Here is a 57671-nt window from a genome sequence, read left to right as displayed (position 1 = left end):
TAGAGTGAAATACCATATTTATGAAAATATCTATAACCAGTTTATTATTAACAAGATGCCAGTCACTGAAGGGTTAGCAAAAAGAATAGTTGATGGTCTTTCCACTATGCCTGCTGATTATCTCATTGGTAAGACAAATATTGGAATGGAGATAGAGCACTATTTGAATCAGTATTACCCCACTCAGACATTTATCTACACCTCTCAAAATATTTCTGATATTGAAAACTGTGATGTGATTGTGTGTGCGTCGAATGCTTCAGAGGCTTTTTTATCGGTTGAAAAAATCAAACAAAAAGCAATTGTCTGTGATATTTCAGTACCACATAACCTTTCTGACGAAGATGTTCTTAGTCGGCCAGATATCAAAATATTGCGGGGAGGAATTGTTCAGACACCTCACAATGATAGTTTAGATAATCGTGTCCGTGCCTATTTAAAGGAAGGGCAAATTTATGCTTGCATGGCAGAAACGATTTTATTGGGGTTAGAAGAGTACCAAGGGAATTTTTCATACGGGAATATTTCTGCTGATCAGGTGATTGATATTATGGCAATCGCCAGAAAACATAATTTCACTTTATCTGATATCAAAGAGAATTCAAGTTTATGAACCATCACGGAGAGTTAAGATCAGACACCATCACAAAAAATGCCATTGTGACGGGAGGCAGTAAAGGTATTGGTAAAGCTATCGTTTTAAGTTTGTTGGCGAGGGGATATCGGATCGCTTTTTGTTATCGAAATGAAACTCCTCAATTAACTGATTTTATTGCCGAAATTAAGTTAATTTACCCAGATATCTTACCTATTAAGGCTGATTTGGCTAAAGCTGAAGAAGTTAATACATTTATTAATAAGGTGATTAACGTATTTGGTCGTATTGATCTTCTGGTCAATAATGTCGGGATAACCCGCGATGGGTTGCTGGCGACAATGGAAACTAAAAATATTGAATTACTGATCAATAACAATTTGTTGAGCTATATTTTGTGTAGCCGTGAAGTGCTGAAAGCGATGATACCACAGCGGAGTGGTCACATTATCAATATCTCTTCCATTTCAGCCAGCAAGCCAAATAAAGGCCAGTCCATTTATGCGGCAACTAAAGGTGGAATAGAATCATTGACACGGGCGCTTGCCGTTGAGGTAGCGCCTAAAAATATTCGGGTTAATGCTGTCGCACCGGGAATTATTCAAACAGAGATGACAGAGAATTTATTAAGTACATATAAGGAATTAGTCAATAATAAAGTAATACTCAAACGAGTTGGGCATGTTAATAATATTACCAGTGCAATACATTTTCTTATAGAAAATAATTATATAACGGGTGAGGTTATTAATGTTAATGGTGGCATAGCACTCAGTTAAATAAGGAAAATCAATGCTAACATTTATTGTGACTGGTGCAGCAAGCGGTATTGGATTTGCTGTTTGCCAAAAACTTGTTGCGGCTGGATATCACGTTATTGCCATTGATATTAACCGGGATGGATTAAATGAGTTAGTCGAACAATCACCAGACTATATTCATCCCCTTCAAATCGATTTAGTTGAAGAGGAAGCATTAACCAGCGAATTAATGCCTCTGGTTAAAGAGCGTGAAATAAAAGGGATCGTTGTTAGCCATGGTAAAGCGGATGATAATGATATTGACCAAAATGATATCTGGGATTTGGTACTGACAACCAACCTACATTCGACTCAGCGTCTATTATCACAGGTTGTACCTGATATCGTTTCTGGTGGGCGAATTGTCATTATTTCATCTATCCTTGGCAAGATAGGGACAACCCGTAATACAGCTTATTGTGCATCAAAACATGCTTTACTTGGTTTAACCAAATCATTAGCGCTGGATCTCGCGAAGCGACATATTACGGTCAATGCCGTGTTGCCTGCTTGGGTAAATACACCAATGTTTGTCAGAGGTCTGGAACCCCAGGCGCAATTATTAGGATGTTCAACATCCGTCTTATTAAAAAGGGCAGCTAAAAGAATTCCATTACGACGTTTAGTTAGTCCACAGGATGTTGCCGGTACAGTCATGTTTTTCATTTCTCCTGAGGCTGCTATGATTACAGCTCAGGGGTTAACCATTGATGGGGGTGAAAGAGGAGGCATGTAAAATAGAGCTATTGCTACATCATTGTTGTTCTGGGTGTGTTTGTAAATATTCACTCATCCCCTCCAAACGTTTATTTTTTTATTGCTTAAAGGAGTAAATCAAAAAAATGAAGCACTTGATTATCTACGCTCATCCTAATCCTAAAAGTTTTAATCATGCCATTAAAGAAAAGATAATTAGTGAAATAGTTAATAAAGGTGAAGAATACAGCCTTATTTCTCTTTATGATGAGCAATTTAATCCTATACTTGATAGCCCAGATTTTGAAGCTCTGCACAGAGGTAAGGTATTGCCGGACATTGCGAAAAGTCAAACTATGGTGAAAGAATCTGATCATCTTATTTTTATTTATCCCATCTGGTGGTTTGGTCAGCCAGCCATACTTAAGGGTTGGATTGACCGAGTTTTTTCTAATGGTTTTGCTTATTATGAAGATGAAAATACTTTTATTCCTTATTTAACAGGAAAAACCGCAACGGTATTTATCACTTTAGGAACTGAAAAAAATATTTTAATCCAAAATGGTATGGAAATAGATCACTTCATGCGCAGCATGACCTTTGGAACGTTAGGTCTAGTGGGTATTTCTCCCGTTGACGTTATCCCTTTTTATGCTATTCCTAAGGTCAGTGACGAAGAAAGAAAAAGCATGCTGGAATCGATAGTTATTTAGGAATAGATGGTTATTTAGAATTTACTGACATTTTTTCACTGGTTTACTCTATATTGGTAGCCACATTACTATCAACGCCAGACTCTAATATTCTGGCGTAATCTCATTTTAATTTTTTGTCAAACCTCTCATCGTCACTAAAATTAATGTGCTGGACTATTTTTTAATGAAATATGTTAGGACTATAAAATGAATAACATTTCTATATTACTCGTTGGTGGTTATGGTGTTGTAGGTCGTCAAGTTGCACAAATCCTTAATAAATATCATCCTGATTTAGCGTTAATTATTGCCGGAAGGGATATTGACAAAGCCAAAAAACTGTCTAATACACTGACTAATTCAACATATTTGTTATTTGATATTGAAAACCCTTCTGTATCCAATAAATTAAAAATTGATATCATATTAACCTTGGTTAATGATACGGAAGACAAATTATTACATTTTGCACATCAGAATAATATCGCGTATGTGGATATAACACGTTGGACGGAACCTTTACAAATCGCACTCAGTAAAGCAGCCGTTATGCAAAGCCAAAAACCGAATCATATGATTTTTGCATCATCATGGATGGCTGGAATTGTAGCAGCATTCATCAATGATATCAGTCAGTCATTCACAAGTATTGAGAGTATCGATATAAGTGTATTATATTCTTTGCATGACAAAGCTGGACCAAACTCAATTTATTATCTGGATAGGCTGACAACCCCTTTTATAGTAAAAAACAAGGGTAAATATCAAAAGATTTTTCCTTTCTCTGATGAACGTATGATTTTATTTGGTGATGGTAACTACCATAAAGTTTTTCGTGTTGATATGCCCGAACAATTTATATTACCTTTAATTACAAATGCACAAACTGTCGCAACCAGAATCGGTTTTGATAATCCTAAGAGTAATCAGCTATTATCTTTCTTGGTTAAAAAAGGGATTTGGAAACTATTATCAACGAGAATAGCGACCGGCCTTCGTAGAAAAATCTTATATAATCCAGGCCAAGGATATAAGCATCAAATTCGCACGGATATACAAGGTATTGATAGAAAAGGATATCGTAAGTGTGTCTGTTTTCAACTGATGGATCCAGAAGGGCAGACGCATTTAACAGCAACAGGGGCGGCGGCTTTAGTGATACAGTTAACGGAACAGATAAAGAATAATGCTCCGGCGATCTTCAGTACTGGCGAAATATTCTTAGATATTGAAAAGTTGAAAATGCTGTTATCGACAGAACATATTCAGTTCAGTGTTAATAGTGACGTAGAGTAAAAAAACATATGCTGTTGTGGTTGACCCTGAATAACAAATTTAACTGGATAAAAAGCCGAGAACTCACAACAGCACCACGATTGTTAGGTCAAAGAATCGCTCTTTTACTTCCCAATACAAAAACTCGAAAAAATCCGGCCTAATAAATCATCGGAAGTAAATTCACCGGTGATTTCACTCAATGCTTGCTGTGCCAAACGCAGTTCTTCTGCCAGCAGTTCCCCTGAACGGGCAAAAACGAGTTGTTGATGGCCTTCCTGTAAATGTTCCGCTGCTGTGTTCAATGCCTGCAAGTGACGACGACGGGCAAGGAAGCCGCCTTCTGTATTGCTGTTAAAACCCATTGTCTCTTTTAGATGATCACGCAGAAAATCGATACCTTCCCCATCACGGGCAGAGAGACGAATTAATGTATAGCCACTGACGTCCGTAACGCCCGTTTCTTCCTTAGTCATATCTGTCTTATTTCGAATGACCGTGACAGGCAGGGATTCTGGTAGTTTAGCCATAAATTCCGGCCAAATTTGTGCAGGCTCAACGGCATCGGTTGTCGTACTGTCCACCATAAACAGCACTCGATCCGCCTGCTCAATTTCCTGCCATGCCCGCTCAATACCAATACGTTCCACCTCATCGCTGGCTTCACGCAAGCCTGCCGTATCAATCACATGCAGCGGCATTCCATCAATATGGATATGTTCACGCAAAACATCGCGCGTTGTCCCTGCAATATCAGTCACAATCGCGGCTTCACGGCCTGCCAGTGCATTGAGCAAACTGGATTTACCCGCATTCGGGCGACCTGCAATCACGACTTTCATTCCTTCGCGTAGCAAACTGCCTTGACGTGCCTGTGAACGAACGTGCTCCAGCTCTGCAATTACTTCATCCAACTTGGCTTCTATTTTGCCATCAGAAAGGAAATCAATCTCTTCATCAGGAAAATCAATCGCGGCTTCAACGTAGATCCGCAAGTTAGTCAGCGCCTCCACCATTTCATGGACTTGGTTAGAGAATGCACCTTGCAGGGAGTTCATCGCGGAACGTGCGGCCTGTTCAGAGCTGGCGTCTATCAAATCCGCAATGGCTTCTGCCTGTGCCAAATCGAGCTTATCATTGAGAAAAGCACGTTCAGAAAATTCGCCTGGGTTGGCAATGCGTACACCGGAAATAGTCAGAATACGTTTTAGCAGCAGATCCAGAATAACCGGCCCACCATGTCCTTGAAGCTCCAGAACATCTTCTCCCGTAAAGGAGTTTGGACCAGGGAAGTAAAGTGCAATACCTTGATCAAGTACAGAACCATCCGCATCACGGAAGGGCAGGTAATCGGCATAGCGAGGTTTTGGGAGTTTGCCCAATACCACCTTGGCAACTTCCGCAGCTTTAGGGCCAGAAATACGCAGAATGCCTACACCGCCTCGTCCCGGAGGAGTGGCCTGAGCGACTATCGTATCGGTGGTATTCATGAAATTCTCTCTTTTGACCTATGTTCGTTATCTTTCAAACTGAAATAATAAAGGCGGCCAATGACCGCCTTCCACTTATATTTGTTTTAATTAAAAAACCAGCTATTTTTTCTCGCGGGTATGTAAGCCATGTTTTTCCAGACTGCGGAAAATAACTTGCTGCTGGATAATGGTAACCAGGTTACTGACGATGTAGTACAACACCAGACCAGACGGGAACCACAGGAAGAAGACAGTGAACACGACAGGCATGTAGGTCATGATCTTCTGCTGCATTGGGTCAGTCACGGTTGTCGGTGACAGTTTCTGGATAACAAACATGGTCACACCCATCAGCAATGGCAGGATGTAGTAAGGATCTTGAGCAGACAAGTCCTTAATCCAACCAATGAATGGGGCATGGCGCAACTCAACAGAACCCATCAACATGTAATACAATGCGAGGAAGATTGGCATCTGAATCACCAGAGGCAAACAGCCGCCCAGCGGGTTTACTTTCTCTGTCTTATACAGCGCCATCATTTCCTGGCTCATACGCTGACGGTCATCACCAAAACGCTCACGCATTGCCGTGATTTTTGGCTGCAACAGGCGCATTTTCGCCATTGAGGTATATTGCGCCTTAGTCAGCGGATACATGATACCGCGCACGATAAAGGTAATCGCAATAATGGAGAAGCCCCAGTTACCGATGAACTCATGCAGGAATTTCAGCAACTTAAATAACGGCTGAGAAATAAACCATAACCAACCGTAATCTACGGTCAGATCCAGATGTGGTGCAACCGCTGCCATTTTGTCCTGAATTTCAGGGCCAACCCACAGGGTAGAAGAGATATTTTGCTGGCTGTTTGGCGCAATATTGATGTCTTCACCTTTGTACCCGATTATCGCCATTTTTTGGTTTTTCAGGTCTTTGGTATAGAAAGTACTGGTTTTGCCTTCTTCCGGCACCCACGCAGTGGCGAAATATTGCTGGAGCATCGCTACCCAGCCGCCTTTTGTGGTTACGGCAAGCGCTTTACTTTCAATATCATCAAATTTGTATTTTTCGTATTTTTCTTCATCAGAAGAGTAAGCAGCACCACGATAAGTATGCAGGGCAAAGTTGCTGCTGCCAGTATCACGATGTTTTGGCAGCTCAACGCTCTGCTTCAACTGACCGAAAAACGCCATCTGTAATGGTTTATCAGTGACGTTATTGACGTTGTAATCAACAGAAACGGCATAGTCGCCACGTTTTAAAACGAAGGTTTTGACATAAACAACGCCGTCCGGCGCGGTATAAGTCATTGGAATACGCAATTCATTCTGTCCATCAGCCAAAACAAAGCTATTCTGAGTGGCATGATAAAGCGGGCGTTCAGCTTGATTATCTGGACCATTGATACCCGTTAATCCACTTTGAGCCTGATAAGTGAATTCAGGGGTTGTTTCCAGCAGTTTAAACGGGGTCTTGGAACCGAGGGTATCAGGATAGGCCAGCAGATCAGCCTCCTCGATATCACCGCCACGGGTATTGATGTACAATGAAAGCACATCCGTTTTTACGGTGATCAGTTTACCTTGCCCACTGCTTGCTTCGCTACTCAGCGTAGTATTTGCTTGCTGCGTGATCTGGGTCGTTGGTTGTGGGTTTTTATCATTTTCCCACGCCTGCCAGACCAGGAACGAAACAAACAGCAGAGCGATGAGAAGAAGATTGCGTTGCGAATCCATCGTTAATGTTCTCTGTTATCGTCGTTTTTTTTAGGTGGGACAGGATCATCACCACCTTCGTGTAAAGGGTGGCATTTTAATACGCGTTTCACTGTTAACCAACTGCCTTTTATCATCCCAAACCTGCGCAATGCCTCTATGCCATAGTGGGAACAGGTAGGATTGAAACGACAACGAGGCCCCAGCAGTGGACTAATCACTAACTGATAGCCTCTGATCAAAGCAATCAGGAGGCGCGAGCCAAGCGACAGTGACGACGCCATAATTTGCCCAAAGCTTCCGTTAGCTCACGGTTATCGAGCTCAGCGACCCCTTTCCTCACCAAAACCACAAAATCCATTGGAGGCAATTTATGCTGGTTTAAACGAAAACTTTCACGAGCCAGTCGCTTAATGCGATTACGCTCATGGGCGCGTTTAACATTCTTTTTGGCGATGGTTAGACCGATGCGGGGATGCCCCAGCTCATTCAAGCGTCCAAGAATCGTGATCTCTGCGGAGCTTGCCCGTTGCGGCTGCTGGAAAACATAAGTGAAATGCTCGGGAGTTAACAAACGTAACTCCCTCGGAAAAGCGAGCTTAACCACTTGGTTGGTTAGCTTTATTACTTAGAAACAGTCAGACGAGCACGGCCTTTCGCACGACGGCGAGCCAGAACCTGACGACCATTTTTAGTGGCCATACGAGCGCGGAAGCCGTGAGAACGGTTACGCTTCAGTACGGATGGTTGAAAAGTGCGTTTCATAGCGATTTCTACCTAACTTAAAATTTGTTACTGATTCAGCAAATGCGTTGGCGACCAGTGAGAATAAAGTAGACACCGATGCCTCAGTCGCAACATCAATATAGAGAAAGAGGCAGGATTGTAATAAAATGTACTACCCCTCGTCAATCTAAGATGACACGAGCCTGACCGCCTCCCTGTCGGATTTTTTACTTCAATCACAGACAGGTCAGACTTTTTGCTACCCGAAGTGCTAACCCCAAATCCTCACCAGACCTAACCGGAAAAAATCGTTGGCGTAACACGCAGGGTGCAAGATTATACGGACTGTGTAATAAAGCGCAAGGATCATACACAGATCGCTGCATTCTTACTGTATGAACATAACATTATTTGCATATTGAATTTCAAACGATAATTAAATGAAGTTTGCTATATATCATGATTACACTACAGTATCTCTTATGGGCCTTTATATTCTGCAAGTGCCAAAGCATGGTGATCTCCCTGTGGATAAAAAGCGTCAAAGCTGTGTAAAAGAATGAGGATTTGTGTCGTCTTTTGCGTTATGATCGTTGATCCCGATCCCAGTCTCTCTATATACAGATTATGTGGGCTTCTGGGGAGCGATGATGTTAAAAATCGCCACAAGGTACATGCTATCTTCCTCGCCATGAGGAATAACGCCTTGTGCCCAATATAACGTATCTTTTATTCCGGTTTCTTTTATTGGTCTTGTTTTAGGGGAGTTCGCCGTGTCACTTTCGCTTTGGCAGCAATGTCTTGCCCGATTGCAGGATGAGTTACCTGCCACAGAATTCAGTATGTGGATACGACCCCTTCAGGCAGAACTGAGTGATAACACTTTGGCTCTCTATGCTCCCAACCGTTTTGTGTTGGATTGGGTAAGAGAGAAATATATTAATAATATCAATTTGTTATTAAATGATTTCTGTGGTCCTGAAGTACCGTTACTGCGTTTTGAAGTAGGGAATAAGCCTGTTTCGCCAAGCCAGTCTAAATCTCAGAAAATCATTGCCGATATGCCGGTGACTGCTGCGCCGTCCAGTACATCAGTACGCCCAAGCTGGGACAACGCAAAGATCCAGCCAGAGTTATCCTATCGTTCCAATGTTAATCCCAAGCATACATTCGATAACTTTGTTGAAGGTAAATCTAACCAACTCGCCAGAGCCGCCGCCAGACAAGTGGCTGATAATCCAGGGGGGGCCTACAATCCTCTGTTCCTCTATGGCGGAACCGGATTGGGCAAAACCCACCTTTTGCATGCTGTCGGCAATAGCATTATGGCACGCAAGGCCAATGCAAAAGTGGTTTATATGCACTCTGAACGCTTCGTTCAGGATATGGTAAAAGCATTGCAAAACAATGCGATAGAAGAGTTTAAACGTTATTATCGCTCAGTGGATGCTCTATTGATCGATGATATTCAATTTTTTGCAAATAAAGAGCGATCCCAAGAAGAATTCTTTCACACGTTCAATGCTCTGTTAGAAGGTAATCAACAGATTATTCTGACATCCGATCGCTATCCAAAAGAGATAAATGGCGTCGAAGATCGGTTAAAATCCCGTTTTGGCTGGGGATTGACTGTTGCCATTGAACCGCCTGAGCTGGAAACTCGCGTTGCTATTCTGATGAAGAAAGCAGACGAAAATCAAATCCAACTACCTGGGGAAGTGGCTTTCTTTATTGCTAAACGCCTGCGATCTAACGTTCGTGAACTCGAAGGTGCTTTAAATCGAGTCATTGCCAATGCCAATTTTACAGGCCGTGCGATTACTATTGATTTTGTCCGCGAAGCATTACGTGACTTATTGGCTCTACAGGAAAAGCTAGTAACCATTGATAATATTCAGAAAACTGTGGCTGAATATTACAAAATCAAGGTCGCGGATCTGCTTTCCAAGCGCCGTTCACGTTCCGTTGCCCGTCCGAGACAAATGGCAATGGCGTTGGCAAAAGAGCTGACCAATCACAGCTTGCCTGAAATCGGGGATGCCTTTGGTGGGCGTGACCATACAACTGTACTTCACGCTTGTCGTAAAATCGAACAACTACGTGAAGAGAGTCACGACATCAAAGAGGATTTTTCTAACTTAATCAGAACATTGTCTTCCTAGCGCTATGAAATTTATCATTGAACGTGAGCAATTATTAAAACCTCTGCAACAGGTTAGCAGCCCCTTAGGCGGTCGCCCTACCCTGCCTATTTTAGGCAACTTATTATTGCAGGTAATAGAAGGCTCCCTGCTACTGACGGGCACCGATTTGGAAATGGAAATGAAGGCTAGGGTGACACTTACCCAGCCACATGAACAAGGTGCAACCACTGTTCCCGCGCGTAAATTTTTCGATATCTGGCGCGGGTTGCCTGACGGAGCAGAAATCAGTGTAGAACTGGATGGCGATCGAATTCTTGTTCGTTCTGGTCGCAGCCGTTTTTCACTCTCTACTCTACCCGCTTCAGATTTTCCCAATCTTGATGATTGGCAGAGCGAAGTCGAATTTTCTTTACCTCAGGCCACACTGAAACGCCTGATTGAATCCACTCAATTTTCCATGGCGCATCAGGATGTTCGCTATTACTTGAATGGTATGTTGTTTGAAACTGAAGGCGAAGAACTGCGTACCGTTTCCACAGATGGTCACCGTTTGGCAGTTTGCTCCATGAGCATCGGGCAAAATCTGCCATCCCATTCCGTGATCGTCCCGCGTAAGGGCGTTATTGAATTAATGCGTCTGCTGGATGGCGGTGACAATCCACTGCAATTGCAGATTGGCAGCAATAACATTCGTGCCCATGTTGGTGATTTTATCTTCACATCGAAGCTGGTTGATGGCCGTTTTCCTGATTATCGCCGCGTATTACCCAAAAATCCTGATAAAACATTGGAAGCCAATTGCGACATGCTTAAACAGGCATTTTCGCGGGCAGCGATTTTATCCAATGAAAAATTCAGGGGCGTACGCATCTATTTAAGCGAAAACCAGCTTAGAATTACCGCTAATAATCCAGAGCAAGAAGAAGCGGAAGAGATTGTTGATGTCAGTTACCAGGGTACTGAAATGGAAATTGGCTTCAATGTCAGCTACATATTGGATGTTCTAAACGCATTGAAATGCGAGCAAGTGAGTCTCCTGCTAACCGATGCCACATCCAGCGTAAAAATTGAGAATTCAGCCAGCCAGGCTGCGACTTATGTCGTGATGCCAATGCGCCTGTAACAAAATTAACTCATTATATGATTCTCTCGCGTTTGCTGATCCGCGATTTCCGTAATATCGCGGATGCTGACTTGCCACTGGCAACCGGTTTTAATTTTCTGGTTGGGCCAAACGGTAGCGGCAAAACAAGTATATTGGAAGCCATTTATACATTGGGTCATGGCCGTGCTTTTCGCAGTATTCAGGCAGGAAGGGTGATTCGCCATGATTGCGAAGAGTTCATTCTTCATGGGCGACTTGCTCAGCAATCCTATGAACGTATCTTGTCAGTGGGATTAAGCAAAAACCGCCAAGGCGACAGCAAAGTCAGAATAGATGGCAGTGATGGACATAAAATTGCTGAATTAGCGAAAATACTGCCGATGCAACTCATCACGCCAGAAGGTTTTACGTTGCTAAATGGTGGCCCGAAATATCGTCGAGCCTTTATTGACTGGGGATGCTTTCACAATGAGCCACGCTTTTTTGCTGCCTGGGTTAACCTGAAAAGACTGCTTAAGCAACGGAATGCGGCTCTGCGACAAGTCACCCGATACAGCCAAATTCAGCATTGGGATCGAGAACTCGTCCCATTGGCAACCGATATTAGTCAATGGCGGGCGGAATATATTGCAGGAATTTCCGAGGATATAGAAAAAACCTGCAAACAATTTTTACCTGAATTCACACTCAGTATCAGCTTCCAGCAAGGTTGGGACAAAGAGAGTGAATATGCACAACTGCTCGCGCGGCAGTTTGAGCGCGACAGATCGCTAACCTACACCGCTTCTGGCCCACATAAAGCCGATCTGCGGATCAGGGTGGACGGTACACCAGTAGAAGATATGCTGTCCCGTGGTCAGTTGAAGTTACTGATGTGCGCATTGAGGTTAGCACAGGGTGAATATTTCACCCGACAGAGCGGGCAAAAATGCCTGTATCTGCTTGATGATTTTGCCTCAGAATTGGATGCCGGCCGTCGTCAGCTATTAGCCGAGCGTCTAAAATCTACGCAAGCTCAGGTGTTTGTCAGTGCAATCACATCCGGGCAAGTTACAGACATGATTGATGTAAATAGCAGGATGTTTCGCGTAGAACATGGCAAAATAGAGGTTCAACCACAGGATTAAGATGAGCGAGAAACGTTGATGTCGAATACATATGACTCCTCAAGTATCAAGGTATTAAAAGGGCTGGATGCCGTCCGTAAACGTCCAGGCATGTATATCGGTGATACCGATGATGGTACCGGCCTGCACCACATGGTCTTCGAGGTTGTTGATAACGCTATCGACGAAGCCCTCGCAGGTCATTGTGACAAAATAGTTGTCACTATCCATGCAGATAATTCAGTTTCTGTGCAGGATGATGGCCGCGGTATTCCTACCGACATACACGAAGAAGAAGGTGTTTCAGCAGCGGAAGTCATCATGACTGTGCTGCATGCGGGGGGTAAATTCGATGATAACTCCTATAAAGTTTCCGGTGGCCTGCATGGCGTTGGGGTTTCTGTTGTTAACGCCTTATCGGAAAAATTGGAGCTAACTATACGCCGTGATGGTAAGGTTCACGAACAAACCTATTGTCTGGGTGTGCCACAGTCACCATTGAAAGTTGTCGGTGATACTGAACAGACAGGAACCACTGTCCGTTTCTGGCCAAGCATGGATACGTTTAAGCTTAACACTGAGTTCGAATACGATATTCTGGCAAAACGCCTGCGTGAATTATCATTCCTCAACTCGGGTGTTGCCATTCGTTTAATCGATAAACGTACAAATATCGAAGATACCTTCCACTATGAAGGGGGTATCAAAGCGTTTGTTGAATTCCTGAGCCGCAATAAAAATCCAATTCACCCAAATGTCTTCTATTTTTGTACCGAAAAAGACGGGATTGGTGTTGAAATTTCCATGCAATGGAATGACGGTTTTCAGGAAAATATTTACTGTTTCACCAACAATATTCCTCAGCGTGATGGGGGAACCCACTTGGTTGGTTTCCGTACCGCAATGACGCGTACCCTCAATAGTTACATGGACAAAGAGGGTTACAATAAAAAAACCAAAGTCAGCGCTACCGGTGATGATGCCCGTGAAGGCCTGATTGCAGTTATTTCCGTTAAAGTCCCTGATCCTAAATTCTCTTCCCAGACTAAAGACAAGCTGGTTTCTTCCGAAGTGAAAACGGTGGTTGAAACCCTGATGAATGAGAAGCTGGTGGAATACCTGCTGGAAAAACCGAACGATGCTAAAATCGTCGTCGGCAAAATCATTGATGCAGCCCGTGCCCGTGAAGCCGCGCGTAAAGCCCGTGAAATGACCCGCCGCAAAGGTGCGTTGGATCTGGCGGGATTGCCGGGCAAACTGGCTGACTGTCAGGAGCGCGATCCAGCCCTGTCCGAACTCTACCTGGTGGAGGGTGATTCTGCGGGAGGATCAGCAAAACAAGGGCGCAACCGTAAGAATCAGGCGATTTTGCCATTAAAAGGTAAGATCCTCAACGTTGAGAAAGCACGCTTTGACAAGATGCTTTCCTCACAGGAAGTTGCCACTTTGATCACCGCTTTGGGTTGCGGCATTGGCCGTGATGAATATAATCCAGACAAACTGCGTTATCACAGCATTATCATCATGACCGATGCCGACGTTGATGGTTCACACATCCGCACCCTGCTGCTGACATTCTTCTATCGTCAGATGCCAGAAATCATTGAACGCGGTTATGTCTACATTGCCCAGCCACCACTGTATAAAGTGAAGAAAGGCAAGCAAGAGCAATACATCAAAGATGACGATGCGATGGAAACCTACCAGATGTCCATCGCATTGGATGGCGCGGCTCTGTATACCAATCCACATGCACCCGCCCTGAAAGGTGAAGCTCTGGAAAAATTGGTGACTGAATTCAATACCGCTCAGAAAATTATCCGTCGTATGGAACGTCTGTATCCGCAGGCTCTGCTGAACAACCTGATTTACCATCCGAAACTGACAGAAGAAGCTCTGAACGATCAGGCAAAAGTGGAAGAGTGGGTAGGTGCACTGGCTATTCGTCTAAATGACAAAGAGCAACATGGCAGTACTTACAGCTATCAAATCCATGAGAACCGCGAACGCCAGATTTTCGAGCCAATTCTATGCATTCGTACACATGGCGTTGATACCAACTACAATCTGGATTTCGATTTCATCCACGGTGGCGAATATCGCCGCATTACCAAACTGGGTGAATTGATCGGGAATTTGATTGAGGAAGATGCATACATCGAACGTGGCGAACGTCGTCAGGCTGTAAGCAGCTTTGAACAGGCTCTGGAATGGCTGACTAAAGAGTCACGCCGTGGTCTTTCCGTCCAGCGTTATAAAGGTCTGGGCGAAATGAACCCTGATCAGTTGTGGGAAACAACCATGAACCCAGAAACACGTCGTATGATGCGTGTAACAGTGAAAGATGCGATTGCAACTGACCAACTGTTCACAACCCTGATGGGGGATGCAGTTGAACCTCGCCGAGCATTTATTGAAGAAAATGCCCTGAAAGCGGCAAATATTGATATTTAATATTACTGCTTAAATCCTATTATCCCAGATAACCCTGTGCTATCTGGGATAAATATCATTCCACTATTAATTCTTACAGCAAAATACGTAACATACGGCGCAAAGGCTCGGCTGCTCCCCATAGCAACTGATCGCCCACCGTAAAGGCAGATAAATATTCCGGTCCCATATTCAGCTTACGCAGACGACCCACTGGCGTATTCAAAGTGCCCGTAACCGCTGCCGGCGTTAACTCACGTATCGTTAGCTCACGATCATTGGGAATAACACGAACCCAATCATTATGGGAAGCCAACAATGTTTCAATTTCATGGATAGGAATATCTTTTTTCAATTTCAGTGTAAAAGCCTGACTATGACAGCGCAATGCCCCGATACGAACACACAGGCCGTCAATCGGGATCACATTCTTGCCCGTGTTCAAGATCTTGTTGGTTTCCGCCTGACCTTTCCACTCTTCGCGGCTTTGCCCATTTTCCAGTTGCTTATCAATCCAAGGAATCAAGCTCCCCGCTAAAGGCACACCAAATTGATCCGTCGGCAATGCACCACTGCGGGTAAAATCCGTTACACATTTTTCAATATCCAAAATCGCGGAAGCGGGGTTCTGTAACTCCTCAGCAACCTGATGATGCAGCATTCCCATTTGCACCAACAATTCACGCATATGGCGAGCACCACCACCAGAAGCCGCCTGATAGCTTGATACCGACGCCCATTCAATCAAATCATTGGCAAACAACCCTCCCAATGACATCAGCATCAAGCTAACGGTACAGTTACCGCCAACAAAAGTCTTGATGCCTTTATTTAAGCTATCTTGGATATGTTGGTGGTTAACAGGATCAAGAATAATGACGGCATCATCATGCATACGCAGCGTAGAAGCGGCATCGATCCAATATCCCTGCCAGCCAGTTGCTCTCAGTTTAGGGTAGATTTCATTGGTATAGTCCCCCCCTGACAGCTAATGATAATATCCAGCGCACTCAGCGCCTCAATATCAAAAGCATCCTGTAAGACTCCCGATTTTCCTGCACTATTTATTGTAAACTGCGGGGCAGGAAGCCCGTGTTGGGAAGTAGTAAAGAAAACCGGATTTATTTCGTCAAAATCCTGCTCTTCTACCATCCGTTGCATCAATACTGAGCCGACCATACCGCGCCAGCCGATAAAACCTACACTCTTACTCATGTTTACCCTGCCTTGAAAGATGTTCATCAGATACCACTAATCTCATTAAAACTGACAAAATATGGCAAAAGGTGCAAGTATATTTATGAGCTATAACATCAGAATTTCTGAGACGATGCGTTTGCCATTTTTAAACCATATTGAGGTATACTTTTCCATATCTGCATCAAAATTATTTATCGGTTTTCTCCGCTCTTTAGGTCTCAAGAAAGGTATTGGGGTGACAGGATCATTTGTTTCTACTTTTGAATAGGCTTCTTTTTCTGCCCTAAAAGCGGCAGTAGCAGTCTGATTCTGAGAAAGTGCTGAGAAATGAAGTTGATAAGTATCATTTATTCTAAACACTTCTTCATTGCGTTGAATGCCTTCGCCATGTTCATAACTTAATGTATTTGGATTAAAATAATTATGACGTATTTTAACAACCCCAAATAACCAATAACAATATTATTTGGGCACAATTTAGAAAACTCCGAAGCAAAAGAATCTTCAAAGTTATAGGGGGAATCTGGACTATCCTTCTCACAGGTTGCGGAATCACATGCAATCAGACGAATATATCGAAATTTACTTATCATTACTCCTTCTTTAGATAATTGGTCATATAATTGAGCAGGTGTTATTCTTCCTATTGTTTGATTTTCTTTTGGAATTACTAAATATCCGGTAAAATGTTCTGTATCATATTCCCCATGGGCGCATATTGATAAACGAAAATGACTGCGATAAGTGTCTTCGAATGTATAAACCCCCCGAAAAACTTTAATATTTCTCATAATAATTACTCCCCGTATGTCATCTAAAAAAACCTTATATATTTCTTTTTATGCTGAACAATACTAATAATTAATATTACCCATTATATAATTAACCCGTTGATGATGGAGAACAACCTGCTGAACCGCTTCCAGCTTAAATTCAACGGAATAGTGGCGTTTGGTCGGTTTCAATTTCATTGTCATACCTTATTGTTATATTAATAACAAGCAGGCTTTTGAGGTGTCCGAGATCCTTATATCACTACAGTAATGCTCTGATAATAAAAAAGCCAGAGATAACAAGGTATCTACTGGCTTTATGATGTGCCGTGATTCGCTAAGAAACGTTACTCAATATTCTGGATCTGCTCGCGCATCTGCTCAATCAATACCTTCAGTTCAATCGCAGAATTCGTTACATCCGCATTAATTGATTTTGAAGCCAATGTATTTGATTCGCGGTTAAATTCCTGCATCATAAAATCCAGTCGGCGGCCGACGGCTTCTTTTTTCTTCAGGATATTACGTGTTTCTTTGACATGGGCATCCAGACGATCCAACTCTTCTGCCACATCAATACGCTGAGCTAATAAAATTAGTTCTTGCTCAAGGCGATTATTATCTAACTGAATTTGTGCTTCTTCCAACTTGGTTTGTAGGCGTTCGCGTTGCCATTGCAGGATTGCAGGCATTTGCTCTCGGACTTTAGCCATTTCCACAGTTACCGCATCCAAACGTTGCTCAATCAGTGTTTTGAGCGCTTGTCCTTCGGTTTCTCGACTCTGGATAAAAGAATCCAGCGTCAGATCTAATTCTGCTAATAATTGTGCACTGATGGTATCTAAATCCTGCTCTTCGGCAGACATCACGCCCGGCCAGCGCAGGATATCTACCGGATTAATTTCACCTTCATTACTCTGCTGTTTAACCCAGCTTGCTGCTTCAACCAGTTGTTTTGCTAGTTTTTCATTCAAGATCAAGGAATTTTGGGCAAGGGTATTCAACTCAAAACGCAGGTTACATTCCACTTTGCCGCGCGTCAGACGGGAACGAATGCGCTCACGGATGACAGGTTCAAGGCTTCTGAGTTGCTCTGGCAGGCGAATATAGGTTTCCAAGTAACGCTGATTGACAGAACGCAGTTCCCACGCTGCATTTCCCCAATCTCCCTTAATATCTCGCCGTGCAAAAGCAGTCATACTACGGATCATAATTCGTTCCCAATGTATAAAATGATGTGCAGATTATAGCGTCCCATGTAGATGCAGGATAGGCATTCGCCGCTTTAGACCGTATAATGCGCTCCCAATAATGTATGAACAACGGAGATCACACTATGAGCTTAGTAGGAAAGCGTCCGGCAGGAAGGTCAGCAGGGCAGGTGCGTCCTATTAAAATGACCCGTCATTACACCAAACATGCGGAAGGCTCTGTTCTGGTGGAGTTTGGGGATACCAAAGTGTTATGTAATGCCTCCGTTGAAGAAGGCGTTCCCCGTTTCCTGAAAGGTCAGGGACAGGGCTGGATCACCGCCGAATACGGCATGTTGCCGCGGGCGACCAATAGCCGTAATGCGCGCGAAGCTGCCAAAGGCAAACAAACAGGCCGCACGATGGAAATCCAACGCCTGATTGCACGTTCATTACGTGCTGCCGTCGATTTGAAAAAACTAGGGGAATTCACCATTACGCTGGATTGTGATGTGATTCAAGCGGATGGTGGTACTCGTACAGCGGCTATTTCTGGTGCTTGTGTAGCACTAGTTGATGCCCTAAATAAGTTGGTTGTAGAAGGCAAATTGAAAGAAAGTCCACTGAAAGCGATGGTTGCGGCAGTATCTGTTGGTATCGTTGAGGGTGAAGGACGTTGTGATCTGGAATATGTCGAAGACTCTGCGGCTGAAACTGATATGAATATCGTCATGATGGATGACGGCAGAATGATTGAAGTGCAAGGCACAGCAGAAGGTGAACCGTTCAGCCATGATGAGTTGCTTTCACTACTCTCATTGGCAAAAGAGGGATTGGAAACGATTTTTAAAGCGCAGCGAGATGCGTTAGAACAAGATCCATTAAAATAATAAAAAAGGCGGCTGAAGAGTCGCCTTTTTTATGCCTGCAATTTACCTGCAATAAATAGTAATGAATGACAGAAGATCAAAGAGGAGAAACTCCAATGAAAGCCTATCAGCGCGAATTTATTGAACTGGCACTGGAAAAACAGGTGCTGAAATTTGGCGAATTTACGCTGAAATCTGGTCGCAAAAGTCCATACTTTTTCAATGCGGGCCTGTTTAATACTGGACGTGACTTGGCGTTGATTGGCCGTTTCTATGCGGCAGCACTGCTAGATAGCGGAATTAAGTGCGATTTGCTGTTTGGGCCAGCTTATAAGGGTATCCCGATTGCGACAACTACCGCAGTAGCATTGGCGGAACATCATGATATCGATATGCCTTATTGCTTTAACCGCAAGGAAGCCAAGGATCATGGTGAAGGTGGCTCGCTGGTTGGTAGCCCTCTGCAAGGTAATGTTGTGGTTGTGGATGATGTCATTACCGCAGGTACAGCGATTCGTGAGTCGATGGAAATCATTAAACAGCACGGAGCAACACTATCTGGTGTGATTTTGTGCTTGGATCGTCAGGAGCGTGGGCGTGCAACGCTTTCAGCAATTCAAGAGGTTGAACGTGACTACCATTGCCAAGTCTTCTCCATCATTACCTTGAATGATTTGGTAAGCTATTTGCGTGAAAACCCAGAAATGCAATCACATCTGGAAGCGGTAGAAGCTTATCGCAAAGAATACGGTATTTGACGATCAGTAATCTGGGTTGAAAAAAATCCCTCGCCCAAAGATGGGCGGGGTGAGTAGTAGAAATGGCATCTATCTATATAGTAAAGATTGCATAGTAAGGATTGCGACAATGATGCCATTATTAAGTCACTTAATGGTGAACTCAATGAGCTGGAACATGTTAACACAACTCAATAAAAAATCCGCACGTTATCATTCACTGTATAAGGACATTAAATTACGATGCTGCGATAACCTAAACCTATTGTTAATGGGGTAGATCATTGTAGTTGGGTCAATATCAATGGCCAGCGTACTTCAAATTCAGTTGTCGGGCGATAGCGAAATTCAGAGCGAACAAAACGGGAGAGCATCCCTTCACAAAACGCCAGTAACTGTGATGCCAACACGGATTCGTCATAAGTGAATCCTTGCCCATCACGGATTTTTCTCTCTTTTAAAATTTGGCGAAGTTGCACTTCAATTCGCTCAAATAGCTGGTTAATGCGATTTTGCAATCTATCTTGTTCGAACATTAGGGCATGGCCGGTCATGATACGGGTCAGTCCTGGATTTCTTTCTGCAAAACCCAAAAGAAGGACGAGGATTAACCGAATGCGTGTGATGGTGTCCTTTTCATCTTGCAGAATCAGATTGATACGTGAAATCAAGGAATCTTCAATAAACTCAATCAAGCTGTCAAACATCCGGGTTTTGCTCGGAAAATGACGGTAAAGGGCTGCTTCAGAAACACCAACGTTTGCGGCAAGTTTTGCAGTAGTAATGCGTTGGCTGCCATCACTGGATTCCAGCATGTGTGCCAGTGCCTGCAAGATTTCCTCACGTCTATTTTTCTTTTTTGTACGTTCTTTTTCTGCCATGTCTGGTAAGACCCCTGCTAAAACAGCAAAACAAATCCAGCTATTTTTTGCCACAATGTTGTTGCTGCCAAAAGCCATTGCTGTTACAGGCTATTGTTGTCAAAACATGTTGCCAAAACATTGTGGGCAAAAAATATGAAAATCGATTGACGGTATCAGCCCTTATGGAAAGTTATCGACGACCGGAATGGCCAAATCCACCACTGCCGCGCTGGCTCTCCTCAAAATCTGCAACTAAATTAAATTCAGCCTGTATAACGGGTACAAAGACCATTTGGGCGATACGTTCGCCAGGTTCGATAGTGAAAGATTTATGACCACGGTTCCAAACTGAAACCATCAATTGTCCCTGATAATCTGAGTCGATAAGTCCTACCAAATTACCCAGAACAACGCCATGTTTGTGACCCAGGCCAGAGCGAGGGAGAATAACCGCCGCCAATTGTTCATCTGCAATATGGATAGCAATCCCCGTTGGTAAAAGTTCAGTTTGGCCGGGAGCCAGTTCCACTGCATTATCCAGACAAGCACGTAAATCTAAACCCGCAGAGCCAGGTGTAGCATAAGTCGGTAAAGGAAATTCTTGCCCGATGCGGGGATCAAGGATTTTAACGTCGATTTTTTTCATCATAGCGTTTGAATATCTCGTCTAATAAGCGGTGGCTGAGTTGTAATTTACCACTGTGGGGTAACTGAACACTACCATCATGCCAGAGTAGATGTAATGCGTTAGTATCACTGTTGAAGCCATGTCCGGCCAGGGATACATCATTTGCGCAAATCAAGTCCAGATTTTTCTGCTTGAGTTTTCCGCGGGCATATTCTTCCACATTCTGGGTTTCGGCTGCAAATCCAACGACAAATGGCCGATTTTTTTCCATGGATGCAACGCTCGCTACAATGTCAGGATTTTTTACCAGTGTAAACGTGATTTCATCCCCCTGCTTTTTGATTTTCTCTGTTGAGATTTGCTTGAAACGATAGTCAGACACGGCAGCGCAACCGATAAAGATATGCTGTGAAGCTGCGGTAGCTTGAACCTGGTCATACATTTCCAGCGCACTACTGACATCAACGCGTTTAACGCCTTGTGGTGTGGGTAAATTAACGGGACCGGTAATTAATGTCACTTTAGCGCCACGTTCTGCTGCTGCTTGTGCAATGGAAAAACCCATTTTACCGGAGCTGTGATTGCTAATGAAACGGACGGGATCCCAGGCTTCACGAGTTGGCCCTGCAGTAATAGTGATGTGTAGACCAGAAAGGGTTTGCTTGGTGTTGAAATGGTGCATTGCCCGTTCGACAATCGTCATCGGTTCCAACATTCTCCCTGGTCCTACATCACCACATGCTTGACTGCCTTCATCTGGTCCCCAAATCAATACATTACGCTCTTTAAGTACCTTCAGGTTATGTTGGGTAGCCTGTGCACGGTACATTTGTTGGTTCATTGCCGGTGCAACCGCAATAGGTGCTGCGGAAGCCAGACAGATTGTGGTGACTAAATCATTCGCCATGCCTGCGGTCAGGCGAGCAAGCAGATCTGCGGTAGCGGGCGCGAGAATAATTAAATCAGCCCACTTTGCCAGTTCGATATGCCCCATAGCCGCTTCGGCTGCGGGGTCTAGAAGATCATCTGAGACGGGATGACCAGATACTGCCTGTAAGGTCAGTGGAGTGATGAAAGCTTCTGCCGCAGGAGTCATGACAACGCGTACCTGTGCACCATGATCACGTAAGCGTCGTACCAGTTCAGCAGTTTTGTAAGCGGCGATCCCTCCGCTGATTCCAAGGACTATCTGTTTACCAGAAAGTGAATTATCAGAAAGTGGTTTGCCGGAAAATCCTGTCATTTTGATTGTCCAGATTCAAGTTGAAATTCCCTAAGATTCTATCACAAGAAAATATTGCGTAGAGAATCGTCCTCATTTTAGGTAGCCAAAAATGACAAGTTTGCGAAGCGCTGCGCAAGCCTTGCAAGTTGATCTGGCGATGATTTTTTCATCATGGAATAGTAAGGAGGTAAATATAGGTGCATGAATATAGCGGACGAGTGAATATTGATTGATAGTACCCATCGTTATGGGGGGACTATAGGGCAAGGGATATTGAAAGGGGGAGGAGCATTATGGATTTAACAGTAATGGAAAGAAACGATGAATTGCATTTAAATCTTCTTCCCCGGGAAAAATTATTGGCTTACGGCGCTGTTTCCCTAACGGATGCGGAGTTATTGGCTATTTTTTTACGAACAGGAGCCAAGGGCGTTCCTGTCGTACAAATGGCAGAATATCTGCTGAAATCATTTGGTTCGCTTTACCACCTTTTATCAGCGGATTACGCGGACTTTTGTGCACATAAAGGCATGGGACAATGCAAGTATGTCCAATTGCAGGCGATATCTGAATTGGCAAAACGGTTTTTCTCCAGTCAATTTATCCATGAAGATATTATGAGCAGCCCCACAATGACTCAGAGTTATTTGCAGGATTTATTATCCTGGCAAGATCGGGAAATATTTGTGGTGTTGTTTTTAACGAACCAAAATAAAGTTATCTGTCATGATGAAATGTTTAAAGGAACAATAAACAAAGTTGAGGTTCATCCGCGTGAAATTGTGAAACAGGCGGTTAAGGTGAATGCTGCATCCATTATTCTTGCTCATAATCACCCTTCCGGCAATCCAGAGCCTAGCTTGGCAGATAAGTTGGTGACAGAAAAAATTATTGAGGCTTGTGACTTGGTTGGCGTTAAGGTTTTGGATCATATCGTCATTGGTAAGAAATCTTGTGTCTCATTTATGGAAAGAGGTTGGATTTAATACCGTTTTTTCGCGATACGATCAGATCTTAGTTGTTCGGGACTTGAGCATCAGCGAATGAGGGCGTATACTACGCCACCTTTGAGGATCTTGGGTTTGACGAGAAGAGCCTATCTCAGTAAGTTTTTTTACTGGGAAAATGTGAGTCTTTTCAGTGACGTTCTTTTCAGTGACGTTCTTTTCAGTGACATCTTTTCAATCAAGAGAGTTTGCTGAGATGGGCTCCTAAGCCTGACGAGGCGGTCACACCCAATACAAAGCTCGAGCTGATTTGATTTTTGGAGAATAGACATGTCCCGAGTCTGCCAAGTTACTGGCAAGCGTCCGGTGAGTGGTAACAACCGCTCCCACGCATTAAATGCGACTAAGCGTCGTTTTCTGCCTAACCTGCACTCTCACCGTTTCTGGGTTGAGTCTGAGAAACGTTTTGTAACTCTGCGTGTATCTGCTAAAGGTATGCGTGTGATTGACAAGAAAGGTATCGATACAGTTCTGGCTGAACTGCGTGCCCGTGGTGAGAAGTACTAAGGAGCTGAAAAATGGCTAAAGGTATTCGCGATAAAATCAAGCTAGTTTCTTCCGCTGGTACAGGTCACTTCTATACCACTACGAAGAACAAGCGTACTATGCCTGAAAAACTGGAAATGAAAAAATTCGATCCAGTTGTTCGTCAGCATGTTATGTATAAAGAAGCTAAAATTAAATAATTTTAGTGGATTATAAAAAAACCCAGCACCATGCTGGGTTTTTTTATATCTGTTGATAATGTCACTGTAGATTATTTTTAAATTGGGTTATGTGTGTAGACCTATACATTGTTCAGTTATACTACCGTTTTTTCAATTATAAACCGTCAGGTGTAGCGCTAAAATGGTTAGAAAAACCTTGAATATCTTACATACAGAATCATCGTGTGGCTGGGGAGGACAGGAAATTCGTATCCTGACAGAATCTCAGGGCATGATACAGCGTGGGCATCATGTGGTTATCGTTTGTTGTCCAACTTCAACCCTTTACCGAGAAGCTCATCATTATGGTGTGCCTGTTGTTGCGCTCCCAATTGAAAAAAAACGTCTTTCTTGTCTTCGGGCAATGCGTCGTTGGCTAAAAACTGAAGGCCGCCAATTCGATGTGATCAATACCCACAGTTCTACTGATTCTTGGCTAGTGGCTGCGGCATGTGCCACATTAAAAGGTGCGCCTCCGATAGTCCGAACTCGCCATGTTTCGACTCATGTTTCAAAATCTATTGCGACTCGTTGGCTGTATTTGCATGCTGGTCAGCATATTGTGACAACCGGGGAAAAATTACGCCAATATCTGCATATACATAATGATTATCCACTATCCCACATGACCTCGGTACCGACAGGGATCGATTTGTCACGTTTTCATCCTGAAAGCAAATCCTTAAGCCGTCAGCGCATTGGCATCAAAGATAAGCCAACATTGGGCATTGTTGCCACAATGAGAACGTGGAAAGGCCATCGTTACCTGCTTGATAGTTGGAAAACTCTCCATCAACGTTATCCTGATTGGCAATTGTTGTTCGTAGGAGATGGCCCGCAGAGAAAGAATTTAGAGCCGCGAGTTCAGCAGGAGGGACTAACAGAAAGTGTCATTTTTCTTGGTAATCGTCAGGATGTTCCTGATTGCTTAAATGCAATGGATATCTTTGCCTTGCCTTCGTTTGGCAATGAAGGTGTACCCCAAGGCATCATGCAGGCAATGGCATGTGGATTACCGGTTGTCTCTACATCAGTGGGTGCGATTACAGAAGCTGTAATTGATGGCGATACAGGGTATATTATCGAACCTAAAAATGTTGAACAATTAACAAAAAGCTTAGATTTATTAATGCATGATGCAGGCTTACGTTTACAAATGGGAGAGGCTTCACTACGACGCGCAACTCATTTATTTGGTATGGATAATATGTTAGAAAAAATGGAATCTATTTTTTATTCTAGTATGAAAAATACACGATGATATTTCGTTCATATCATTTTTATCCGTAGTGAGCAGAATAATCGATATTTTTTGTTAACTGTTCGGAGGTTAATTGGTTTTGTTTTTTTTGAATCTATTGTGTTTATTAACTGTAAATAGAACAGTAAATTGCTTTGCTGTATAGTACCTTAAAAACCCAATCTTTGGATTGATTATTCAATATTCATTATTATGCAACCCCAAAATATTTTAATCATCAATATTGCCCGTTTTGGTGACACCTTACTAATAACTCCAGTTATTCGTGCCCTGAAAGAAAAGTGGCCAGAAGTAAATATTGATATTTTTGTGCATAAAAAAACAAAAGAAATCCTTGAAAATATCGATTTAATTAATCAGTTGAAAGCCTTTTCAAAAGGCAAAGCTAGATGGTGTGGCTGGTTTTCTCGGCGGCACTATGATCTGGCATTCGTCTATGGTCATGATGAATCCTTATTGCAATATGCCAAACGTGTGGCAAATTTGACCGTTTATTTTTCGGATATCGCTGGTAAAACATCAAATGAGTATGCTGTTGCAAGACCTGGTGAACTCATGCCTGCACAACAAGAACGAGCGCTGTTAATTGATGCAATTGGGGTTGCAGTGAATAATTGGCGTTTGCAGTATAATGTAAGTGTGTGTGAAGAGGAGTACGCCAGAGACTTTCTTCAACGGCAAGGGATAGAACAGCAGTTAAGAATTGGTTTCCAATTACAAAGTTTCCCTGCAAAAGCTTATCGTGATTGGCCTGTAGAATATTTTTACCAATTAGCTCAACGTATTTACCGTGATTATCCGCATGCACATATTTTGTTGTTAGGCAGTAAAGATGGTGAAGATAGTGCGCGTATGCTGGCTGAAAAATTGGGCACAAACAGGTGCTTATCATTGGCGGGTAAGACTACGATGCGGCAAAACGCAGCAATCATGAGTCAACTTAATTTGTATGTGGGCGTTGATACTGGAACAACCCATCTGGCCGGAGCCTTAGGGATACCAATGGTTGCTCTGTATCACAGTTTTCACCCAGGGCATTTTCTCGCACCTCAACAACATCCAAAATTAGTGGTAATTGAACATCCGGTAGATTATAGACAGGCAACTCGTCAAGATACAATGTCAGCAATATCGGTAGATCAAGTCTGGCATTCTGTTCAGTACTTGCTGGAAAATGAATAAAAGGATAATGCACCAAATGAAGATAGGGTTTATCGATGTTACCGTTACCATATCGTATGGTGGCATTCAAACTGCTGTTTGGGAATTAGCCAAGGCACTGACAGATGCAGGGCATGAAGTCCATATTTTCGGTGGTATTGGCGATGTGCGGCCTGCATTAGGCGGAAGAAATATCCATATTCATACTTTTCCATTTATCCCTAGAGAACGGGTGCTTAACATTGGGCGTCGCTTCCAGCGCATTGCTGAACGTTATTCTTTTGCTCGTCATGCCCGCGTAACAGTTATTGCAGAAAATTTTGATTGGATAATTTTGACCAAGCCTTTTGATTTTTTCTGGCCCCGAATGATGCCTGAAACATCCCGCACCCAGTTTTGCTATATGAGTGGTGGAACCAGTTTTTTTAAAGGGGATCGGGTATTGGGTAAAAAAATATCTGCATGGGTTGCATGTAGCCATTTTAATGCCTGGCAGATTCAGCATCATTTCAAGCAATTTCCGAGCGTCATCTATAATGGGGTAGATATCGATAAATTCAAACCATCTGGCTCTGATATCCGAACCCGATTAGGTATCAATGAGAAAACGTTTTTATTAACGTTTGCTGGCAGGTTGGTTGGTTGGAAAGGCATGAAAGTCGCTATTGATGCAATGGCTTTGTTGCGGAGCAAGGATGTAAAGTTATTAATTATTGGTGAAGGTGAGGATTTGAAATCGCTTAAAAAGCGGGTCTCTGCATTGCAACTGGAAAAATCCATCATTTTTCATCCTCCAGTTGGTCATGATCAATTACCTGAATTTTATGCGGCGGGTAATGCCGGTGTTTTCCCCAGTATTGGTGATGAGGCATTTGGTATTACTATTGCGGAAGCGATGGCATGTGGGCGCCCTGTGATTGCCAGTTATATTGGCGGAATACCGGAAGTGGTTGGCAATGAAGGTAGTGCTGGTATTTTGGTGACACCGGGTGATGCTGTGGCTATTGCTGAAGCGGTAAATCATCTTTTATCTTTACCAGATAGAGGAGAAAAGATGGGGAAATCTGCCCGTCAGAGGATTGAAACGATGTACACCTGGGAACATTCTGCTAGCCGTTTATTGAACGCCATAAAAAATAATGAAAATTGCGTATATTGATCCTTATCCTGTGCCTGATTATCGGGTTGCGTCGCTGCAAATTTTGCAGAATGTAGACGCGTTTGCTCGTCAGGGGCATCGTGTTTACCTGATTACCCCAAAAGGCCAAAGCCAAGTTGAGGAAATTCTTGGCAGGTCGTTACCACCTTACGTAAAGCTAATTGCCCTACACGATATACGTAGAAAATGGTATTTCCCGCTAAATACTCAGAAACTGTTTTATTTGCAGACCTCACGCTGGCTTAAAGAGCATCAAGTTGATGCCCTCTTTACCCGCAATATTAAAATGGCGAATTACCTGCTGTGTAATCATCCTGATATCCCTCATTTCTTTGAAAGCCATGAAGTATTTTCTCAGTCGTTTAGAGAATCCCATGATTTGCTCAATCGTAGCAACCAACGTAAATATCATAAACTAAGAAAAATTGAACAGCAGGTTTATGCTGGTTCTAAGGTTGTTTTTGCCCTGACTTCGTTATTACGAGAAGATATTTATAAGCAATATAGCGTCAAAACACCGATTGTTGTGGCTCCCGATGGGGTTGATATGCTGGCGGTTGAATCTGCTAAGCAGATTGTTGGCAGCGATTACAACAATATGCTTCCTAAAAAAGTGCTTTATTTGGGCAGCTTACATCGTTGGAAAGGTATCCCAACGGTAATGAAAGCTATGTCTTACTTGGATAACGTTGAACTGAACGTTGCTGGCGGTACAAATGAACAAATTGAGCGATTGAAACAGATTGCTGAACAGATTGGTGTAAGTGATAAAGTCAATTTCCTTGGTTTTGTCCAACCCAGAAAACGATTTCAGGTTATTGCTGATAGTGATATTTGTGTCCTGCCCCTGACGAAAACCAGTATTGGTAGTCGTTATACCTCTCCTCTCAAGCTTTTTGAATATATGGCTATGGGTAAACCTGTGGTTATTTCTGATTTTCCTTCCATTCGTGATGCTGTTGATGAAAATGCAGTAAATTTTGCTGATAGTGAAAATGCTGAGAGTTTTGCTGAACAGATTCAATGGCTGATTAACCATCCCGCCGAAATGATGGCGAAAGTTGATTATTCGCAACGGCTGGTTGCAGAGCGTTTTAACTGGGATCAGCGTGCGAAGTTAATTATGGGTGTGATAGCGGAAAAATTATCTCAGTGAGTCCTAATCTGGCTGCAAATGATACATGAAAACGGTATTGTAATCTGCTTAGATGCAATATTCTCAGAAACAATATCGTAGATAACTTATTCAGGAGTTGGTATGCCGGAGCTACCAGAGGTAGAAACCAGTCGCAGGGGAATTGAACCTCACTTGGTTGGTAATGTGATCCAATATGCTGAGGTCAGGAATTCACGTTTGCGCTGGCCTGTTTCCGGGCAAATCATGGCACTTTCAGATCGACCAGTATTGAGTGTTCAACGGCGGGCAAAATATTTATTGCTTGAGCTGCCGGAGGGCTGGATTATTATTCATCTGGGAATGTCTGGCAGCTTGCGTGTCTTGTTAGATGAACAGCCTCCAGCGAAGCATGATCATGTCGATTTGATTATGGCTGATGGTAAAATTCTCCGGTATACCGACCCCCGACGTTTTGGTGCGTGGTTATGGAGTGATAATCTTGAAGAATGCTCCGTACTGGCTCATTTAGGACCTGAACCTCTTTCTGATCAGTTTGATGGCGAATACTTTTACACTGTTTCTCGCAACAAAAAAGCGGCTATCAAATCTTGGTTGATGGATAACAAAGTTGTGGTTGGTGTTGGGAATATTTATGCCAACGAAGCGTTGTTCGTCGCGCGAATTTTGCCTGAACGTCCCGTGAATTCATTAACGCAGCAAGAAGCTCATCGATTGGCTGATATAATCAAACAAATTTTACGTCGTTCCATTGAGCAGGGTGGAACAACACTGAAGGATTTTCTGCAATCTGATGGTAAACCAGGGTATTTTGCTCAGGAGTTATTTGTTTACGGTAAGAAAGGTGAACTTTGTCCCGTATGTGGTGAGAAAATCGAGTGTATAAAATTGGGGCAACGCAGTACATTTTTTTGTCGTCAGTGCCAGCATTAAACGTATTAGAGGCAGAGGAGAGCTGCCCCGCATAACATATTACTTACCCAATTTCTTTAGCATTGCCTGCTCAACTGGCTCTGACAGGAAGGATGAAATGTCGCCATCATGGCGAGCAACATCCTTAATTAAGGATGATGAGACGAAAGACAAGGTTTGGGAAGGCAATAAAAAGACGCTTTCCAGTTCTGGCATAAAATGTCGATTCATATTAGCCAGTTGCCATTCATAGTCAAAATCAGAAACAGAACGAACTCCGCGGATTAAGATGTTAGCCTGCTGCTTTTTGGCAAAATTAACCATCAATTCACTGAACCCAACTACATCGACATTTTCCAGATGAGCCGTGACTTCTTTTGCTAACGCGACACGCTCTTCCAAACTAAACATGGGATTTTTTCTGTCACTATTAGCGATAGCCAATAAAACATGGTCGAACATGTTTGCAGCACGAGTAACAATATCAAGATGACCGTAAGTGATAGGGTCAAAGGTGCCGGGATAAATCGCTTTTCTTTTCATCGTTGTTCTTACCCTTTGTTTGAACCAGTTCCCAAAGTGCAGCGTATTTGTTGAATGTATACTGAGCATTCACCATTGCCAACACCAAGCCTTGTTTGCCATCCAAAAAACCCGCTCTTAATAGCCAGGTTTTGAAAAATGCGCCTAGCGTATGGCTGATTATAGAAAAATAACGGGTTTTTTTGCCTTGCTCATAGCGATGTTTCGCCCAATCTCTTGCATAATTTAATTGTTTTTGCTGGAATTCCATCAGATTACGGCAGGTTAAGTGACGCAAATCTCCCTTTAGCATCACGATAGATGCGCCTTGAGTATCAAGGGATTCGTGAACCTGATTGTCGTTGTATTGGTAACGTTCACGGCAATAAAGACGAATAACCCTATCAGGATACCAGCCACTGTGTTGCATGAATCGCCCCATAAACAGATTGAGGCGTGCGCAGCTATAAACTTTATTGTCATCAGGGTTGGTCAGGACTTGTTCAATGGATGCTTTTAGTTCTGGTGTTACGCGTTCATCGGCATCAATCATAAAGATGTAATCACCGCTGGCATAGGATTGCGCAAGCTGCCGTTGCCGACCGAAGCCAGGCCATTGGGTATTTGAGTAGACTTTCGCACCCATTTCTCTGGCTATTTGGCACGTTGTATCGCTGCTGCCGGAATCCAAGACGATGATCTCATCCGCCCAATTCACAGAAAGCAGACAATCTGTAATCACATCAGCGGCATTTTTGGTGATCATGACAACGGACAGACGTTTTTTCGCAATCATCAATGGCTCCTTGGAGGGAGGTAAGGTTCCAGTAATTTTAGCAAGCGTTGAAGAGAACCTTGGTTTTCATGCAGGACTTCTGCGGCGTGGTGACCGTAATAGCGTCGGTAATCTTCATCTGTCAGCAGGCTACTGATAGCTGAACTTAATGATTGGCTATCCGTAACAGTAATCAAGCCATCCGCTTTATGCAGCTTGGCACAAATATCTTTAAAGTTGAATGTATGTGGACCCATGATAACTGGAATGGCATGGGCTGCTGCTTCCAGCGGGTTATGTCCTCCACGTTCTATCAGGCTCCCTCCGACAAAAGCCAGATCAGCAATACCATATAGGAGCATTAATTCGCCCATCGTATCGCCAATAACCACTTGCACATTGGTGTCAGGAATAGTGCCAGCACTGCGTAAGATCGCGTTTAATCCGGCTTTTCGGGTCAATTCAGCGGCTTTAGCAAAACGTTCAGGATGGCGGGGCACCAAAATTAACAGCAGATCAGGAAATTGTTTAATCAGCTTGCAATGTGCGTCGAGGATAATTGTCTCTTCCCCATCGTGGGTGCTGGTTGCTATCCATACAGGGCGATGGGGAGCCCATTGGCGGCGCAATGTAACGGCTTTTGCTGCGAGTTCTGGTGTCACAGAAATATCGAACTTCAGGCTACCCGTTACAGAGAGTTGGGAACGTCTTAATCCCAATTCGATAAAGCGTTCACCATCTTCCTGATTTTGTGCGGCAATCAATGTGATTTTATTTAAAATGGTTTTAATAAAGCTGCCAATTTTCTGATATCCCGCTGCTGAACGGGCTGATAGCCTCGCATTGGCGATAACCAGCGGGATTTCCCGTTGATGTAACTGAGTAATCAGATTTGGCCACAGTTCAGTTTCCATAATGATCACTAGCTTGGGATGTACGTGATCAAGAAAACGTCCCATTGAGCCTGGCAGGTCATAGGGAAGGTATACATGGTTAACATCACTGCCCAGAGCAGACAGAACCCTTTCGGAACCTGTCGGTGTCATGGTTGTTATAGTGATGGGCAAAAAAGGGTAATGGTGTCGTAAGATCCTCACGAGCGGAATAGCAGCTAATGTCTCTCCAACAGAAACGGAATGCAGTAAGATCCCACCTGGAGTGACTTTTTTAGCGCAAAAGCCATAGCGTTCTCCCCAGCGTTTGCGGTACGCAGGTGATTTGCGACTGCGCAGCAGCAGACGTAACCAGATAATTGGCTGGATAAGGTAGAGAAGTACCTGATATAAGCGAAGCAACATTCTATCAAATTCACTGACATGGACTGCGGTTATAGTACCACATTGGCTTGAAGAAAGTGTGTAAAATGCAGATATGTTGTGCGTCAGGTGAATATTCTTGATATCTAAAGATGGAGGAGGAGAGTTACTATCTTTAGAATATAATTAATAAGATTTCTGCCTCAATTGCGAATATTGGAAACACAATGGGTAAAATATTCCCTGAGTTTAAAAAGATTCTTATCATAAAACTAAGACATCATGGTGATACATTACTTATCACACCAGTTGTGAATACGTTGAAAGAAAATTTTCCTTCCGCTGAAATTGATGTTTTATTGTACAAAGAAACAAAGCCAATGTTGATGAATTTCGCTCCAGTATCCCATATTTTTTCCGTTGATAGGCGTTGGAAAAAGGAAGGTACAAAAGCCTATATCATCTATCATTGGCGTTTACTGAATCAGTTGAGGAAAAGAAAATATGATCTCATCATTAACCTTGCTGATCAGTGGTACAGCGCTCTGGTAGCTAAGATTTCCGGTGCCCCAACCCGTATCGCCTTTGATTTTCCCAAACGACAAAATTGGTTATGGAAGGTTTGTTTTAGTGATTTGGTTTCTACTGAATATGAAGAATCTCTGCATGTCGTTGAGCAAAATTTATCAGCACTGAAACCAATTAATCTTTCCAGTATCAACTTCAATGTAACAATGAGTTATAGTAAAGACGATTGGTATAAGGTATCTAATCTTTTACAGATTGGTGGAATTCATCACAAATATATCGTTATCCATCCGGCATCACGCTGGTTTTTCAAGTGTTGGAATGATGAGAAAATGAGTGAAACCATTAATGCTTTGCAAGCAGATGGACATTCAATTGTTGTGACATCAGGAACGGAAGCACGGGAAAAGGAGATGGCGGAGAAAATTTTATCCACTTGTAATCAGGAAAATATTATCTCTTTAGCCGGTCAGATTACGTTACCTCAGCTTGGGGCACTGATTGCTCATGCCAAGTTGTTTATTGGGGTTGATTCTGTTCCCATGCATATGGCTGCTGCACTGAAAACACCATGTATTGCATTATTTGGGCCCTCTAAATTAGCTTTCTGGAGTCCATGGCATGTTAATGGAGAAGTGATTTGGGCAGGGAATTACGGTAAATTACCTGATCCTGATGATATTGATACCAAAACAGATGCTCGTTATTTGGATCTTATCCCTACTGATGTCGTCATTACTGCTGCCCGGAGATATTTATCATGAAACCTATGCGCCTTGCCATTGTCCGGCAAAAATATCGGCCTGATGGAGGTGCGGAACGTTTTATTTCCAGGGCACTTGAGGCATTAGATAATGACAGTCTGGAATTGAACGTAATCACCCGTTCTTGGGTAGGGAGCCGTAATCCTAATTGGCATGTACATTTGGCAAATCCTTTGAAATGGGGTCGGATTAGTCGGGAGAAGAGATTTGCTGAGGCTGCCAGGCTCATTTGGCAAAAGGAGAAATTCGATATCGTTCAAAGCCATGAACGCATTGCTGGATGTGATGTATACCGAGCAGGGGATGGTGTTCATCAACGTTGGTTGCAGCAAAGATCACGGATCTTGCCATCCTGGAAAAGCAAATTACTTTTTGCCAGTCGTTATCATCGCTATGTCATGGAAGCTGAACAAAAAATGTATCACTCCCCTGAGTTAAAAAAGGTTATTTGCAACTCTCAGATGGTTAAGCGTGAGGTGATGGCAGATTTTGATCTGCCCAATGAGAAAATCTCTGTTATCTATAATGCCATTGATCAGTCAAAATTTTTTCCGGTTGGGGAAGCTGAACGACTCGCGTTACGGCAAAAATATGCTATTCCTGCACAAGCAAAATGTTTTGTGTATGTTGGTTCTGGTTTTGAAAGAAAAGGATTGAAAGCTGGGATAGAAGCTATCAGTATGACGGATGCTTATCTGGTTGTGATTGGTCAAGATAAAGAAGAAAGTAAATATAAGCAATTTGCCAACTCGCTTGGTTGTCATGACCGAGTTCGATTTCTGGGGGTACAGAAAAAGACATTACCATTTTATCAAATGGCAGATGGATTATTATTACCTACATTATATGACCCTTTCCCAAATGTTATTTTGGAAGCTATGGCATGTGGCTTACCTGTCATAACTAGTGACACTTGCGGGGGCGCTGAATTTATTGTTTCAGGTGAGAATGGCTTTGTGTGTGATGCCCTCGATATTTCGGCTTTGGCTGAATCTATCTCTTTAGTGCCAGCAGACCATTTGACCAGTAAGATTTCTATGTTATCAAAAGCGAAAATAGTGAACTACACACCTGCTTATTTGTCTCAGCAACTTACGGAGCTGTATAACAAGGTGCTTTCCCTATGAAAGGACATGTTTTATTTATCATTGATGGATTACCGGGAGGAGGAGCTGAGAATGTTACAATTCGTTTGTGTCGTGGCCTGCAACAAAAAGGTTTTGATATTACCTTGTTATCTCTCTCTGACAAATGTGAATATCCGATCCCAGATCATGTTGAATTAATCATTAATGCTGATGAATATAGAGGGCCTTTTAGAAGACAGACTGAAATTTTCCGTAGAGCTAAATCTATGGATAAGGTTCTGGCTGAAGTCTTTCTTCAAAAAGGTACACCTGTATTAGTGATATCTAATTTACATAAAACGGATCGTATTGTTGCAAAATCTAAGATATTGTCCGATCTAAATGTATGGTTTTGTATTCACGGTGTGTTTTCAAAATCGTACCTAGAGAATAAAACAGGATTATCTTATTGGATTAAAAAATTAAAAATCCAACGTGTTTATCAAAATCGTAACTTAATTTGTGTTTCTGATGCTGTTGGTCTGGATTTGAAAGAAAACTTATCGTTGACCCCTAAAAAAATGGTCACTATTTATAATCCATTCAATTTGGCTGAAATTAAAAATTATTCTTTGGAAATAAATCCCTATTCCAATGAGAATTATTTTCTTCATTTAGGGCGTTTCCACAATGTAAAACGTCATGACCGTTTATTAGATGCTTTTGCCAAAGCTGATCTTCCCTGTAAGTTGTTGATCGCGGGTCAGGGGGATGATGGTATGACTAAAGAAATTAAACAAAAAATTGAGGAACTAGGTTTACAATCTAAAGTTTTTCTAATTGGTTTTTTAGTCAATCCATTACCTGTAATACGAGGAGCTAAAGCTGTTGTATTAAGTTCTGATAGTGAAGGGCTAGGTAATGTTTTGATTGAAGCGCTGATTTGTCATACGCCCATTGTCAGCACGAATTGTCCAGGTGGTATCAGTGAAATTATGGTGGGTGAATTAGAACAATACAAATCTGAACTGACTTCTAAGTCATTAGCAGAAAAAATGCGGTTGGTTTATCAAAATCCACCAATCATTACAGAAGATATGTATAAAAAATTCGATTTGGAAATTGTGCTTAATAGTTACTTAAATCTGATACAGCAATAAGTATTACTAGAATTGTTTTTTGAGATATTTTATATGAGTTATAAAAAATTCCAAAAATTACGGGCAATAAATAGAAAAAAAAATTATTTTTTTAAAAAATTAAAGTTTAATTTTGCTAAAATTTTTATTGACACATGGAAAATGAATCAATTTCATGTTAATAGCGTAAAAAAAGTTCTTTTTTTACGAGATGATAATAAAATTGGTGACATGATAGTTTCTACCCCCATATTCAGAGCATTATCTGAGAGAGGGATTGAGTTACATGTATTATCAGGTTGCTCCAATTATTGTGTTATTGAGTATAATACATACATAAATAAAGTTTATTTTTATCCGGATAAAACTAGAGATATAATAAAACTCGGCTTGGCATTAAAAAAAGAAAATTATGATCTTGTCATTGATATGGGAGATCAAATTTCTGTCATTTATTTATTGTTTATACGACTCATCAACGCTAAAAATGTATTAGGATTCAATAAGGATAAAATTAATATATATAATAAGAGCATAAAATATTTTCAATATGAATCTCATATTACTGAACGATATAAAGTTCTTATGAATAATATGGGGATTTATGACTTTAATATGCAATATAATATACATGTTCCGAAGATCACTCAAGATAAAGTTCATGATTTTTATATAAAGTTATCTGGAAAAGTAACTATTGTTATTAATCCTTTTTCCGCTACAGAAAAAAGAGATCTTTCAGAAGAGCAACTAATAGGAATCATATCCTATATTAGAGAATCATATCCATCAACTAATATTATATTGATTGGAAAGAGTGATAAATTAAAAACTATCTCACATTTAAATGGTTATATAATTAATCCATTTGATGATTTTCTTTCTGCCGTGGAGATTATAAAATATTCTGATTTAGTTATTTCACCAGATACATCAATTGTACATGTGGCTGCAGCATATGAAAAGAATATAGTTGCATTATATGGTAATGACAAGCATGGAAATTTTGTTAACAATAATGTGTGGGGGCCGGGAAATAAAAATGCTATTCAGTTAACTCAAAAGGAAATTAATAGTAAGATTAGTGAAATACCATTACATGTTATTTTGGACAAGATAGATTTTTTCTTAACTAGGCTAACTTTATCATGAGTAAATCTGCATTCATCATCACAATTGATACTGAAGGTGATAACCTTTGGCAAAACAGCGAGCAAATCTCTACCAAAAATACGCAATATTTACCACGATTTCAGAACTTATGTGAGCGTTTTGGATTCAAACCCGTTTGGTTAACTAACTATGAAATGGCAATGGATGATAGCTATATCGAATTTGCCAAGGATGTGATCGCCAGAAATAAGGGTGAAATTGGTATGCATTTACATGCCTGGAATAGTCCACCTATTGTTCCCCTTACTAACGATGACATGCGTTATAAGCCATATTTGATTGAGTATCCTGAAGAGCAAATAAAAGCAAAAGTTTCTTTCATGACTAACCTCTTGGAAGAGAAGCTCCAGACAAAAATGCTGAGTCATCGGGCTGGTCGTTGGGCATTTAATGAGTATTATGCGCAATTATTGGTTGAATATGGGTATCAAGTAGATTGTTCTGTTACACCAAAAGTTAATTGGAACTTTACCAAGGGCGATCCTAATGGAAATGGTGGAACAGATTATAGCCGTTTTCCTGATCATGCTTATTTTATGGATTTGCAGGATATTTCCAAAGAAGGGGATTCTCCGTTATTGCAAGTACCGATGAGCATTCAATATAAGCACTCAATAGTTATGAACTTTATTAAGCAGAAATATGATCAATTAAGAGGAAAACAGCGTTCTCCATCGGTTAATTGGTTGCGACCGAAAGGCGGAAATTTGGCGCAAATGAAAACCGTTGTCCAGAAAATGTTGGCATCTGGTAGTGATTATGTTGAGTTTATGTTGCATTCCTCTGAATTTATGCCTGGTGGTAGCCCGACTTTTCATAATGAAGAAAAAATTGAGCAGCTTTATCAGGATCTGGAAGAGTTATTTGCATTTTTGCAGCCTTTGGTACAGGGAATGACGTTAGCTGAGTATTATAGATTGAAATTTAAACAATGAGTGTTAAATCCTTATCTCTTGGGTTCACTTTTAATTGTGAACTTTTTTAAGAAAAAACCATGAGATTATTTATTGAACGATATATTGTTTTTAGTTACCCCATTAATGTAATGAATTTTTTTATAAATGTTAATTTATTGAAATATATTATGGTTGCAAAAAAATAATGATAATTGGTTTTGTTCTCGTGGATACATTTATCTCTTTTTACTGCGTATAAAGCGAAATTTTTGTTAAAAGAAGAAACTCATTTATCTATTAGTAATGGTAATACAGAAAATTTTATTAAAAATAGAGTTAATGAAGATAAAGTTTTCACTATATTTAATCCGTTTAAAGATAAGGTTAAATATGATACTTTCTTTTAAATGTAATTTTTTTCTATTTTTACCCCAATTTAAAATAGAGTGATGTGTTTATTTTTTATGGTTTAATTTTAGTGATATCATATTTTATGAGGAATTATGGAAAAATTAAAATCTCTTTTTTCAGGATGGAAAGAATGCAGTTTTGAACAATATAAAGAAGCGCATGCTCTTTTTGGTGGTTGTACATTAGCACATCCCAATATTATAAAATTTTTGGATAAACATCTTGATGAGCAGTTTTGCTTTTATATCAAGAAAACAGATCCTGCAATTCAAGGAGCTTATTTTTCTTTTAAAAACAATAAATTGATTGAAAAAATGCAATCCAGATACCCAGTTTCATATGATGAAATTATTTTTCCTATTGCAGCGGATGCAAAACTGTTTTTACCTGTAAAATCAAAAAGATTATCTGTAATCCACAAAAATAATTTTATTAATACCAGCTTTCACTCCTTATTGAGTAAACGAAAAGTTTGCCTAATCAAAGACAGTTTTTCTTATAAAACTCGCCGTAATCGTAGTAACGAAATCAACAAATTTAGGCGTGCGGGAGGAGAAATTCGTCCTTCAAGTGAATTCAGTGCAGAAGACTTGGTGGATATTTATATCGATCTATACCAAAAGCGTTGGGATTATAGTCATTCTGAAGAGCAAAAAAAGCATCTCCTTGAGATATATACTGAGCTTCGTGAGCATATATTTGGCAATGTGTTGCTGATTAACGGCAAACCTTGTGCTTACGATCTTGTCTTGTGGGCCGATAGTCCAAAATGGGTTTCTTTTGATGCCATTAATGGAGGTTATGATCCTGAATATGCTCATCTTAGTGTTGGCAGTATCTTGATGTGGGTGAATACCCAAGAAGCAAAGGCATTATGTCAGCAGAGAGACAAAACGATGCGCTACTCATTGGGTAATCCTACTCTTGAATACAAAAGTCGTTGGTGTGAAACATTGCCACTAGGCAAAGTGATTTTTTAACTTGCCCAACAAGAGCAACATAACTTCTTCTGGAGTAATACCTTGCATTGTATTATCCGTCGATTTTAGGGGATGTTGCTCTTTACCATATCCACCAATTAAGCCAGGATCAGTCGGCCCAAATAGCGTGATATTGGGTCGATCAAGTGCTGCTGTAAGATGGCTTAATCCCGTGTCAACGGAAACTACGGCTTGTGCCCCTGCGAGAACATGCGCAATTTCAGCCAGAGTCAGTTTTGGCAGAACATCAACATGGGAAAACCCTTCTGACAACCTTAATGACCGCTGATATTCATGCTCGGCACCCCAGGGCAATTTGATGCGTATACCTGTTGTCTGGATATTTGCGATAAGCTGTCGCCAATGATCTTCAGGCCAATGTTTTTCATCACGCGTTGTTGCATGGAGGAAAACGAGATAGTGATTTTGGTTACTGGTTTGTTGGTGCAAAAAATGGCGGGCGATGGCGTAATCACCTTGCTCTGACGGTTTTTTATAGCTCAAACTATCAGCAAATAACGCTCGAATGCGCTCAACTGCATGCTGTTGCTTGCTGACAGCATGACAATGATCATAGAAGAAGCTGGCGATGGGTTCACGGATACTTTTTCGATCGTAACCATGCTTTGGACCATGTGCTAATCGGGTTACCAAAAAAGCACTTTTCAATAGACCTTGCGCGTCAATAATGGCGTCATATTGATATTGTTGCAGTTGTTGCCGGAACAGCGCTCGTTCTTCACGAATATCTTTTCTGAACCAATTTTTTCGCCAACGGCGAATAGCTACGGGGATCACATTGCCGACAGCATTGTGCCAGGTTGGAATTTGGGCAAACCCTTCTTCCACGACCCAATCAAATTGAATGTCAGGAAACTGCTGTTCTGCATCTGTTAGTGCTGGCAGAGTATGTAATACATCCCCCATAGAAGATGTTTTTACCAGTAAAACACGCATTAATTTTGGCTCTCCGCCTGTAGCAGTTTTTCTAATGAAGATAAAACCCTTTCAGGTTGAATATCGATCAGGCTTTGGTGATAACCGCCATCGCTGTCGCCTTTTCTGATTTTGTGATAGCCCGTAATCAGACGGATCACTTCAGCTTTACTCGATAATGGCGGGGTAAAATCTGGGCTACTTGGCCCATATAATGCCACCAGAGGACGGTTTAAGGCCGCCGCTACATGCATCAAACCTGAGTCGTTTGTGACGATAGCATCACATGCGGCGATGACATTTACCGCTTGTTCAAGTGAGGTTTTTCCAGCCAAATTAAGACAATCTTCGCGGGCATCATCGCTTAAAAGTGCGCGAATATCTTCACCTGCCTGATGATCTTTGTCAGAACCAAACAGCAAAATTTGATAGCCTTTTTGGGTAATTAACTGTTCAGCAAGAGCAGCATAGTGATAGTGTGGCCAGCGTTTGGCTGGGCCAAATTCGGCACCAGGGCAGAAACCAATAATAGGGCGGTGATCAGAGATATTGAAAGCCGAGGTTGATTCTGCAATATCTTCGTCATTGATACTTAATCGCGGCCATAATAAAGGTTGTGGAAGATCATCTGCACTACGCATGTTTTTCCCTTCATAGGCGAGAGCGACGTAGCGTTGAACCATAAGTGGGAAAGCATTTTTATTTAGGACTCGGATATCATTTAGTAGTCCGTAACGCATCTCACCACGCCAGCCTGTACGTAGCGGGATATTGGCGAAGAAAGGTACCAGCGCAGATTTGAATGAGTTAGGCAATACATAAGCACGATCGTATCTATTTTCACGTAATGCCAGCCCAAGGCGTCGGCGCTCACCCAAGGCAAGGGCACCATGACCAAGCGGCATGGCCAATGCCTGATGCACTTCTGGCATTTTTGCCAGCAATGGACGGCACCATGCTGGCGCCATTACATCAATTTCTGCATTGGGGTATAAATCTTTCAAAGTCCGGTAGAGGCTTTGTGACATCATCATGTCACCTACCCATGATGGGCCGAGCACCAATATCTTCATAGAAATCGATCAATTATCCTGATTGAGCCATTGCATATATTCAGCGACGCCTTCGGCAACCGTCTTGAACGGCTTTTGATAGCCAGCGGCACGAAGTTTTGTCAGATCTGCTTGAGTAAAACGCTGATAACGACCTTTTAATTTTTCTGGAAAGTCGATGTATTCCACAGTTGGAGATGTTTCTTTATGGAATTCAATCACTGCATCTGCAACAGACTGGAAAGATTCAGCACGACCTGTTCCACAGTTAAAAATGCCGGAAACGCTATTTTTCCAGCACCACAGATTGACGGCGGCAACATCGCCGACATAGATAAAATCGCGGCGGAAATTTTCACTGCCGGCAAATAACTTCGGATTCTGTCCTTGGTGAATCTGATTGTTTAAATGATAGGCAACACTCGCCATGCTGCCTTTATGTCCTTCGCGCGGCCCGTAAACATTGAAATAACGAAAGCCACAAATTTGGGAATCTGCATGGGGCTGGATATCACGAACATATTGGTCAAACAGGAACTTGGAGTAGCCATAAACATTGAGCGGTTTTTCATATTGGCGCTCTTCAATGAAATTATCACTGCGGCCACCATAAGTAGCCGCAGAGGAGGCGTACAGGAAGGGAATTTGACGCTCAAGGCAATAATGCAACACATCTTTGGAGTATTGATAATTATTGTCCATCATATACTTACCATCCCATTCTGTTGTGGATGAGCAAGCACCTTCGTGGAAAATAGCATCAATATCACCCAAATCATCACCTGCAACGATGCTGGCGATAAAGTCTTCCTTATCCATATAATCGGTGATATCCAAATCAACCAAATTGACGAACTTGGTGCCGTTTTTTAGGTTATCAACAACCAGAATATCCTTATAGCCTTCATCATTCAGTGCCTTGACAATATTGCTGCCAATAAACCCTGCGCCACCAGTGACAATAATCATTTGGCTCACCTCTAAATAGTTAATTCACTATAACCGACTTTACGTAAATCGCAGTTTTATTACTACAACTTGACATCTATTGGGTATATCTTTGCTGCGTATAATAGCACTTAACCCTACTGACGACAGTAGCTTAAGCAGAGGAATATCCTGAAATATTGCTGTATACCAGACTCTGGGGCGTGATCAGCTTTACAAAGTTGATATTCTCTTTTTCGTTGTGTCGTCACTGGCAAGATCTATCAGTAAGATACATCACGCCTTTCACTTAATTAGGGATTCAGGAGAGAAAAATGTCAGCATCGTTTTACCAGAAAATTACTGAGCAGTTGGAGCAAACCCGTTCCGAAGGATTATTCAAAAGTGAGCGTATCATCACTTCTGCGCAGGATGCCAATATTGCGGTTGCTGAAGGTAATCAAGTCATTAATTTTTGTGCTAATAACTACTTAGGCTTGGCCAATCATCCTGACCTGATTGCGGCTGCAAAAGCAGGCATGGATAGCCACGGTTTTGGTATGGCATCCGTTCGTTTTATCTGTGGTACGCAAGATTCCCATAAAGAATTAGAAAATAAGATTGCTGAATTTTTGGGTATGGAAGATGCCATTCTGTACTCCTCGTGCTTTGATGCAAACGGCGGTCTGTTCGAAACCCTGTTTGGGCCAGAAGATGCCATTATCTCTGATGCCTTGAACCATGCCTCCATCATTGATGGCATCCGTTTATGCAAAGCAAAACGTTACCGTTATGCCAATAATGACATGCAAGAATTAAGAGCACAGTTGGAAAAAGCACAAGCAGAAGGTGCGCAGAATATCCTGATCGCAACTGACGGGGTATTTTCAATGGACGGTGTCATTGCTGACCTGAAATCCATCTGTGATTTGGCTGATGAATTCGGTGCACTAGTCATGGTGGATGATTCACATGCGGTTGGCTTTGTTGGTAAGCATGGTCGTGGCACACATGAATACTGTGATGTTATGGGACGTATTGACATCATCACCGGTACGCTTGGTAAGGCGCTGGGTGGCGCATCCGGTGGATATACTGCTGCGCGTAAAGAAGTTGTTGAATGGTTGCGCCAGCGTTCACGTCCATATCTGTTCTCTAACTCGTTAGCTCCAGCCATTGTTGCCGCATCGATCAAAGTGTTGGATATGTTGAAAAATGGCGATGATCTGCGTGAGCGTCTCTGGAAAAATGCGAATTTGTTCCGTGAAAAAATGACGGCAGCCGGTTTTACTTTGGCAGGAGCTGACCATGCCATCATCCCTGTTATGTTGGGTGATGCGAAACTGGCACAGGAATTCGCCGCAGAACTATTGAAAGAAGGGATTTATGTGATTGGTTTCTTCTATCCGGTTGTTCCTAAAGGTCAGGCACGTATTCGAACCCAGATCTCAGCCGCTCATACGGAAGAGCAGATTGAACGTGTGGTGGCTGCATTTATACGTATTGGCAAACAATTGGATGTCATTGCTTAAGGTTTCATTATGAAAGCATTATCTAAATTAAAACCAGAAGAAGGTATCTGGATGACCGATGTGCCCACACCAAAACTTGGGCACAATGATGTGATGATCAAAGTCCGTAAAACTGCCATTTGTGGAACGGATGTTCACATCTATAACTGGGATGATTGGTCGCAAAAAACGATCCCTGTCCCGATGGTGGTCGGGCACGAATATGTCGGTGAAGTCGTTGCGATTGGTCAGGAAGTCAAAGGATTCAAGATTGGTGATCGCGTATCCGGTGAAGGCCATATCACCTGTGGTCACTGTCGTAACTGTCGTGGCGGGCGTACCCATTTATGCCGTAATACCACTGGAGTTGGTGTAAACCGTGAAGGAGCCTTTGCTGAATATCTGGTTATTCCCGCATTTAATGCTTTTAAGATCCCGGACAATATACCCGATGAGCTGGCTGCGATTTTTGATCCATTTGGCAATGCAGTACACACTGCGCTGTCTTTTGATCTGGTGGGGGAAGATGTACTGGTATCAGGCGCTGGCCCTATCGGGATTATGGCAGCAGCGGTGTGTAAGCATGTTGGTGCTCGTCATGTCGTGATTACGGATGTCAATGAATACCGTCTTGAGCTGGCTCGCAAAATGGGGGTTACCCGTGCCGTGAATGTCAGCAAAGAAAACCTGACTGATGTCATGGCAGAGCTGGGAATGACAGAAGGTTTTGATATCGGTTTGGAAATGTCAGGAGCACCGCCAGCGTTCGGTACTTTGCTCAATACCATGAATCACGGTGGACGTATTGCTCTGTTGGGGATACCGCCTTCGGACATGGCGATAGATTGGAATCAGGTCATCTTTAAGGGATTATTTATCAAGGGGATCTACGGACGTGAAATGTTCGAAACTTGGTACAAGATGGCGGCGTTGATCCAATCTGGTCTGGATTTATCCCCGATTATCACTCACCAATTTTCGGTTGATGATTACCAGAAAGGTTTTGATGTCATGCGTTCAGGGCAATCTGGCAAAGTTATCTTAAATTGGGATTAAAAATTGGTGCAGGTGTCTTTGGTTTTTAGGACGCCTGTTTGATCGGCTTTTGGTGGTTCTCCTGATTTACTTGCCGCTTTGTTTTCCGTTGTTTGTTTTACTTCTGGCTTGCCTGAATCCTGTATTGGATGGTTGCCCAAGCGTTTTTGCATGTATCGATTTAAGGCATTAAAGATGACATTGTCAGATAATGCCTTTTTTACCATCTTGAGATATTCCAATTGAGTGGCTGGTACAGGTGGTTCATGGGGTTTTACGCACTTACGTACAGTTTGATGAGCGTTTTTGACTATCGGTAGACCTAACAACATACTGGGTGTTACCAGTGCAATATCATCAGGTAATGTTGCAATTGCTTGCTGTAAGGCGCGTATAGTCGTGGGATGTGGATGCCCAATTGCAACGGCAGAACCGCGTTTACGGGCGAGGGCTATCGCACGGTTAAGTTGATGCCGTGTTTCGGCTTCGGTTTGGATATTATCCAAAAACACATTTCGACGGATCACAGGAACCGTGCTTCCCATTGCCGCTTTGGTGACCTGTGTATTACCTATTGTCACACTGTCCAGAAAATAGAGATGGTGATGGGATAACACTTGCATTACCTTTTCCATGCCACCGAAATTAGATGTCATTGCACTGCCCATATGATTATTCATACCAACAGCATGGGGAACTTTCTGTATCGCATCTTGAATAATACGAGCAATTTCGTTTCTGCTCATGGCTGGATGGAGTGTATTTTTTTCCAGCGGTTGTTTGCTTAATGGTGCCATAGGCAAGTGGATTAAAATCTCCCGCCCTTGTTGATGAGCCTTTTCTGCTATTTTTCTGCCGTACGGGGAGTTAGGTAGGATTGCGATAGAAACCGCAACCGGCATTTGTAAGATTTTGTTTTCTTCACTAACACGATAGCCAACATCATCAATGATGATGGCTAAACGTGCAGCTTGTACATTTAAAGTCAATAGCAATGTCGTGAAGAATAGCAGTATCCAAGATAAAAGAGTCAATGCATTAACCCGCTTTATTAATCGATACCGCATCTTCACCATGCTTTGTTCCTGTCCTATTTCCCTAACCACGGTAATGGGTTAACAGCTTGTCCTTGACGGCGGATTTCGAAATACAGTGAAGGCTGTTGTTGCCCGCCGCTGCTGCCAACCAAAGCTATTGGCTGGCCAGCCCGAACCTGTTGCCCAACACTGACCAATGTGCTCTGGTTATAACCGTAAATGCTCATATCGCCTTTACCATGTTCGATCACGACAACCAAACCATAGCCTTGCAGCCAGTCTGCCAGTAATACACGTCCATCTGAGATTGCCCTGACTTCTGTCCCTTCTGCTGCTGAAATAACAATCCCTTTCCAGCGAAGTTCACCTTGTATCGTTTCACCAAAACTATGGATGACACGACCGCGTACTGGCCAGATTGCTTGGCCTGCAGGGCGTCCAAGACCGCCAGTTCGTGCCATGAGAGCACGTTCTTCTTCTGTTGGTTTATAACTGGAACCTTTTTGTTGAGCTTGTTTTTGTTTAGCAGCAACTTGGGCACGAACACGAGCTGCTTCACGTGCCTCACGTTCAGCACGCGATTTGGCTTCTCGCTCAGCTTTGGCAATTTTGTCTCTCAATCTGGTTTCATTCTGCCGAAGTTCTGCCAGGCTTTGTTGATCTTTTTTCAATGAAGATTCAAGAACCGTTAATGTCTTATGCCGCGCAGTGCGGGCAGTTTCCATCTTTTGCTTTTGCTGCTTTTGGCTGGTCAGTATCGCTTTCTGTTCACTTTGTTTTTCGAGTTGCAATTTTTTTTGCTGGTTGAGTTCTTCAGTTGTTTTTTGCAGTGTGGCGATAGCTTCCTGACGTGCCTGATTCAAGTAACTGTAATAGGCGAGAATACGTTCTTTTCGCTGATTTTCTTGTCCATTGAGCAACAACTCTAGGCCCTGATGATTTCCTTGCCGGAATGCAGCATTCAATTGGTTGGCAAGTAATTGACGTTGCTCCTTTTGCTGTGTTTGCAGGCGTTTGATATTGGCATTTAACGATGAAATGTCGTTTTCTAGTTTATTTAGACGAGTCTGTGTTGTGTGTAGTGAGCGTCCCACTTCTGAGATAGTACTTTCTTGTTCTTTTAATTGGTTAAGCAGATCTGTACGTTGTTCTTGTTGCTGTTTTACACTTTTCTCTTTCTCAGCAATATTCTGCTGAATATCTTTGAGCTGATTCTTATTCTCTGAAATTGGATTGGCGAAAGTATTTGTACTGAAACTGATAAAGGTGAACAACAAGGCACAGAGTTTTAACACTCTGATTTTATTTTGCAGTTTGTATTGCCTTTGCCGATTCTTACGGCTCTTGAGATCCTTATTTTCAGCCATCTTATTGAGTACCCTGCTGCTACATAGCGCCTGATTATTTCATGAGGAATTGCACCTGACCAGAGAACAGATTGTTTTTTATTATTAATATAAGTTTTAGTTAATTTAGTCCATTTATTGTCGAAAATCCTGCCTTGAACCAGTGTTACATGAAATATTTTATTGATGTATGACAATCAAGTCGTTCTCGGTATGTTTTTTAATTTTTCTCGAAACTCTCCGCAAAATCTGCATTGTATTGATGCTAATTGGCTGTAATTGATGCAACACACAGGTATACTCTTCTACCTTAGATATTTGTTATTAACTAACGGGAGTTGTTGCCCTCCATGCTGCAAGAAATCATGCAATTTATTAGCCGGAACACGATCCTGAGCCTTGTCTGGATTGCATTGCTGGTGGCTGTCATTGTCATGACGGTAAAAAGTGTGTTCTCCAAGAGTAAAGAGATCACCCGTGCTCAGGCCATCCATTTCATCAACAAGGAAGAAGCTATCGTCGTGGATTTACGCTCCCGTGACGATTTTCGCAGAGGGCATATTATTGGTTCCGTTAACCTGACGCCATCTGAAATTAAAGACAGCAATTTAGGTGAGTTGGAGAAACATAAAAAACAGCCTGTTATCGTAGTTTCAGCGAATGGGCTGGAATCCAGAACACCAGCGGAAAATCTGGTTCGTTTGGGCTTTGAGCAGGTCTATTCCCTGAAAGAGGGAATTGCTGGTTGGGCGGGTGAAAATCTGCCATTGGCTCGTGGCAAGAAATAAAGAACTTAGGTGCAAGTAGTATGCTTGCATTCTTGAAAAGTTTAGTAAGGACATCAGAAAAAGGTAAACATTATTATGTCAGAACAAAACAACACAGAAATGGCTTTCCAGATCCAGCGTATTTACACGAAAGATATTTCTTTCGAAGCACCGAAAGCCCCTCAGATTTTCCAGCAGGATTGGCAGCCGGAAGTTAAATTGGATCTGGACACTGCTTCCAGTGAATTGGCTCAGGGAGTTTATGAGGTTGTTCTGCGTGTTACCGTCACGGCGACATTGGAAGAAGAAACAGCGTTTTTGTGTGAAGTTCAGCAAGCGGGTATTTTCTCTATTGATGGTATTGAAGGAACCCAGTTGGCACATTGCTTAGGTGCATACTGCCCGAACATCCTGTTCCCATACGCCCGTGAATGCATCACCAGCTTGGTAAGTCGTGGTACTTTCCCACAACTGAACCTGGCTCCTGTTAACTTTGATGCCTTGTTCATGAATTATCTGCAACAGCAGGCTGAATCTCAGCCTAATGAGGCTGCACAGGAAGCCTAATGAATACTGCTTCTATGACAGTAATCGGTGCCGGTTCATACGGCACCGCTTTAGCCATTACGTTGGCTCGCAATGGGCATGATGTTGTGCTTTGGGGGCATAACCCTGAGCACGTCAATGCGTTGCAACAAGCGCGTTGTAATCAGGCATTTTTACCGGATGTTGCTTTTCCTGATAGCTTATTGGTTGAATCCAACCTAAAAAGTGCTATTTCAGCCAGTTGTAATATATTGGTAGTGGTTCCCAGCCATGTTTTCGGTGATGTCTTACAGCAGATAAAACCATATTTACAACAGGATAGCCGCATTGTTTGGGCTACCAAGGGGCTTGAAGCGGAAACTGGGCGCTTATTACAAGATGTAGCCCGTGAGATATTAGGTGATGAAATTCCCTTGGCTGTAGTTTCTGGCCCGACATTCGCAAAAGAGTTAGCAGCAGGTTTACCAACAGCGATTGCTGTTTCTGCCACAACGCCTGAGTTTAGTGAAGAACTTCAACAGTTTTTCCATTGTGGCAAAAGCTTTCGAGTCTACAAAAATCCGGATTTTATTGGTGTGCAGCTCGGTGGGGCAATAAAAAATGTTATTGCAATTGGTGCAGGGATCTCTGATGGTATGGGATTTGGAGCTAATGCTCGCACGGCATTGATCACCAGAGGGTTAGCCGAGATGAGCCGTCTTGGCGTGGCGTTGGGGGCAGATCCTTCTACATTCATGGGAATGGCTGGATTGGGTGATTTAGTCCTGACCTGCACTGATAACCAATCCCGTAATCGTCGTTTTGGCATGATGCTGGGAAAAGGTATTGGTGTTGATGAAGCACAACGTGAGATTGGGCAAGTTGTTGAAGGATACCGCAATACTAAAGAAGTCCGTGCTTTGGCGGAACGAACGGGCGTTGAAATGCCTATCACAGAGCAGATCTACCAGATACTGTATTGCAATAAAAATGTGATTGAGGCTGCCCAAACATTATTGGGAAGGGCTACAAGAGAAGAGGGAGAACGCTCTCACTCTTAAGTAAAATGGGAATGCTGATATGTCGCGATCAGAACTTAACGAAGTCTGGGAAAATATAAAAAATGAAGCGAAAGCTCTGGCAGATTGTGAACCCATGTTAGCCAGTTTTTTTCATGCGACATTACTCAAGCATGAAAATCTTGGTAGTGCCCTAAGCTATATGCTGGCAAATAAGTTAGCATCACCGATTATGCCTCCCATTGAAGTCAGAGAAGTCGTTGAAAATGCATACCGCAGTGATCCTAAGATGATTGAATCGGCAGCCTGTGACATCAAAGCTGTACGACTGCGCGATCCGGCAGTAGATAAATATTCGACCCCATTGCTCTATCTTAAGGGCTTCCATGCACTACAGGCTTACCGCATTGCACATTGGCTGTGGAAACAAGATCGCAAAGCATTGGCAATCTATCTGCAAAACCAGGTTTCAGTTTCGTTCGGGGTTGATATCCATCCTGCAGCGAGGATTGGTTGTGGCATTATGCTAGATCATGCAACTGGAATTGTGATTGGTGAAACAGCGATTGTTGAAAATGATGTTTCCATTCTGCAATCTGTGACGCTTGGTGGTACGGGTAAAACGGTAGGGGATCGACACCCGAAAGTACGTGAAGGGGTGATGATTGGTGCGGGAGCTAAGATCCTCGGTAATATCGAGATTGGCCGCGGTGCAAAAATTGGGGCAGGATCGGTGGTATTAAGATCGGTTCCACCTCATACCACAGTGGCGGGTGTACCGGCGAGGATTGTTGGTAAACCGGAAAGTGAGAAGCCATCGCTGGATATGAACCAGCATTTTAATGGTATCAATAATGGATTTGAGAATGGGGATGGGATTTGAAATTCTGTTCTTTTCTTATGAGCACTAATAGATAGGACATTCAGCGCATAATCCGTGCTGAATGTCCTATTAATCTTAATCCCGCAATAACGCACCTGGATAGCCTAGTTGCCGCCATGCTTCAAACACAACCACTGCGACAGAATTGGACAGATTCATGCTACGGCTATCTGGCAGCATGGGAATTCTGATCTTCTGTTCAGGTGGCATGTTATCTAATACATAAGACGGCAAGCCACGAGTTTCCGGGCCAAACATTAAGTAATCACCATCACGATAACTCACATTACTGTGCGCCGGAGTACCTTTTGTGGTTAAGGCAAACAGACGGGCTCCAGAAGGAGACTGTGAATTGACGGAACTAAGCCCTTCACTTTCCAGGAAAGCGTTGTAATCGTGATGTTGTTTGATATTAGCAAATTCATGGTAGTCCAACCCTGCACGACGCAGGCGTTTGTCATCCCATGTAAAACCCAAAGGTTGAATGAGATGAAGCTGACAGCCTGTGTTGGCACACAAGCGGATGATATTGCCTGTATTAGGCGGGATTTCTGGCTCGAATAGGACGATGTTTAGCATAGCATTCTAGTGTTTATTCGAAGTAGTTCAAAGGTAATATTGTTTATACCATTGAATAAATTGTTCCACTCCGTCCGATATATTAGTAGAAGGTTTATAGCCAGTTGCTTTAAATAGATCTTCAGTATCGGCCCACGTTGAGTAAACATCGCCAGGTTGCATTGGAAGCATGTTTTTAATTGCTTTAATACCTAAGCTGTTTTCTAAAGCGTTAATATAATCCATTAAGTTGACTGGGGAGCCATTACCAATATTATATATTTTATAAGGCGCTGAACTATTTGCCGGATTGCCGATTTTGGGTGTCCAAGAATTATTAGAAACAGGTATAACATCAGAAATTCTTGTAATACCTTCAACAATATCATCGATATATGTAAAATCACGGCTCAATTGACCATTGTTATAAACATCTATGGGTTCGTGGTTCAATATTGCTTTTGTAAACTTGAATAGAGCCATATCTGGTCTTCCCCATGGACCATAAACAGTAAAAAATCTCAGTCCAGTCGTCGGAAGACCATATAGGTGAGAATAACTGTGAGCCATTAACTCATTAGCTTTCTTTGTTGCGGCATATAGTGAAACTGGATGATCCACTGAGTCGGAGGTGGAGAATGGAAGTTGATCATTTAAGCCATATACAGAACTTGAGGATGCGTATACTAAATGATCAACACTATTATGGCGACAACCTTCAAGGATAGTTAAGAATCCAAATAGATTACTTTCAGAATAAGAGTAGGGATTAATTAAAGAATATCGTACACCAGCTTGAGCAGCAAGATGAATAACACGATCAAATTTATTATTTGTAAATAGTTCTTCAATTGAATTTCTATCAGAAACATTCATAAATATGAACTTGAAATTATTAAGGTTAGATAAAACTTCTAACCTTGATTTTTTCAAAGACACATCATAATAATCATTGATATTATCAATTCCAATAACATGATTACCATTTTTTATAAGTTTTTTTATTAAATGAAAACCAATGAATCCTGCTGCACCTGTGACTAAATATTTCATAATAATCCAGATATTATAGTTTGAATAAATTAATCATTTCCAAAAAGATCGCGTGAATATACTTTAAATTCTACGTCTTTTAAATCTACAGACATGCGATTTGAAATAATAACGTCAGATATAGTTTTGAATTCATTTAAATCACGGATTAGTCTGGAATTGAAGAAGTTGTCTTCTTTCATTTCAGGCTCAAAAATTACGACCTCAATACCTTTAGCTTTAACTCGTTTCATTATTCCTTGAATTGAAGAAGCTCTGAAATTATCCGAACCTGATTTCATAATAAGACGATAAACGCCAACTATTTTGGGGTTTTTACTGATGATAGAGTCGGAAATAAAGTCTTTACGCGTTCGATTAGCTTCTACAATTGCTCCAATAATATTATTTGGTACTTCCTGATAATTCGCCAATAATTGTTTCGTATCTTTTGGAAGACAATAACCACCATAACCAAAAGATGGATTATTATAATGATTACCAATGCGTGGATCTAAGCATACACCTTCAATGATTTGGCGTGAGTTTAATCCTTTAGCTTCAGCATAGCTATCAAGTTCATTAAAATAAGCTACACGCATAGCAAGATAAGTATTGGCGAAGAGTTTTATCGCTTCGGCTTCAGTTGAGTTGGTAAAAAGAACAGGAACATTTTTTTTGATTGCACCTTCAATAAGAAGATTGGCAAATATTTTTGCTCGTTCTGAACGTTCACCGACAACAATTCTGGATGGATAGAGGTTATCATAAAGAGCACGGCCTTCACGCAAGAATTCAGGTGAGAAAATGATATTATCAGTTTGATATTTCTCTCTCATTTGTTTGGTAAAGCCAACTGGAATGGTTGATTTGATTACCATCGTTGCAGAGGGATTGTATTCTAATACATCTTCAATAACAGACTCTACTGATTTGGTATTAAAATAATTAGTTTTTGGGTCGTAATCTGTAGGAGTAGCAATAATGACAAAAGTTGCATCTTTATATGCAACTTTTCTATCTAAAGTTGCTGTGAAATCTAGTTTTCTACTTCTCAAATATTGGTCTATTTCAGCATCATAAATAGGTGATTTTTTATTTTTGAGTGATTTTATTTTTTCTTCATTGATATCTAAGGCAATTACTTTATTCTTCTGAGAAAGAAGAATTCCATTTGAAAGACCGACATACCCAGTACCAGAAATTGTTATTTTCATATATCCCCCGATTTTTTCTTTAGATTATTATATTTTGTGTAATGTTTTAAAATTCCTTTTAAAATATATATAGAAAGGCAATAAATAGCCTTTATTATATTAAGGTTTGCTATTTTTTTTAGAACATAAAATTGTTTTTTTATTTCTTTTATTTTGTTGGCGGATAGGCTGTTTTCAGATATTCTATAATAAGCTAACGTTCCTGGGTATTTTTGTGCAATGATATTTTTGTCTTTCAAAATTGTTAACCATGTGGCCAGATCTTCTTTAGGTGATAATGGAATTGTTATATCAGATATTTTTTTTCTATCGATCATTACGGTTAAACAACCAATATCACAAGATAGGCAAATATCAGCGAAGGATACTCTATGTTTAGCCTTGAATTCCCCTAGTTTATTTAATATATTATCTTTAAATATATAGTAATCTCCATATGAAAATGAAACTTTATTTTTTCTCATAAATTCTAATTGAATTTTAAGCTTAGATTCATGCCAAATATCATCGGAATCTAAAAAAGCTATATAACGTCCTGTGGCTAATTTAATGGCCTCTCTTCGTGAGATTGCAGCACCATTGTTTTTTGAAAAACGGAGTAATTTTATTTTTTTATTATTAATTGAGAATTGTTCGACTACTAGGCATGATTTATCTGAAGAGTTATCATCAATAATAATTAACTCCCAGTCTTCAAAGGTTTGGTTTAATACTGAGGTAATGGTTTTCTTTATATATTTCTCTGCATTAAACATTGGGGTTATAATAGAGATGGTAGGCATAGTAACTCACTTGAATAATGCGTATCTTATAAATGATAAAAGTTTTTTCTTTTTTATTAATAAGATGGTTTTTTTAAAAATAAATAATATAGTTAATATTAGGCTTAATTTTCTAAAAATCCTATCTAACATTTTCCTTTTTGCAATTATTTTTTCTTTTGTACTATAGAAATCAACTCCAGAAGATATGTTAGGATGGGCTGATGCAATAATATTAGTTTGATAAACAGAAAAGTTTGCTTTTATAGCATCTGTAATGAATATGTATTCTTCGCCTGATGGAAGTTTTGTGCCCAGTCCAAAACTTTCGTCAAAAAGTATTTTTTCTTTGATTTTTTTTCTAAAACTGATATCTATTGAATGAATTTTAGCAGAGGATATTATATTATGTTTATATTGTTTTATATTATATGATGATGTTTTATTTTTTGCAGTTGTATGATTTAATATTAATATATCATATGATGTGTTTCTATAACTGTTTATTATTTTGTCATGGGTGCTTTCCAATATTTCCACATCATCATCCATAATCCATAAAATATCACCAACAGAGTTTTTAAGAGCGATATTTCTACTTTTACTAAGCCCTATAGTGTTACTCTGTATATACCTAACATTATTATTTTTTAATTTTTCTAAAAAATACTTTTCATATACTCCTATTTTTTCATGAAGAGTAATTTGATGAACTATTAAATAAATATATTTTTCATTAATTTTTATATCAAACAGTCCATCATTTAATGTGGAAATCAATATCTCAATTCTCATTTCTTTAATATACCCAGAATAGAATTCATATATTTTGTTAATATTACTTCATGGTTATGTCGCTCTAAAATCACTTTCTTGGTATTTGCTTTGTAGTCATTTGATAATATATCGTCTAGATTTTTGCTTAGATTTATACTATCACTAATCTCAATAAGTTTTCCATAACTACCATATCCCAATACTTCTGCTGAAGCTCCTGGGCTGTTGGTACAAATGACGGGAATGTCTAGAGCCATAGCTTGAAGTAAACTATTTGGCATTCCTTCATAAAGTGATGCAAGAATGAAACAATCAGCTTGCGTTAGTAAGTTAAATGGGTTTTCCTTAAATCCTAAAAATGAAACATGTTCTGATAATCCTAATTTATTAGAAAAATCTTTTAGTTGTTTTTTTTCAGGGCCATCTCCAATAGCATAAAAATGGAAATTATTATTTTTTTCTTTGTATAATGCTAACGCTTCTAATATGGTTAAATATCCTTTAGATTTATATAGCCTTGCAATAGAAACTATATTTTTTCTAGTTTTGTTAAACTCTATATAATCCTCATTCTTAATTAATGATAATTTATGTATATAATCCATATTAATTGGATTATAAATTACACTTATGTTAACATTATTTTTCCCTATAAAAGAGATTATATCTTTCTTCATATGGTTGGATAATGCTATGATTAAATCTGCTTTGGGATATAAGTACTTTACTAAGATTTTTTTTATTTGTTGTAAGATGTTTTTTTCTCTACTAAATTCAGAACTTAAAGTATTAGCTTCTCTAATAACGATTTTAGTCTTAGATAATGTAATTATCTTGGCTAAGATAGAGATTGCATTATTCTCTTTTAGAGTTGAAAATAATACATCAGGTTTCTCTTTGAGTAGAAATTTTGATATCGGCATCAGAGAAAATAGTGTTTTTTTGCAATTTAAATTCAATATATTTATTCTTGAGTTTATTTTACCTTTTAAAGGGCCATGAGTAGATGCTACAAGGAAGTATATTTTTGCATTCAGATTATTTTCTGCAATAAAATTAGCTATACTTACTGTCACCGTTTCAGCACCACCTTGCATAAAATTTGGTAAGAAAAATGCAATTTTAGTCATGTCATATCCTTTATATATAGTCCTTGCATTCACATAATAAGTGCAACACCGTTATAAACGAAGTAAACGAGTGGGTATTCCTTTAAATAGCTCATCCGGTGTTTTATAATCTCGAATTTTCCGAGGGCGTTTATTTAATCGATTGGCGACGAGATTTATCTCCCGCTCTGATACCTGATTAAAATCGGTTCCTTTTGGGAAGTAATCTCTGATTAGTCCATTGGTGTTCTCATTGATTCCTCTTTCCCAGGGGGAATAAGGGTGGGCAAAATAAATCTTGGACTCTAAATTTTTACTGATGAGTTCGTGTTCGGCAAACTCCAATCCATTATCAAAGGTGATGGTTTTAACCTTTTGTTTTATATTTGATAAATTCCTTTTTGTCGCTTTTGCAACACCTTCCGCTGTTTTATCTTCAAGTTTAATGATGACAGTAAATAACGATTTACGTTCAACTAAGGTTAATAATGCACTTTTATGATCTTTTCCAACGATAGTATCCCCTTCCCAATCACCAATACGCTGCTTTTTATCAACAATTTTTGGGCGATGCTCAATACTGATTCTATTTTTGATTTTTCCTCTGCGCTCATCACTTCCATAGCGTTTACGATACGGTTTTTTAGCAATCCTAAGGTGCTGCCATAAATCACCACCATTAATTTTATCCTTATAAATCAATCTATACACGGTTTCATGATGCAAGGATATTATCTTCTCCCTTTTAAGATAACCGACGGTTTGTTCAGCGCTTAAATCTTGCCAAATTAACTGCTTAATCCACTTTGTTATCTCCGGTGTCACTTTGACGGCTTTTACCGCAGTACGGCGGCGCTCTGAAGCTTTAATTTGGGCTTGTTTAGGGCAGTATTTCTGGGCTTCCCGGTTTCTTTTCAATTCGCGGCTAATCGTTGATGGGGCTCGATTAAGCGACGTTGCAATAAAACGTTGTGTAAAACCGGCTTCTTTTAAACTGAAAATCTGATATCTTTCTATTTCGGTCAGTTGCATATAGGCCATAGTGCATTTTCCTTTGGCGAGAAAGATGCCTACTATAGCAACTGACCGCCTTTCTCAGAAATTGCGCTTATTAGTCGAATCCAAGGTCAATTAAATAAATAGCTATTATATATATACTCATTTTTTGCAAAAATGGTTACTTTTAATAAGTATGGAATTAAACAGTATAATATTATACAATATGATTCTATCTTTCTCTCTCTATGTTGGTAATACTTTATTAAATAATAGTTAGGGAATAAAATGAAAAACCAAAAATAACTTGATATTCTCGATAGTAATCCTATATTCATACCCATTAAAAATGACCAATACGTTAGTGAAAAAATAAAAATGCAGAAGTCGAAATAGTTACTATTTTTTTCTTTGTAAACAAAGAAAAAAAGAAATATTAGAGGCAAATAATAAACTTTTGTTAGAATATTTATCAATTCAGTTGGTTCTGCGTACTTGCTCTTAAGATAGAAAGAATAATTAGGGCTTATGTGATCTATAATATTTGGGGCTAGCTTTGTAAGGTAAAAATATAAGGGTATGCATAATAAAAAGAGTATAAAATTGTACCTTCTAAGGTATAAATAAAACCATCTGAGAGGGTAAAAAATAAAAAATATGAATGCGGATAAATGGAAGCTCATGGAAATTATGCATCCTATGAGGAAACTTATATACTTTTTTTCAAAAATTAGTAGTGTTAAAAACGGAAGTAGAGTTAATGCTGCATACTGTCTAATTCCATTTAGTTGGTTGTGATATATATTTGAAACAGTAAAAAATATAAGAAAAAAAATCCACAAAGTAAATCCCATTCTCCCTATTCTTTTTAAAAAATGAAATATGAATATTGATTGGAAAAACGAAAATAATAAAAATATAGATTGTGCTGGCATATTTAAATAATATAATATCTTGTTGGCGTAAAAAAAATATACTCGCCTGAATTATAATATTTATCGATAAGCCATTGATTATTATATATATTAATATAGGAAAAATAATCTGAACCAATATTATACTGTAGCCCGGCGGTTAAAAAA

Annotated in this window: 57 protein-coding genes and 2 pseudogenes (1 of these 59 running past the window's edge); 31 read left to right on the top strand and 28 right to left on the bottom strand. The window is 41.0% G+C overall.

The window, feature by feature from the left end:
* The 5 genes from Xish_RS08015 to Xish_RS07995 all read left to right on the top strand — a co-directional run.
* Positions 1 to 613, top strand: the 3' end of a protein-coding gene (locus Xish_RS08015) for an aminotransferase class III-fold pyridoxal phosphate-dependent enzyme (RefSeq protein ID WP_099117415.1). Its footprint begins 2231 nt before the window's first position; only the last 613 of its 2844 coding nucleotides appear in the window; its start codon lies beyond the left edge, outside the window; its stop codon occupies positions 611 to 613.
* Positions 610 to 1374 carry an SDR family NAD(P)-dependent oxidoreductase gene (locus Xish_RS08010; protein WP_099117414.1) on the top strand — a complete coding sequence of 255 codons (765 nt, stop codon included), beginning with the start codon at positions 610 to 612 and terminating at the stop codon, positions 1372 to 1374. Before Xish_RS08015 ends, Xish_RS08010 begins: the two co-directional genes overlap by 4 nt.
* A 13-nt stretch (positions 1375 to 1387) precedes the next feature.
* The gene (locus Xish_RS08005) at positions 1388 to 2131 is read left to right on the top strand and encodes an SDR family NAD(P)-dependent oxidoreductase (protein WP_099117413.1); all 744 of its coding nucleotides are present in this window, start codon (positions 1388 to 1390) and stop codon (positions 2129 to 2131) included.
* Positions 2132 to 2237: 106 nt separating this feature from the next.
* Positions 2238 to 2804, top strand: coding sequence for an NAD(P)H-dependent oxidoreductase (locus Xish_RS08000; protein WP_099117412.1), 567 nt, complete (start codon positions 2238 to 2240; stop codon positions 2802 to 2804).
* A 189-nt stretch (positions 2805 to 2993) separates the two neighbouring features.
* Positions 2994 to 4082, top strand: a complete 1089-nt coding sequence (locus tag Xish_RS07995) for a saccharopine dehydrogenase family protein (RefSeq protein ID WP_099117411.1) — start codon at positions 2994 to 2996, stop codon at positions 4080 to 4082.
* A gap of 104 nt (positions 4083 to 4186) precedes the next feature.
* Here Xish_RS07995 and mnmE read toward each other — a convergent pair whose 3' ends face one another.
* From mnmE to rpmH, 5 genes are all read right to left on the bottom strand, one after another.
* A complete protein-coding gene (mnmE, locus tag Xish_RS07990; RefSeq protein WP_099117410.1) occupies positions 4187 to 5551 on the bottom strand; it encodes a tRNA uridine-5-carboxymethylaminomethyl(34) synthesis GTPase MnmE in 1365 nt (454 codons plus the stop codon).
* 102 nt (positions 5552 to 5653) lie between these two features.
* Positions 5654 to 7270, bottom strand: a complete 1617-nt coding sequence (gene yidC / locus Xish_RS07985; protein ID WP_099117409.1) for a membrane protein insertase YidC — start codon at positions 7268 to 7270, stop codon at positions 5654 to 5656.
* A 2-nt stretch (positions 7271 to 7272) separates the two neighbouring features.
* Positions 7273 to 7533, bottom strand: a complete 261-nt coding sequence (gene yidD / locus Xish_RS07980) for a membrane protein insertion efficiency factor YidD (RefSeq protein ID WP_047771132.1) — start codon at positions 7531 to 7533, stop codon at positions 7273 to 7275.
* Positions 7497 to 7856, bottom strand: coding sequence for a ribonuclease P protein component (rnpA, locus tag Xish_RS07975; protein WP_074024322.1), 360 nt, complete (start codon positions 7854 to 7856; stop codon positions 7497 to 7499). The genes yidD and rnpA overlap by 37 nt, the downstream gene beginning before the upstream one ends.
* A 17-nt stretch (positions 7857 to 7873) precedes the next feature.
* Positions 7874 to 8014, bottom strand: a complete 141-nt coding sequence (rpmH, locus tag Xish_RS07970) for a 50S ribosomal protein L34 (protein ID WP_000831330.1) — start codon at positions 8012 to 8014, stop codon at positions 7874 to 7876.
* Between the two features lie 734 nt (positions 8015 to 8748).
* Between rpmH and dnaA the strand changes: the two genes are divergently transcribed.
* The 4 genes from dnaA to gyrB are packed head-to-tail and all read left to right on the top strand — an operon-like array spanning position 8749 to position 14784.
* Positions 8749 to 10137 carry a chromosomal replication initiator protein DnaA gene (gene dnaA / locus Xish_RS07965; RefSeq protein WP_099117408.1) on the top strand — a complete coding sequence of 463 codons (1389 nt, stop codon included), beginning with the start codon at positions 8749 to 8751 and terminating at the stop codon, positions 10135 to 10137.
* Between the two features lie 4 nt (positions 10138 to 10141).
* Positions 10142 to 11242 carry a DNA polymerase III subunit beta gene (gene dnaN, locus Xish_RS07960; RefSeq protein WP_099117407.1) on the top strand — a complete coding sequence of 367 codons (1101 nt, stop codon included), beginning with the start codon at positions 10142 to 10144 and terminating at the stop codon, positions 11240 to 11242.
* A 17-nt stretch (positions 11243 to 11259) separates the two neighbouring features.
* On the top strand, positions 11260 to 12351 hold the full coding sequence (gene recF / locus Xish_RS07955) for a DNA replication/repair protein RecF (RefSeq protein ID WP_099117406.1): 1092 nt from the start codon (positions 11260 to 11262) through the stop codon (positions 12349 to 12351).
* An 18-nt stretch (positions 12352 to 12369) separates the two neighbouring features.
* Entirely contained in the window at positions 12370 to 14784 is a 2415-nt protein-coding gene (gyrB, locus tag Xish_RS07950; RefSeq protein WP_099117405.1) for a DNA topoisomerase (ATP-hydrolyzing) subunit B, read from the top strand.
* 73 nt (positions 14785 to 14857) lie between these two features.
* Here gyrB and asd read toward each other — a convergent pair.
* From asd to Xish_RS07930, 4 genes and pseudogenes are all read right to left on the bottom strand, one after another.
* Positions 14858 to 15978 (bottom strand): annotated as a pseudogene (gene asd, locus Xish_RS07945) (aspartate-semialdehyde dehydrogenase).
* Positions 15979 to 16068: 90 nt separating this feature from the next.
* Positions 16069 to 16323, bottom strand: coding sequence for a hypothetical protein (locus tag Xish_RS07940; protein WP_099117404.1), 255 nt, complete (start codon positions 16321 to 16323; stop codon positions 16069 to 16071).
* 38 nt (positions 16324 to 16361) lie between these two features.
* Entirely contained in the window at positions 16362 to 16754 is a 393-nt protein-coding gene (locus Xish_RS07935) for a hypothetical protein (protein WP_099117403.1), read from the bottom strand.
* Positions 16755 to 17083: 329 nt separating this feature from the next.
* The gene (locus tag Xish_RS07930; protein ID WP_099117402.1) at positions 17084 to 17947 is read right to left on the bottom strand and encodes a YicC/YloC family endoribonuclease; all 864 of its coding nucleotides are present in this window, start codon (positions 17945 to 17947) and stop codon (positions 17084 to 17086) included.
* A 125-nt stretch (positions 17948 to 18072) separates the two neighbouring features.
* Between Xish_RS07930 and rph the strand changes: the two genes are divergently transcribed.
* Positions 18073 to 18816: a ribonuclease PH gene (gene rph / locus Xish_RS07925; RefSeq protein ID WP_099117401.1), complete on the top strand. Its 744-nt coding sequence runs from the start codon at positions 18073 to 18075 to the stop codon at positions 18814 to 18816.
* Between the two features lie 95 nt (positions 18817 to 18911).
* Positions 18912 to 19553: an orotate phosphoribosyltransferase gene (gene pyrE, locus Xish_RS07920; RefSeq protein WP_099117400.1), complete on the top strand. Its 642-nt coding sequence runs from the start codon at positions 18912 to 18914 to the stop codon at positions 19551 to 19553.
* Between the two features lie 260 nt (positions 19554 to 19813).
* Here pyrE and slmA read toward each other — a convergent pair whose 3' ends face one another.
* The 3 genes from slmA to coaBC form a co-directional block, all read right to left on the bottom strand.
* The gene (slmA, locus tag Xish_RS07915; RefSeq protein ID WP_099118703.1) at positions 19814 to 20413 is read right to left on the bottom strand and encodes a nucleoid occlusion factor SlmA; all 600 of its coding nucleotides are present in this window, start codon (positions 20411 to 20413) and stop codon (positions 19814 to 19816) included.
* 172 nt (positions 20414 to 20585) lie between these two features.
* Positions 20586 to 21044: a dUTP diphosphatase gene (gene dut / locus Xish_RS07910; protein WP_167383239.1), complete on the bottom strand. Its 459-nt coding sequence runs from the start codon at positions 21042 to 21044 to the stop codon at positions 20586 to 20588.
* Positions 21022 to 22266, bottom strand: coding sequence for a bifunctional phosphopantothenoylcysteine decarboxylase/phosphopantothenate--cysteine ligase CoaBC (coaBC, locus tag Xish_RS07905; RefSeq protein ID WP_099117399.1), 1245 nt, complete (start codon positions 22264 to 22266; stop codon positions 21022 to 21024). The genes dut and coaBC overlap by 23 nt, the downstream gene beginning before the upstream one ends.
* A gap of 275 nt (positions 22267 to 22541) precedes the next feature.
* Here coaBC and radC point away from each other — a divergent pair, with 275 nt between their 5' ends.
* The 8 genes from radC to mutM all read left to right on the top strand — a co-directional run bounded on the left by radC (position 22542) and on the right by mutM (position 29611).
* Positions 22542 to 23234, top strand: coding sequence for a RadC family protein (gene radC, locus Xish_RS07900; RefSeq protein WP_099117398.1), 693 nt, complete (start codon positions 22542 to 22544; stop codon positions 23232 to 23234).
* Between the two features lie 291 nt (positions 23235 to 23525).
* Positions 23526 to 23762 carry a 50S ribosomal protein L28 gene (rpmB, locus tag Xish_RS07890; protein ID WP_038239873.1) on the top strand — a complete coding sequence of 79 codons (237 nt, stop codon included), beginning with the start codon at positions 23526 to 23528 and terminating at the stop codon, positions 23760 to 23762.
* Positions 23763 to 23773: 11 nt separating this feature from the next.
* Entirely contained in the window at positions 23774 to 23941 is a 168-nt protein-coding gene (gene rpmG / locus Xish_RS07885) for a 50S ribosomal protein L33 (RefSeq protein WP_010847629.1), read from the top strand.
* Between the two features lie 163 nt (positions 23942 to 24104).
* On the top strand, positions 24105 to 25223 hold the full coding sequence (locus Xish_RS07880; RefSeq protein WP_099117397.1) for a glycosyltransferase family 4 protein: 1119 nt from the start codon (positions 24105 to 24107) through the stop codon (positions 25221 to 25223).
* Between the two features lie 192 nt (positions 25224 to 25415).
* Positions 25416 to 26405 (top strand): glycosyltransferase family 9 protein, encoded by a 990-nt coding sequence (locus Xish_RS07875; protein WP_099117396.1) that lies wholly within the window; start codon positions 25416 to 25418, stop codon positions 26403 to 26405.
* Between the two features lie 16 nt (positions 26406 to 26421).
* Positions 26422 to 27543, top strand: coding sequence for a glycosyltransferase family 4 protein (locus tag Xish_RS07870; RefSeq protein ID WP_099117395.1), 1122 nt, complete (start codon positions 26422 to 26424; stop codon positions 27541 to 27543).
* Positions 27524 to 28699, top strand: a complete 1176-nt coding sequence (locus tag Xish_RS07865; protein ID WP_099117394.1) for a glycosyltransferase family 4 protein — start codon at positions 27524 to 27526, stop codon at positions 28697 to 28699. The genes Xish_RS07870 and Xish_RS07865 overlap by 20 nt, the downstream gene beginning before the upstream one ends.
* 102 nt (positions 28700 to 28801) lie before the next feature.
* Complete coding sequence (gene mutM / locus Xish_RS07860; RefSeq protein ID WP_099117393.1) at positions 28802 to 29611, top strand: bifunctional DNA-formamidopyrimidine glycosylase/DNA-(apurinic or apyrimidinic site) lyase; 810 nt, start codon at positions 28802 to 28804, stop codon at positions 29609 to 29611.
* A gap of 39 nt (positions 29612 to 29650) precedes the next feature.
* On the opposite strand, the gene coaD is transcribed toward mutM, so the two are convergent.
* From coaD to waaA, 3 genes are read right to left on the bottom strand one after another with little or no spacing between them, the layout of a single operon-like run.
* The gene (gene coaD, locus Xish_RS07855; RefSeq protein WP_099117392.1) at positions 29651 to 30133 is read right to left on the bottom strand and encodes a pantetheine-phosphate adenylyltransferase; all 483 of its coding nucleotides are present in this window, start codon (positions 30131 to 30133) and stop codon (positions 29651 to 29653) included.
* Positions 30099 to 30908: a glycosyltransferase family 2 protein gene (locus Xish_RS07850; protein ID WP_099117391.1), complete on the bottom strand. Its 810-nt coding sequence runs from the start codon at positions 30906 to 30908 to the stop codon at positions 30099 to 30101. Before Xish_RS07850 ends, coaD begins: the two co-directional genes overlap by 35 nt.
* The gene (gene waaA / locus Xish_RS07845) at positions 30908 to 32185 is read right to left on the bottom strand and encodes a lipid IV(A) 3-deoxy-D-manno-octulosonic acid transferase (RefSeq protein ID WP_099117390.1); all 1278 of its coding nucleotides are present in this window, start codon (positions 32183 to 32185) and stop codon (positions 30908 to 30910) included. The genes Xish_RS07850 and waaA overlap by 1 nt, the downstream gene beginning before the upstream one ends.
* A gap of 185 nt (positions 32186 to 32370) precedes the next feature.
* Here waaA and rfaQ point away from each other — a divergent pair, with 185 nt between their 5' ends.
* The 6 genes from rfaQ (at position 32371) to Xish_RS07815 (ending at position 39101) form a co-directional block, all read left to right on the top strand.
* Positions 32371 to 33435, top strand: coding sequence for a putative lipopolysaccharide heptosyltransferase III (gene rfaQ, locus Xish_RS07840; protein WP_099117389.1), 1065 nt, complete (start codon positions 32371 to 32373; stop codon positions 33433 to 33435).
* A complete protein-coding gene (locus Xish_RS07835) occupies positions 33432 to 34562 on the top strand; it encodes a glycosyltransferase family 4 protein (protein ID WP_099117388.1) in 1131 nt (376 codons plus the stop codon). Before rfaQ ends, Xish_RS07835 begins: the two co-directional genes overlap by 4 nt.
* The gene (locus Xish_RS07830; protein WP_099117387.1) at positions 34559 to 35662 is read left to right on the top strand and encodes a glycosyltransferase; all 1104 of its coding nucleotides are present in this window, start codon (positions 34559 to 34561) and stop codon (positions 35660 to 35662) included. The genes Xish_RS07835 and Xish_RS07830 overlap by 4 nt, the downstream gene beginning before the upstream one ends.
* Before the next feature lie 33 nt (positions 35663 to 35695).
* Complete coding sequence (locus Xish_RS07825) at positions 35696 to 36793, top strand: glycosyltransferase family 9 protein (RefSeq protein ID WP_099117386.1); 1098 nt, start codon at positions 35696 to 35698, stop codon at positions 36791 to 36793.
* Positions 36790 to 37749, top strand: coding sequence for a polysaccharide deacetylase family protein (locus Xish_RS07820; protein WP_099117385.1), 960 nt, complete (start codon positions 36790 to 36792; stop codon positions 37747 to 37749). Before Xish_RS07825 ends, Xish_RS07820 begins: the two co-directional genes overlap by 4 nt.
* Positions 37750 to 38213: 464 nt before the next feature.
* Positions 38214 to 39101, top strand: coding sequence for a GNAT family N-acetyltransferase (locus Xish_RS07815; RefSeq protein WP_099117384.1), 888 nt, complete (start codon positions 38214 to 38216; stop codon positions 39099 to 39101).
* Here the strand turns inward: Xish_RS07815 and rfaC are convergent.
* From rfaC to rfaD, 3 genes are read right to left on the bottom strand one after another with little or no spacing between them, the layout of a single operon-like run.
* Entirely contained in the window at positions 39081 to 40058 is a 978-nt protein-coding gene (rfaC, locus tag Xish_RS07810) for a lipopolysaccharide heptosyltransferase RfaC (RefSeq protein ID WP_099117383.1), read from the bottom strand. The two genes, Xish_RS07815 and rfaC, sit on opposite strands and share 21 nt — an antisense overlap.
* A complete protein-coding gene (gene rfaF / locus Xish_RS07805; RefSeq protein ID WP_099117382.1) occupies positions 40058 to 41110 on the bottom strand; it encodes an ADP-heptose--LPS heptosyltransferase RfaF in 1053 nt (350 codons plus the stop codon). Before rfaF ends, rfaC begins: the two co-directional genes overlap by 1 nt.
* 9 nt (positions 41111 to 41119) lie before the next feature.
* Positions 41120 to 42058 (bottom strand): ADP-glyceromanno-heptose 6-epimerase, encoded by a 939-nt coding sequence (rfaD, locus tag Xish_RS07800; RefSeq protein WP_099117381.1) that lies wholly within the window; start codon positions 42056 to 42058, stop codon positions 41120 to 41122.
* Positions 42059 to 42351: 293 nt separating this feature from the next.
* On the opposite strand from rfaD, the gene kbl reads away from it, so the two are divergent.
* Positions 42352 to 43548, top strand: coding sequence for a glycine C-acetyltransferase (kbl, locus tag Xish_RS07795; RefSeq protein WP_099117380.1), 1197 nt, complete (start codon positions 42352 to 42354; stop codon positions 43546 to 43548).
* Positions 43549 to 43557: 9 nt separating this feature from the next.
* The gene (gene tdh, locus Xish_RS07790; protein ID WP_099117379.1) at positions 43558 to 44583 is read left to right on the top strand and encodes an L-threonine 3-dehydrogenase; all 1026 of its coding nucleotides are present in this window, start codon (positions 43558 to 43560) and stop codon (positions 44581 to 44583) included.
* Here tdh and Xish_RS07785 read toward each other — a convergent pair.
* Positions 44580 to 45638: a divergent polysaccharide deacetylase family protein gene (locus tag Xish_RS07785; RefSeq protein WP_099117378.1), complete on the bottom strand. Its 1059-nt coding sequence runs from the start codon at positions 45636 to 45638 to the stop codon at positions 44580 to 44582. The two genes, tdh and Xish_RS07785, sit on opposite strands and share 4 nt — an antisense overlap.
* 14 nt (positions 45639 to 45652) lie before the next feature.
* Positions 45653 to 46966, bottom strand: coding sequence for a murein hydrolase activator EnvC (envC, locus tag Xish_RS07780; protein ID WP_099117377.1), 1314 nt, complete (start codon positions 46964 to 46966; stop codon positions 45653 to 45655).
* A 329-nt stretch (positions 46967 to 47295) separates the two neighbouring features.
* Here envC and Xish_RS07775 point away from each other — a divergent pair, with 329 nt between their 5' ends.
* The 4 genes from Xish_RS07775 to cysE all read left to right on the top strand — a co-directional run bounded on the left by Xish_RS07775 (position 47296) and on the right by cysE (position 50139).
* Entirely contained in the window at positions 47296 to 47733 is a 438-nt protein-coding gene (locus Xish_RS07775) for a rhodanese-like domain-containing protein (RefSeq protein WP_099117376.1), read from the top strand.
* 75 nt (positions 47734 to 47808) lie between these two features.
* Complete coding sequence (gene secB / locus Xish_RS07770; protein WP_099117375.1) at positions 47809 to 48279, top strand: protein-export chaperone SecB; 471 nt, start codon at positions 47809 to 47811, stop codon at positions 48277 to 48279.
* Positions 48279 to 49298, top strand: a complete 1020-nt coding sequence (gpsA, locus tag Xish_RS07765; RefSeq protein WP_099117374.1) for an NAD(P)H-dependent glycerol-3-phosphate dehydrogenase — start codon at positions 48279 to 48281, stop codon at positions 49296 to 49298. The genes secB and gpsA overlap by 1 nt, the downstream gene beginning before the upstream one ends.
* Positions 49299 to 49317: 19 nt before the next feature.
* Positions 49318 to 50139 carry a serine O-acetyltransferase gene (gene cysE / locus Xish_RS07760; RefSeq protein WP_099117373.1) on the top strand — a complete coding sequence of 274 codons (822 nt, stop codon included), beginning with the start codon at positions 49318 to 49320 and terminating at the stop codon, positions 50137 to 50139.
* A gap of 75 nt (positions 50140 to 50214) precedes the next feature.
* Here the strand turns inward: cysE and trmL are convergent, their stop codons facing one another.
* From trmL to Xish_RS19370, 8 genes and pseudogenes are all read right to left on the bottom strand, one after another.
* Entirely contained in the window at positions 50215 to 50718 is a 504-nt protein-coding gene (trmL, locus tag Xish_RS07755) for a tRNA (uridine(34)/cytosine(34)/5-carboxymethylaminomethyluridine(34)-2'-O)-methyltransferase TrmL (protein WP_099117372.1), read from the bottom strand.
* Positions 50719 to 50745: 27 nt separating this feature from the next.
* Positions 50746 to 51750, bottom strand: a complete 1005-nt coding sequence (locus tag Xish_RS07750; protein ID WP_099117371.1) for an NAD-dependent epimerase — start codon at positions 51748 to 51750, stop codon at positions 50746 to 50748.
* 29 nt (positions 51751 to 51779) lie between these two features.
* Positions 51780 to 52946, bottom strand: coding sequence for a nucleotide sugar dehydrogenase (locus tag Xish_RS07745; RefSeq protein ID WP_099117370.1), 1167 nt, complete (start codon positions 52944 to 52946; stop codon positions 51780 to 51782).
* Positions 52943 to 53728, bottom strand: a complete 786-nt coding sequence (locus Xish_RS07740) for a glycosyltransferase family 2 protein (protein ID WP_099117369.1) — start codon at positions 53726 to 53728, stop codon at positions 52943 to 52945. Before Xish_RS07740 ends, Xish_RS07745 begins: the two co-directional genes overlap by 4 nt.
* Before the next feature lie 6 nt (positions 53729 to 53734).
* On the bottom strand, positions 53735 to 54502 hold the full coding sequence (locus Xish_RS07735; protein ID WP_099117368.1) for a glycosyltransferase: 768 nt from the start codon (positions 54500 to 54502) through the stop codon (positions 53735 to 53737).
* Positions 54499 to 55614, bottom strand: coding sequence for a glycosyltransferase (locus Xish_RS07730; protein ID WP_099117367.1), 1116 nt, complete (start codon positions 55612 to 55614; stop codon positions 54499 to 54501). Before Xish_RS07730 ends, Xish_RS07735 begins: the two co-directional genes overlap by 4 nt.
* Before the next feature lie 51 nt (positions 55615 to 55665).
* Positions 55666 to 56634, bottom strand: coding sequence for an IS30 family transposase (locus tag Xish_RS07725; protein ID WP_099117366.1), 969 nt, complete (start codon positions 56632 to 56634; stop codon positions 55666 to 55668).
* Positions 56635 to 56720: 86 nt separating this feature from the next.
* A pseudogene (locus Xish_RS19370) lies at positions 56721 to 57548 on the bottom strand (EpsG family protein); the annotation flags it as partial.
* Positions 57549 to 57671: the final 123 nt, after the last annotated feature.

Source organism: Xenorhabdus ishibashii, assembly GCF_002632755.1.
Lineage (GTDB): Bacteria > Pseudomonadota > Gammaproteobacteria > Enterobacterales > Enterobacteriaceae > Xenorhabdus > Xenorhabdus ishibashii.
This window is presented reverse-complemented; position numbering and strand designations above follow the sequence as displayed.

Excerpts from the sequence above, each read along its gene's own strand:
- Xish_RS08010 (WP_099117414.1), top strand. The coding sequence starts at position 610 with ATGAACCATCACGGAGAGTTAAGATCAGACACCATCACAAAAAATGCC.
- Xish_RS08005 (WP_099117413.1), top strand. The coding sequence starts at position 1,388 with ATGCTAACATTTATTGTGACTGGTGCAGCAAGCGGTATTGGATTTGCT.
- Xish_RS08000 (WP_099117412.1), top strand. The coding sequence starts at position 2,238 with ATGAAGCACTTGATTATCTACGCTCATCCTAATCCTAAAAGTTTTAAT.
- Xish_RS07995 (WP_099117411.1), top strand. The coding sequence starts at position 2,994 with ATGAATAACATTTCTATATTACTCGTTGGTGGTTATGGTGTTGTAGGT.
- mnmE (WP_099117410.1), bottom strand. The coding sequence starts at position 5,551 with ATGAATACCACCGATACGATAGTCGCTCAGGCCACTCCTCCGGGACGA.
- yidC (WP_099117409.1), bottom strand. The coding sequence starts at position 7,270 with ATGGATTCGCAACGCAATCTTCTTCTCATCGCTCTGCTGTTTGTTTCG.
- yidD (WP_047771132.1), bottom strand. The coding sequence starts at position 7,533 with ATGGCGTCGTCACTGTCGCTTGGCTCGCGCCTCCTGATTGCTTTGATC.
- rpmH (WP_000831330.1), bottom strand. The coding sequence starts at position 8,014 with ATGAAACGCACTTTTCAACCATCCGTACTGAAGCGTAACCGTTCTCAC.
- dnaN (WP_099117407.1), top strand. The coding sequence starts at position 10,142 with ATGAAATTTATCATTGAACGTGAGCAATTATTAAAACCTCTGCAACAG.
- recF (WP_099117406.1), top strand. The coding sequence starts at position 11,260 with ATGATTCTCTCGCGTTTGCTGATCCGCGATTTCCGTAATATCGCGGAT.
- gyrB (WP_099117405.1), top strand. The coding sequence starts at position 12,370 with ATGTCGAATACATATGACTCCTCAAGTATCAAGGTATTAAAAGGGCTG.
- Xish_RS07935 (WP_099117403.1), bottom strand. The coding sequence starts at position 16,754 with ATGAGAAATATTAAAGTTTTTCGGGGGGTTTATACATTCGAAGACACT.
- Xish_RS07930 (WP_099117402.1), bottom strand. The coding sequence starts at position 17,947 with ATGATCCGTAGTATGACTGCTTTTGCACGGCGAGATATTAAGGGAGAT.
- rph (WP_099117401.1), top strand. The coding sequence starts at position 18,073 with ATGAGCTTAGTAGGAAAGCGTCCGGCAGGAAGGTCAGCAGGGCAGGTG.
- pyrE (WP_099117400.1), top strand. The coding sequence starts at position 18,912 with ATGAAAGCCTATCAGCGCGAATTTATTGAACTGGCACTGGAAAAACAG.
- slmA (WP_099118703.1), bottom strand. The coding sequence starts at position 20,413 with ATGGCAGAAAAAGAACGTACAAAAAAGAAAAATAGACGTGAGGAAATC.
- dut (WP_167383239.1), bottom strand. The coding sequence starts at position 21,044 with ATGATGAAAAAAATCGACGTTAAAATCCTTGATCCCCGCATCGGGCAA.
- coaBC (WP_099117399.1), bottom strand. The coding sequence starts at position 22,266 with ATGACAGGATTTTCCGGCAAACCACTTTCTGATAATTCACTTTCTGGT.
- radC (WP_099117398.1), top strand. The coding sequence starts at position 22,542 with ATGGATTTAACAGTAATGGAAAGAAACGATGAATTGCATTTAAATCTT.
- rpmB (WP_038239873.1), top strand. The coding sequence starts at position 23,526 with ATGTCCCGAGTCTGCCAAGTTACTGGCAAGCGTCCGGTGAGTGGTAAC.
- rpmG (WP_010847629.1), top strand. The coding sequence starts at position 23,774 with ATGGCTAAAGGTATTCGCGATAAAATCAAGCTAGTTTCTTCCGCTGGT.
- Xish_RS07880 (WP_099117397.1), top strand. The coding sequence starts at position 24,105 with ATGGTTAGAAAAACCTTGAATATCTTACATACAGAATCATCGTGTGGC.
- Xish_RS07875 (WP_099117396.1), top strand. The coding sequence starts at position 25,416 with ATGCAACCCCAAAATATTTTAATCATCAATATTGCCCGTTTTGGTGAC.
- Xish_RS07870 (WP_099117395.1), top strand. The coding sequence starts at position 26,422 with ATGAAGATAGGGTTTATCGATGTTACCGTTACCATATCGTATGGTGGC.
- Xish_RS07865 (WP_099117394.1), top strand. The coding sequence starts at position 27,524 with ATGAAAATTGCGTATATTGATCCTTATCCTGTGCCTGATTATCGGGTT.
- mutM (WP_099117393.1), top strand. The coding sequence starts at position 28,802 with ATGCCGGAGCTACCAGAGGTAGAAACCAGTCGCAGGGGAATTGAACCT.
- coaD (WP_099117392.1), bottom strand. The coding sequence starts at position 30,133 with ATGAAAAGAAAAGCGATTTATCCCGGCACCTTTGACCCTATCACTTAC.
- Xish_RS07850 (WP_099117391.1), bottom strand. The coding sequence starts at position 30,908 with ATGATTGCGAAAAAACGTCTGTCCGTTGTCATGATCACCAAAAATGCC.
- waaA (WP_099117390.1), bottom strand. The coding sequence starts at position 32,185 with ATGTTGCTTCGCTTATATCAGGTACTTCTCTACCTTATCCAGCCAATT.
- rfaQ (WP_099117389.1), top strand. The coding sequence starts at position 32,371 with ATGGGTAAAATATTCCCTGAGTTTAAAAAGATTCTTATCATAAAACTA.
- Xish_RS07835 (WP_099117388.1), top strand. The coding sequence starts at position 33,432 with ATGAAACCTATGCGCCTTGCCATTGTCCGGCAAAAATATCGGCCTGAT.
- Xish_RS07830 (WP_099117387.1), top strand. The coding sequence starts at position 34,559 with ATGAAAGGACATGTTTTATTTATCATTGATGGATTACCGGGAGGAGGA.
- Xish_RS07825 (WP_099117386.1), top strand. The coding sequence starts at position 35,696 with ATGAGTTATAAAAAATTCCAAAAATTACGGGCAATAAATAGAAAAAAA.
- Xish_RS07820 (WP_099117385.1), top strand. The coding sequence starts at position 36,790 with ATGAGTAAATCTGCATTCATCATCACAATTGATACTGAAGGTGATAAC.
- Xish_RS07815 (WP_099117384.1), top strand. The coding sequence starts at position 38,214 with ATGGAAAAATTAAAATCTCTTTTTTCAGGATGGAAAGAATGCAGTTTT.
- rfaC (WP_099117383.1), bottom strand. The coding sequence starts at position 40,058 with ATGCGTGTTTTACTGGTAAAAACATCTTCTATGGGGGATGTATTACAT.
- rfaF (WP_099117382.1), bottom strand. The coding sequence starts at position 41,110 with ATGAAGATATTGGTGCTCGGCCCATCATGGGTAGGTGACATGATGATG.
- rfaD (WP_099117381.1), bottom strand. The coding sequence starts at position 42,058 with ATGATTATTGTCACTGGTGGCGCAGGGTTTATTGGCAGCAATATTGTC.
- kbl (WP_099117380.1), top strand. The coding sequence starts at position 42,352 with ATGTCAGCATCGTTTTACCAGAAAATTACTGAGCAGTTGGAGCAAACC.
- tdh (WP_099117379.1), top strand. The coding sequence starts at position 43,558 with ATGAAAGCATTATCTAAATTAAAACCAGAAGAAGGTATCTGGATGACC.
- Xish_RS07785 (WP_099117378.1), bottom strand. The coding sequence starts at position 45,638 with ATGGTGAAGATGCGGTATCGATTAATAAAGCGGGTTAATGCATTGACT.
- envC (WP_099117377.1), bottom strand. The coding sequence starts at position 46,966 with ATGGCTGAAAATAAGGATCTCAAGAGCCGTAAGAATCGGCAAAGGCAA.
- Xish_RS07775 (WP_099117376.1), top strand. The coding sequence starts at position 47,296 with ATGCTGCAAGAAATCATGCAATTTATTAGCCGGAACACGATCCTGAGC.
- secB (WP_099117375.1), top strand. The coding sequence starts at position 47,809 with ATGTCAGAACAAAACAACACAGAAATGGCTTTCCAGATCCAGCGTATT.
- gpsA (WP_099117374.1), top strand. The coding sequence starts at position 48,279 with ATGAATACTGCTTCTATGACAGTAATCGGTGCCGGTTCATACGGCACC.
- cysE (WP_099117373.1), top strand. The coding sequence starts at position 49,318 with ATGTCGCGATCAGAACTTAACGAAGTCTGGGAAAATATAAAAAATGAA.
- trmL (WP_099117372.1), bottom strand. The coding sequence starts at position 50,718 with ATGCTAAACATCGTCCTATTCGAGCCAGAAATCCCGCCTAATACAGGC.
- Xish_RS07750 (WP_099117371.1), bottom strand. The coding sequence starts at position 51,750 with ATGAAATATTTAGTCACAGGTGCAGCAGGATTCATTGGTTTTCATTTA.
- Xish_RS07745 (WP_099117370.1), bottom strand. The coding sequence starts at position 52,946 with ATGAAAATAACAATTTCTGGTACTGGGTATGTCGGTCTTTCAAATGGA.
- Xish_RS07740 (WP_099117369.1), bottom strand. The coding sequence starts at position 53,728 with ATGCCTACCATCTCTATTATAACCCCAATGTTTAATGCAGAGAAATAT.
- Xish_RS07735 (WP_099117368.1), bottom strand. The coding sequence starts at position 54,502 with ATGAGAATTGAGATATTGATTTCCACATTAAATGATGGACTGTTTGAT.
- Xish_RS07730 (WP_099117367.1), bottom strand. The coding sequence starts at position 55,614 with ATGACTAAAATTGCATTTTTCTTACCAAATTTTATGCAAGGTGGTGCT.
- Xish_RS07725 (WP_099117366.1), bottom strand. The coding sequence starts at position 56,634 with ATGGCCTATATGCAACTGACCGAAATAGAAAGATATCAGATTTTCAGT.